The sequence below is a fragment of the Paraglaciecola sp. 20A4 genome (assembly GCF_011378905.1).
GTDB lineage: Bacteria > Pseudomonadota > Gammaproteobacteria > Enterobacterales > Alteromonadaceae > Paraglaciecola.
On record NZ_WTPY01000012.1, the window covers coordinates 57,672 to 115,342 of the forward strand.

Consider the following 57,671-nt stretch of genomic DNA (forward strand, 5'->3'; position numbering starts at 1 on the left):
GTTTAACCGAGCGACTCAAGCAAAACGTCAAGTCGGCTCGAATATTAAGCCTTTCATTTATTCATCTGCGTTAGCCAATGGATTTACCCTAGCAAGCATTATTAATGATGCGCCCATTAATCAGTGGGAAAGGGGAACGGGCAATGCGTGGCGACCTGAAAACTCCCCTCCTGAATATGATGGACCTATACGTTTGCGGGTTGCGCTAGGAAAATCGAAAAATGTTGTTTCTGTTCGCTTGGTACGTGCTGTAGGCATTGATAACGTCACCAAACATCTAGCACGCTTTGGTTTTGATATAACTGAAATTCCGAGAGATGAGACGGTCTCCCTCGGTTCTGGCTCACATACTCCGCTGGAAGTCGCCACAGGGATGTCGGTAATTGCTAATGGTGGCTTTTTGATCCAGCCACATTTTGTGGCGCGTATCGAAGATGATTACGGCAAAGTGTTGTGGAAGTCGAACCCCCCTCAGGCGTGTGATCCATGTGAGGCTGCGCAAGAGCCCCATGATGTGCTATCTAACGAACATATGGATATAGAAGCCATGTTAGCGGCTGAGTTGGGCTCTGCTCAATTACCTAAACGTGATACCGCTCCTAATACCGTCGAGCCGGTGCGTTCTGCGCCCAGAGTCATTGATGAAGATAATGCGTTTCTGGTCGCCGAGATGATGCGCACAGCGCTCAAAACTAATGGTAACTGGAATAAGAAAACTTATTGGCAAGGTACCGGTTGGCGAGCCAGTAACTTGTTGAAACGGGGTGATATTGCGGGGAAAACTGGTACCACCAATGATTCGAAAGATACTTGGTTCAGTGGTTTTACCAATGATTTAGTGGCTACTGTTTGGGTAGGTTTTGATGATATGGGGCGTAGTTTAGGTCGGGCATCGCGAAACCAAAATTTGGTTAATAAGAATCCGAAGCGATTTAATTACATTGGTAATGCCATGATAGGTGGAGAAGATGGTGCTAAGGCAGCTGAACCCGCTTGGATACGCTTTATGCAAAAAGCCTTAGACGGTGTGCCAGAAAAAAAACGCCCCATGCCGAATAACCTTGTAACGACACGAATTGATCGTGCCAGTGGTAAATTAACCCAGCGTACTGATCATACTTCATTGTTCGAATATTTTGTGCCGGGGACTGCGCCCACTAGTTATGTTAGCGACAGTGAATTTGTCGACCCAGCGGATGAAAATAGTAAACAGAGCAAACCACTTGAAGATATTTTTTAAGGCATTATAGAGACCATTGGGAAAGCGGTGTTCGTAACTGTATTTTTGATACGCAGCGCTTTCCATAAAAATGCTGCTAAGTGATTCGATGCTTAATAACGTTGTCGATTATACTTCGCAGCATTTTTAATATCTCGGTTGTAAATTTTCTGCGAAAACCCTATTTTCGCAACAAACAGGACACTTTTTATGAGTAGCTCAACGCCTAAAAGTGCGTTATATATTCCTCACTCAGGCCCATCTTTGCTTGAAACTCCCTTACTCAACAAAGGTAGTGCTTTTACTGCCCAAGAACGTGTAGCGTTTAATCTCACCGGTTTAATACCGCCGCGTTACGAGAGTATTGAAGAGCAAGTCGAACGTGCCTACATGCAATATTCAAGTTTTAACGAACCGATTAATAAGCATATATATTTACGTGCGATCCAAGATAACAACGAGACGCTATATTATCGGCTCATTCAGCAGCATATCGACGAAATGATGCCGATCATCTATACCCCTACGGTAGGTGATGCGTGCGAACAGTTTTCAGATATTTATCGTAGCTCTCGTGGTTTATTTATTTCCTATTCAGAGCGTCATCAAATGGATGACATCATTCGTAATGCTACCAAGCGTAAAGTGAAGGTTATAGTTGTCACTGACGGCGAACGCATTCTCGGTTTGGGTGACCAAGGCATAGGCGGTATGGGGATCCCTATCGGTAAGTTATCGTTGTATACCGCATGTGGTGGTATTAGCCCAGCATACACCTTGCCTGTTATGCTTGATGTAGGAACCAATAACGAAAAATTACTCAACGATCCTATGTATATGGGGGCTCGCCATAAACGTATTGGACAGGCTGAGTATGACGAGTTCGTTGATATGTTTATCAAAGCGGTGCTTAAGCGTTGGCCTGAAGTTATGTTGCAGTTCGAAGACTTTGCACAGCCCAACGCAATGCCTTTACTTGAGCGATACCGGGACAAGGTATGCTGTTTTAATGATGATATTCAAGGCACCGCTGCGGTCACTGTAGGCACGATATTAGCCGCTTGTAAAAGCAAGAACACCAAGCTTAGTGAGCAAAGAGTCGTATTTGTTGGCGCTGGTTCAGCCGGCTGTGGTATTGCAGAACAAATTATCAAACAAATGATTAGTGAAGGGATTTCTGACGCACAAGCTCGTGGTCAGGTATTTATGATTGACCGCTTTGGTTTGGTGACTAACGATATGGAAGGCTTGCGTGATTTCCAGTTGCGACTCGCTCAACCATTGATCAACCAAGCGAATTGGCAAAAATTAGGTCGATATCCGTCTTTACTCGAAACGGTAAGCCAAGTTAAGCCAAGTATTCTTATTGGGGTGTCAGGTCAAGCAGGCTTATTCACTGAGCAAGTCGTTAAAGAAATGAAAAGCCATTGCGATTTGCCAATAATATTCCCATTAAGCAATCCGTCTCGTCAGGTTGAGGCGCGTCCTGAGCATGTAATTGAATGGACTGACGGTGACGTTATTATTGCTACAGGTAGTCCTTTTAATCCAGTTGAATATAAGGGGAAAATTTACCCTATTGCTCAGTGTAACAACAGTTATATCTTCCCAGGTATTGGCTTGGGTGTTTTAGCGGCAAAAGCGAGTTTAATCAGCGATGAAATGTTGATGGCAACCAGTGCTGCGTTAGCGAATGCTTCACCTTTGGCCAATGGCCTAGGCACGGCGCTTTTGCCCCCTTTAACTGGTATCGCCCAATTAAGTAAGAAAATTGCATTTGATGTTGGCAAAGTCGCCCAGAAACAAGGCTTAGCACTAGAAGTGAGCGATGAGATGCTCAGCGAAAGAATCGATGGGAATTTCTGGAAAGCAGAATACCGTCCTTACAAGCGTGTCAGTATCTAACACTACTGGGCTTTGAATCCAAAACGCCGCATTAACTGCGGCGTTTTTATACGCGCAGGCTTTTAGTCGGCTGTCTAACGTGAAAGCAGATTGTAAGTCGGGCTTAACCTGCGTAGAATCCCGCTCCGGAGTTGGTCAGGCAATCGCCGCTTGTTGGATATAACACCTAGTGTTATGTGTTAATAGGGGGAGGAAAGTCCGGGCTCCATAGGGCAGGGTGCCAGGTAACGCCTGGGCGGCGCAAGCCGACGACAAGTGCAGCAGAGAGGAAACCGCCTAAGCGCGTAAGCGCCGGTAAGGGTGAAAGGGTGCGGTAAGAGCGCACCGCACCACTGGTAACAGTGTGTGGCAAGGTAAACTCCACCCGGAGCAAGACCAAATAGGATCTCGTATGGCGTGGCCCACGTTGAGATCGGGTGTGTTGCTTGAGCCAGTGAGTAATTGCTGGCCTAGATGAATGGTTGCCCTCGACAGAACCCGGCTTATCGACCAACTCCACCTATCTACAATATCATCGCCTGAATATCTGGCGGTGATAATTTTTCTCCTACTCTATTCATGTTAGACTCTTTGCCTACGCACTATTTATGGGTGTTTTTACGTGCTGATTAGGCACCTATAACTTAGACTTTAGTCTACTTTTGTGCTCGAAAGGCGTAAATCGCTAGCGTATATCACCGCAAACGCATACTTTTACATAAAGAAACCACTACATCTAAGTCTCATACTGTAGGTTTTTAATGGTCAAAAAAGTAATCAGTAAATTAAGTTGGAACCCTTCTTCGATTTCTAAAGTGAATTTGGACCGCAAAAATATGTTTCGTTTAGCAATGGAGCATTCAGGAATAGGCATGGCCTTAATCGGCCCAGATGGCAATTGGTTAAAGGTCAATCAAGCCATATGCGATATTGTGGGTTATACCGCCAGCGAGTTAGTTAACCTCGATTTTCAAACTATTACGCATCCAGACGATTTACAGGACGATTTAGCGCTATTAAAACAGCTTCTTGCCGGTGAAATTCAGACTTATAATCTAGATAAGCGGTATTTCCATAAGAATGGTCAGCTTATTTGGGCAAAACTTACCGTATCGTTAGTACGTGATGACGACCAACAGCCGCTGTATTTTATTTCACAAATTCAAGATATTACTGCTCAAAAGAAAGCATCGGATGAACTGTCGTTGGCGAATGAAGAAATGGAAGCGTTTTCCTATCGATTAACACATGACCTTTGTTCTCCTTTGAGCTCAATGGAGTATGTGATGGAAATGGCAGCCAAGTATATCGAAGACGGTGATTTGCCTAATGCCTTGAAAACGCTGCGAGTTACGCAAGCAGGTATTACTAAACTGAGTGAGCTTGTAGAGGGCGTACTCGATGTGAGTAAAATTAAGTTACAAGAGGAACAAAACCTACCTGTAGATGTGCCAGTCGTTGTTTACAAAGCGCTAGAAGCGTTGAGTTATATGCAGAATTTCAGTCGTTTGGATATTGAAACTCGGTTTGATTACATTGGTTCAATTAACACTAAACCGCAAAAATTCATACAAATTATTGATAACTTTATTTCCAACGCGATCAAATATCAGGATACAAGTAAGCCTAACTCATTTGTTAGAATTTCAACGTATAGGACAGATGATGACTTTGTGCTCGAGGTGCGTGATAACGGCCTTGGTGTGGATGAAATCTACCGAGGTAAATTGTTTACTATGTTTGAGCGCTTTCATCCTGAGGCATCATTCGGTACTGGGTTAGGGTTATATATGGTCAAAAAAAGTGCTGATATACTAGGGGGAACCCTCACTTATTCTGCACCTGCGGTGGGTAAGGGTTCGATTTTCCGTCTTACACTTCCTGAGAGCGCCGTGCGCTTCAGCTAGCTTGATATTGAGCCAAGAAAGCCGTGATGTTTTTTTCGATAATATCGGTGATATTCAAAGATGAATGTGTTTCAAATCCATAAAGAATGGGATAAAAGATAAATCCCTTTAGTGCGAAGACAAATTGTTTCGCGGCAAAATCGATGTCATCTATTTGCAGTTTTTTAGCCTCATTGGCATATTGTAAAAATGCACCCAAATACCGCATACAACCAAATTCATTATTGGCGATGCTTTTTGCTAGAGAGGGTTGTTGCAACATCTGCATAAACGTTATCTTGGCAATACGCAGGAAGCGTTCGGAGGTCAGCAACTCAACTTCTTGCTGCGCAATTTTACGTAATTGGCTCTTAATAGGTAAGCTGACGTTAAATTGTATCTCTTGGGTGTCATCAAGCTGTTCAAACATACGAGTAAGTATTGCTTGGAATAGCTCATCTTTAGTTGAAAAGTGGTTATATACCGTGCGTTTAGAGGCCTGTGCTGCTTTCGCGATTTGATCCATCGTGGCGTGTTCTACCCCACATTCAAAAAATAGTTGCTCGGCAGCATCTAAAATATTTAGACGTTTCTTATCTGATAACTTCATATTTATCCCTTATTACTCGCGGTATGTTACCGCAATAAAAGTAAACTTCATAGTTTACTTTTATTGCTTTTGTGATAAGTTACACCGAATGGTTTACTTTTTAGAGTGATGAATGAAAACATTCAGTCTCGGAATACTGCTCTCATGTGTGAGTGGAATGTTAGGAGCATATCTTTTGAACAACGAATTAACCGCCGCCACTAATGAAAGCGTGGCAAGTAGTATCCATCACCATAATGGCAAGTTCCATAACAGTGCGCAAAGCGAGGCTCCAAGTTTGCGCAAAACCCTTGGTATTTTTAAGCGTTACATCACTGAGAAAAAAATAGATTCGGTACCGGCAGAGCAAGTTCCCATGCTGCAGGTCACACGTCAGCAGTTAGATGCATTAAGTGATGAAAATGTTCACGTTGTTAAATTAGGGCATTCATCTTTATTGATTAAAATGCATGGCGACTATTGGTTGATCGATCCGGTCTTTTCAGTGCGCGCTTCTCCGTTTTCCTTTATAGGACCTAAGCGCTTTCAGTCGACACCTATCAGCATTGATGATTTACCACCTATTGATAAAGTATTGATATCGCACAATCATTATGACCATTTGGATCAGGCTGCGATTAAGGCATTAAATAATAAAACGTGTGAGTTCTTAGTGCCTTTAGGGGTAGAGGGGGATTTACAAAAGTGGGGGATAAGTGCAGATAAAATAAAGCAGTTTGATTGGTGGCAAGAACTACAAACCGAGCACGCTTTGGTCGCATTTACGCCTAGCCAGCATTTTTCAGGTCGCGGTATTGGTGATGGCAATAAAACCCTGTGGGGATCGTGGGTTGTTAAAACGCCGGTGCGAAGTTTTTATTTTAGCGGTGATTCTGGATATTTTGCTGGTTTTAAAAATATCGGCGATAAGTATGGGCCGTTTGATTTAACTTTCATTGAAACAGGTGCTTACGACAAAGATTGGGCTGATATTCATATGACACCGGAAGAGTCAGTTCAAGCCCATATCGATTTAGCAGGCAAGACGATGGTGCCAATTCATAATGGTACTTTCGATTTAGCATTTCACCCCTGGTATGAGCCACTAATTAGGGTCAGTAAGGCTGCACAGCAATATGACGTTTCCCTAAGTACGCCCATATTTGGGCAAGTATTCAAACTTGAACATGAACCAATTCAAACCGTATGGTGGTAAAATAGCCCATAAAAAAAGGCCCGTCTTGGGCCTTTTTGCTGCTTAGTTCTTTATTCTCGTTCGATGATGGGTACACGTCCCATGTCATCGAGCTTTTGACCTTTGACCAACATGGAGAGTTTACGCATCAGTACATAGAACACCGGTGTGAATATCAAACCAAAGAAGGTCACTCCCAGCATGCCACTGAATACGGCTACGCCCAATGCTTGGCGCATTTCCGCTCCAGCGCCTGTCGCAGCAGCAAGAGGCAACACCCCAAGAATAAAGGCAAACGAGGTCATCAGAATAGGACGCAAACGTAGTTTGGCTGCGTCGCTAGCCGCTTCATATAGACCTGCCCCTTCGTGTTCACGATGACGAGCAAACTCTACAATAAGAATAGCGTTTTTACTGGCTAAACCTACCAGTACAATTAAACCCACTTGGGTCAAAATATTGTTATCTAAGCCCATTAGATGCACACCAGTGATAGCACTAAGCAAACACATTGGCACAATCAGAATAACCGATAAGGGCAGGGTCCAGCTTTCATACAAGGCTACCAGCAATAAGAATACAAACACAACGGCGAAACCGAATGCTAATAACCCTGTGTTACCTGATTGCTGTTCTTGGTATGCAAGCTCAGTCCATTCATAAGTGATACCGTCAGGCAATATTTCGGCTGCTAAGCGCTCCATGGTGGCGATGGCCTCTCCGGAACTAAAGCCCGGTGCCGTACTGCCAATCAAATCGGCGGCGGGATACAGGTTGTATCTGGGTACGCGTGAAGGACCTGAGCGATACTCGAAAGTCGCCACTGAACTTAACGGCACCATTTCACCCGATGAATTACGCACGCGTATACGACCGATGTCATCAGGCTCCATGCGATAGGGCGCGTCGGCTTGGGCCGTTACCCGAAACGTTCTTCCTAAGTAACTGAAGTCATTAACGAATGCGCTGCCTAAATAGACCTCCAAAGCACTGAACACATCAGAAACTGATACACCTAGGCGCTCTACACGCTCTCTATCAATATCGGCGTATAATTGCGGTGTACTGGTTTCGAAGAAGCTAAACACAGCCGTAGTTGCGGGTTCTTGATTAGCAGCCCCTGCGAGCTGCCACATCGCTTGCTCTAGCGCTGGTAATCCGCGACCGCTTCTGTCTTCTAACATCATTTTGAAACCACCACCGTTACCAATTCCGCGAACCGGTGGGGGTGGAATAACGACAACATTAGCATCACCTATAGCCCCCATCTTCGCTCGAGCTTGACCCAATACATCATTGAAAGTAATACCCAGCTCAGCACGCTCGTCGAAGGATTTCATAATGGTAAATATTGCCGCGGCATTGGTTGCATTTGTAAAGGTAGCACCTGAGAAACCGGCAAATGCAACGGCGTTTTCAACCCCGTCAATACTAAGAAGTTTCTCTACTGCGTCTTGAACGACGGCGTCGGTACGTGACAATGACGCGCCAGAGGGTAACTGTACTCCGACAATCAAGTAGCCCTGATCCTGTGCTGGAATAAAGCCCTTGGGAACAATGCTAAACATGTATACCGTAAAGCCCATCAAAACGATATATATCAGCGACATCAATCCGCCACGACGGACAAGCCTATTGACCAATCTAGCGTATTTGTCTGACGTTCTGTCCATTCCTCGGTTGAATTTCCCCGAAAGATGATGAAATAGTCCGCTTTTTTCTGACTCGTCTTTGTGGGGCTTAAATAATACCGCGGCAATCGCAGGACTTAATATCAACGAAACGGATACTGAAATAATGGTCGCAACAGCGATGGTGATACCGAATTGACTATAGAATTGGCCTGATATGCCATCCACAAAGGCGGTAGGTAGGAATACAGCAATCAGTACTAGTCCGATTGCCAATACTGCACCGCCGACTTCAGTCATAGTTTGACGAGCGGCTTTGAGCGGTCGCATACCTTGAGCCATAAGGCGTTCCATGTTTTCTACTACAACGATGGCGTCATCAACTACAATACCGATAGCTAAAACCAACCCAAACAAGGTCAAGTTATTTAGCGAGAAACCCAAAGCACTTAAAATAGCGAACGAGCCAATCAATGAAATAGGGATGGCGATAATGGGAATAAGCGCTGCCCGCCAGTTTTGCAAAAACACCATAATAACCAACACCACTAGGGCGATAGCTTCGTAAATAGTGTGTTCGACTGCCGTAATAGATTCACTGATAAAGTTGGTCGGGTTGTAGGCAATCTTATAGGTTAAATCAGGGGGAAAGTTTTTACCAACCTCTACCATGGCTGCTTTTATGGCGTCAGCTGTTTCAATCGCATTTGAACCAGGGCGTTGGAATACTGGCATAGCGACCGCTTTTTTATCACCTAAATATCCACGGGTTGTGTAACTTTCTGCTCCTAGTTCAACACGGCCAACATCACGTAATCTTACAATTTTTCCATCTTGGTTTTTGATGATCACATTCTCAAACTCTTCCGGCTCAATCAATTGGCCGCGAGTTTGCACGTTTAGCTCAAACGCTGTTTGGCCAGCGTCCACAGGTGCTTGGTTCAAGGTCCCACTGGCCACCTGAATGTTTTGCCCACGTAATGCAGTTATAACTTCAGCTGCAGTTAGATCTAACGACGCAATAACGTCAGGGTCAAGCCAAACACGCATGGAATACTGGCTGGCGCCGAACAATAAGATATCCCCTACACCGTCAATACGAGATAGTTGATCACGAATTTGCAGTGACGCGTAGTTGGCAATGTAAGTCTGGTCATAGGTACCGTTTGGTGAGTACATATTTACGACTAGCATTAAGTCCGGGGAATTCTTCTTGGTCGTTATGCCGAGACGGCGAACTGTTTCCGGTAGTCTTGGTTCAGCAATCGCTACGCGGTTTTGGACCTGTACTTGAGCATTGTCCAAGTCAGTGCCGAGCTTAAAGGTAACGGTAATTGTTACGCGGCCATCGGCAGTCGATTGAGATGACATATACAGCATGTTTTCTACACCGTTAATCTGCTGCTCTAACGGGGTGGCGACGGTTTTAGCGGCGACTTCTGCGCTTGCACCAGGATAAGATGCTGCCACTTGAATAGTAGGCGGCGCAATTTGCGGATACTGCTCAATAGGTAAACTAAAATAAGCCAAGCTGCCGATGATAAGAACAATAATAGCCAGTACCGAAGCGAACTTCGGTCGGTCGATAAAGAAATGCGATATATTCATTTTTGTCTCCCCTTACAGCGTATATTGGCTAGAAAGGTCAACTTCTTTAGCTTCTACTGGCGTACCAGGGCGGGCTCGCATCAAGTTATTCAAAATCATGCGATCGTCTTTACTTAAGCCAGATTCAATTACGCGTAGGTCCTTGGTGTGAAGTTTTCCTAAGGTAACGAACTTACGATCGACTTTACCTTCGTCATTCACCACGAAAACAAATTTACGTGATTGATCTGTACCTATGATGGCGTCTGGGATTAGAATTTTCTCAACGTTTTGTTCTGATAACAAACGAATACGACCAAATAATCCAGGCACAATAAATCCGCCTGGATTATCTAAAATGGCGCGACCAACTATGGTGCCGGTGTTTTGATCAATTTGGTTATCAACGAAATCCATGACGCCAATATGGCTATAGTCTTTTTCGTCCTGCAGACGAATTTTTACAGGATTCGACGCATTTCGAGAACTTTCACGCTTGTTAGACTGACTCAATCGAATATAACGCAGTAAGTCACGTTCGCCGGCGTCGAAATAGAAATGAATAGGGTCAATAGATACCACATTGGTCAATAAGGTGGCACTGGTTGCTGTGCCGTTGATCAAATTGCCTTCGTTGATTAAGTCGCGTGATACCACGCCATCAATAGGTGACTTCACTTCGGTAAATTCTAAATCAAGTTTCGCATTGTCTACATTAGCTTGCGCCATATCGTATTCGTTTTGGCGACGATCGACTTCTTCTTGAGAAAGAGAGTTCTTCTTTCGCAAATCGTTACCGCGAGCCAATTCCTTTTTCGCTAATGCAAAACGAGATTCTGCGCTTTGTAGGGCGATTTTAAAGGGACGTTGATCGATAACAAACAATACATCGCCTTTTTTAACGGTCTGGCCATCTTTGAAATTCACTTTATCTAAGTAACCACTTACACGGGCACGAATGTCCACTTGTTGTGTGGCGTCAAAACGACCTGTGTATTCATCCCACTGGGTAATAACACTTGAAATCGGGGCTGCGACTTCGACTGGCAACGATTGTGGTGCTGATGCCTTTTGCTCTGGTTGCTTGGAGCAAGCGGTCACAAGTGTTAACAGTACCATTGTCAGTAAATAGGGCTTGAGTAAGCGCATTAAATTAGATCCTCGTTTAGCGTGAGCAACACACGCTTATTTAGTATGGTTTAAGTGCAGTATGGCTGATATGAGCGCATTATCCTTTTAATCGAAGGTATATATGCATTCATGAGTTCGCTAAGTTCAGCAACGTTTAATTATCTAGTTCGGTCTTATACGCCAATAAAGCACAGACCGATTAACTAATAAAAAAATCTCACTTATTAACTAATTGCTGAATTAACTTTGAGCAGCGAAAAATCAGTTGCGGAGATGGGGATGGATATACAATAAACAAGCGCGAAGAATAGATCAGTGCGCTATAAAATAATTATTTTAACTATAACAAAGGCGAGCACTGCGCTAATCCTTAGATTTCACCCATAAATTTTGCTGCTTTTTAAAGTAAAAGTAGCTATACGGGGACCAACCACGGGGAATCGCTACTCTATTTTTAGGCTGATCGAGTTCAGTAGCGATTTTTTGAGCTACAGCATCGAGTATCGCTGGCGTTAAAGTCGAAAATTGATTGTAGACTTGTTCAAAGTACAAATTTTGTTGTGATCGAATGGTGCACTGTTCACCTTTAGGATAAATTTCACCTAAAGAACTTACCACAAGGCAATTAGGTTCATTTACTTGGATTGGATTTAGCGTATTGACCAGTCCATAGGAAAATTCATTAGGCTTATTGTCATCGTCATTGGCCGCGCAGAATACGACTCCAAACCCTGGGGGAAAATAGCCCACTATTTTTTGCAAACTTTCAGCGCTATTTAACGTCAAGGCACCTATTTGTGCTGAATGAATGACTACTCTCGTTGCTTTGGGTAAATCTTCGAAATTGAAATTAGGCTTAGTTGACAAAACGATAGAGGTATAAATTTGGGCCGCCTTAATCGTACTGCCAAGAGCCTCTTTGGGCTTAATAGCGCCATCTAACATGCTACGAAGTAAACGTGCACGGTTACTTTCACTTTTATCAAAACGATCTTTGCGCAGCGTGTAATCGTCAGAATCATCATTTTCTTCCTCAAAGTGCCCTGTACCTAATCCTTGAGAAACATATTCAATCGTCTGTTCATGATTCATAATTAAAAGCGGAACACGTACTTCTTTTTCCAGTACTCGATAAGGATCTAATGCCCCATCGGCCCCTTTAAGCAGGCGTTGTATTTCAGGGTGTTGCATACCAATATCTTGCATCAGTGCTGCACTAATCAAAGGTACGGCTACATCTTTTTGAAATAAATTAAGCGCTCCAAATGAAGCGGGGGGCTTGGAAAAACGTGATGACAGGTTATACCGACTGACAATATATTCGTTTTCTACATACTGACTAGCCAGCATTTCGTCGAGTAAACGTAAGCTAAGCACTGCTTTATACAAGGGTTTGCAGCGTTGATGGGATTGCGCAACATTTTTCCCCTGCGTAGGGCAGATAAGCAATAAGGTGGTGAGTACTTTTGCGCTCTTCAACTGGGTTTCTTGCCAGTTCTTACCTTCGCATAACTTTACTATATCAATACAGACTTCATTTAAGCATTTCAAACGAACGTAACGTAGGCGATCCTGTATAGCTGTTTCTACCTTTAAATCCTTTTTTGCGTCATTATAAAGCTCGCGTAAATGATTTCTCTGTATTACATTTTTGGCAGCTTCAATGTCTTTATATTTCTCTTCTACCACTTTTGTTAGCTGCAGAATAACGCGTTGCTGACTTTGCGCTCCTTGAAAATAAACTTCCGCTTGTTCAAACAAGGATTCCTTTGTCTGAGTGACATCGTTTATTCTAGCCACTAATGCAGCTACCGATTTGGTAAACGCATTATCGCTTGATGTTGTCATTTCCGTATCCTTTGGTTATTAAATCTTCTGTCAGCACGCCTTAAGTCTAGCCTAAAAAAAAAGGCCAAGTAACTGATTTTATTTGTCTTTGATAAATTGCCAAAGCATAAGAAATTACCGAGTCTATAAATTACCCTAAGATGATTATTTTTAGATCTCTACACTTGCATTTTTTAGCCGTACATTATTGAATAGCCCTACACTTTTAATGGGAGGCTAAGGTATTGAATAAAATAAAAATGTTTGTTTTGTTGGGGTTTGCAAGTTTAGTTTTGTCAGCATGTAGTCATTCTATCGCTCGTCAACCTGATTTTTTAGGGGAAGTAAGTGCAGAGCAATTACTAGCGCAATATCCCGCTTTTCAAGATGAGTATCAGTCCTATCAACCGAGCGAAAAAGAACTTGCTGCTGTGGCTTCATTGCAAGACGATAGCCTTGTAGTCTTGTTTGGTACTTGGTGCCATGACAGCCAACGTGAGGTACCTAGACTCTTGAAAACGTTTGATCTTAGTGGCTTAGATGTTCCTAAGTTAACCTTGGTTGCCGTTGACACTAAGAAAAATGATCCACAGGGACTTGCTAAAAAATATGCACTTAAGTACACACCTACCTTTGTTTTACTAAAGGGTGATAAAGAATTGGGGCGCGTAGTGGAACGGCCTAAGACAAGCTTAACCCAAGACTTACAATCATTATCATTAATAACTAAGTAAGCTTAGTAAATAATCGATCAGGCATTCACGCTTAAATGCCTGATCGTTACTATGACTCTTTAGCTTTTTATTAGGGTGTAGTCCAAGGTAATATGTGCATCCAATAACTTCGATACGGGGCAGTTCTCTTTAGCCTTCTGGGCTATTTGGGAAAATTCGTCATCCGCTATATCGTCTACTTTGGCCGTCAAATTTAACGCTGATTGACTAATTTTGAAACCATCATCGGACTTATCTAAACTAATTTTGGCCGTAGTATTTAGTTCACCGTTCTCATAACCAGCATCAGCTAGCGCAAATGAAAGCGCCATTGTAAAGCAACTCGCATGGGCAGCAGCTATTAGCTCCTCCGGGTTAGTGCCTTTACCATTTTCAAAACGGGTATTGAAGCCATATGGTTGATTCATTAACGCACCTGTTTCAGTGGAAATACTGCCTTTGCCTGTTTTGCCTAAAGGTTTATAAGTGGCGCTACCTGATTTAACAATACTCATATGATTTTCCTAAACTAAGGTTGTAAAGTCACAACTCAACAACATAAATGTTTAAGATAAGATGCAAATGCTTTGCCGTTTTAAAGAAAAACGCTTAGGTCCTTTGCAGCAGGTGATGGCTAGTTAATTGGCTGAGCAATTTTTCGATATGTAGGGAAAGTTTAAGAGATACTTACATAAGGAGTTGCAATAATTACTGGATAATAAGCAGCTCATTTGTATCGAATTGACAATGCGTGGCTTAATCCTGTTTAAGGACGAGCATAACCATTGAGGAACATATCGACTGCAGCGGTAACGAACTCCTCCTGCTCTGCAAGATTGAGATTAACGACTTCGCCTAGCATGCAGCGAATATGATAATTGCCTTTGAGTGCCCCCATAAAGTGACTAGCGGCAATAAAGCAGCTTTTAATATCGAGCTGTTGCTTATCAACTTGGGTTTGCAAATATTCAGCTAAATTGCGTATGGCTCGTTCTGTAGCAAGGGTGAGGAATATTTCCCGAAGACGAGGGGTGCGCACCGCCTCACCTATTATTAAGCGGTGAATCGCCCCCACTTCTGGTGAAATGACCATACTAAAAAAACGCATTCCTATCTCTATTAGAGCGACACGGGGAGATTTACTTTGTAAGTCGCGGTAATCTATTTCACTCAATAATTGGTCGCTTTTACGCTCTATAACCGCGTAAAACAAACCTTCTTTATTGCCAAACAGCCGATAAAGTGTGGCAAGTGACCCTCCCGCTAATGCAACAATTTCTTGCAAGCTCGCTGCTTCGTATCCCGAGCCCGCAAAAACTTTTGTAGCGGCTTGAATAATTTTATCGCGCCTAATAAGTCCCCGTTCTCTCGGGGCGTATTGGGGCGTGGCGCTTGACGTTGTATTTGTATTTGAAGGCATAATTAAACTGCTTTAATGGGACGGAGGCACAATAGCAAATATTCACTTTTTTAGCTTTGTTATGATTGAACGTTTCTAAGTGTAGTGTAATATACATTACACATACAGAGCTAAGCATTCAAATTTAGGCAAGAAAATGTCGTTAAAAAAAGTGTTTTTTCTAATTATCTTGTTGGCACTAGTAGGTTTTGGGATCAACAAGGGCATTGAATGGTATGAGCATGGGCGTTTCATTGAGGAAACGGATAATGCTTATATAAAATCAGATAGTATTTCGATTCGAGCAGAAATCTCGGGACGTATCGAAACCTTAGCGGTTCAAGAAAATCAACACGTACGAAAAGGTCAGCTTTTAGTACGTATTAATGCGAGTGATTATCAAGCCAAATTAGCACAAGCTAATGCTGAACGAGGTGTTGCGCTAGCTGCATTGGTGAACGCCCAGCAACAAATTAATCTGCAACACAAAAAAATCGATGAAGCTAAAGCGAATATTGATGCAGCAAAAGCGGAAGTGAAACGTGGGCAGCTCAATTTAGAACGTTTCCAAATTTTAGATAAACAGTCGTTCGATTCCAAACAACAATTACAAAACACTGAAGCTGATGTTGCAGTAGCCAAAGCGAAACTAGCCCAAGCCCAAGCTGCCCATGCGGCAGCGCAGCAAATGTTTGCCGTACTCGACGCACAACAGCAAAGCGCTGAAGCCAATATTACCGCTGCCGAATCGCAAATTGCTTACGCGCAAAGTCAGTTGGCTAAAACAGAGATCCTTGCCCCTAGCGATGGCATTGTAGGTAATCTAGGGGCGCGTAGCGGTGGTTTGGTACAGCCGACTATGACCCTTCTGTATTTGGTGCCTTTACCTGAAGTTTATGTTGTCGCAAATTTTAAAGAAACGCAGATTGGCCACATGACCATCGGCCAGCCCGTTAAGCTCACCGTTGACGCCCAAGACGACGTGGAGTTCACTGGTGTGGTGGCGTCAATTTCCCCCGCGACAGGCTCTGAATTTAGCTTATTACCCAAAGATAACGCCACTGGCAACTTTAATAAAATAGTTCAACGAGTCCCTGTACGTATTGATGTTATTGGCCCTATTGAACATATGCATATATTACGACCTGGCTTATCTGTGATACCGCACGTTGACACTCAAGGGTTTAATCAACAAAGCGCCTATTTAGCAAATGAACAGGGCTTAACATCACAACGGGATATCCATTAAGCCCTAAAGGCAATTTGGTGAGCAATTATCCACAAGCTAAATATTGAGCTTATGGCATTGTGAAGAGCTATTTAATGGTTATTTGGTGTAAAAGAGCAGGACGCCTGAAATGAGTGATGAAAAAGCAACTGAAATGCCGTCATTTAGGCAAAAAATCGGTTTTGTAGCGGTTATGCTTGGCATGTTTATGGCCATTCTTGATATTCAAATTGTGGCCAGTTCACTCAACGAAATCCAAGCGGGCGTTTCGGCAACTCAAGATGAAATTTCTTGGGTGCAAACAGCCTATCTTATTGCTGAAATCATTATGATCCCACTTTCAGGGATGCTGACTCGTTGGTTGTCAACGCACCTAACATTCGTTATCTCCTGTATCGCATTTACTATTGCAAGTGTCGGTTGTGCTTTAGCCCAAACTATCGACCAACTTATTGTGCTACGTGCCATTCAAGGTTTTGTAGGTGGGGCAATGATCCCCATTGCCTACGCTATCAGTTTTAAGTTATTTCCGCTTCGAGTGATGGGGGCAGTACAAGCCGTAATCGGTATGATTGCAACCACAGCGCCTTCAATAGGGCCAACCCTAGGCGGTTATATTACCCAACATGCTAGCTGGCATTGGTTGTTTTTGATGAATGTAGTGCCTGGTATTTTAGCGAGTGCTGGCGCGTGGTTTTATTTGCGTATTGATAAACCAGATTTCTCGTTATTTAAAAAAATCGATTTTATTGGTTTGCTCTATCTAGCGCTGTTTCTAGGTCCTTTGGAATACATTCTTGAAGAAGGGCCAGGAGATGAGTGGTTCGACAGCACACTTATTTTATTACTCAGTACAGTATGTGCGTTAGGTGCTCTCGGTTTTTTCTGGCGGGCGTTTCGGGTGGCCTTACCTATCGTTGATCTAAAGGTCTTTTCTGACCGTAATTTCGCTTTAGGTGCTTCGTTAGGTTTTCTTATCGGCATTGCGTTGTATGGTATGGTCTATCTTATGCCATTATTTTTGGGCACGGTACGCGGCTTCAACAGTCTACAAATAGGTCAACTGATGTTTGTTACAGGCGCATCGATGTTCTTTAGCGCACCAATTATCGGTCGCTTGTCTGACAAGGTTGATGCTCGCTATATGTTGGCAGTGGGTTTAGTGATGGTAGGGGCGGGTTCGATGATGAACGCAAACCTTACTGATCAAGCTGACTTTCAACAATTTATGTGGCCGCAAATGGTGCGCGGGGTAGGTTTACTGATGTGCTTGCTTACTGCTTCACGTATCGCTATGGGGACATTACCCAACAGCGAAATCAGTAATGCCGCAGGCTTATTTAATGTGCTGCGCAATTTAGGTGGCGCAGTAGGTTTAGCCCTTATGGATACCATTCGTGATATTCGCGTGGATTATCACTGGGCGCAACTGATACCCGCAATTGATACAAATCGAGCGGTGGTAATTGAAGAACTGACTAAAGCTCAACTAGCCGTCGCCGGCGTAGCCAGCGATCCGGCAGCAGCTGCAATTAAGCAAATTGCTGACAGAGTCATGCAGCAGGCACAAGTATTGGCTTTTAATGATCTATTTCTATGGATAGGTGCTATGTATGCTTGTGCGTTGCCCTTAATGTTTTTTATCCGCAAGGCAGAAAATGAAGATGTCGGCGGCGCACATTGATGAAAGCAGAATAGCGTTTATCGGTTCTTCTATCATCGAACGTCACATTTTTGTGAGCGTATTGTTGTAGCTTGAAAGGATATTTATGAAAACTGTTTTATCAGCACTGTTACTCAGTGTGTTGTTTTTCTCTTCCCATGTGTCAGCCGATGAAACCATTTTAGCTGGTGGTTGTTTTTGGTGCATGGAATCTGATTTTGAGAAATTAGACGGTGTGAGTGATGTGGTATCTGGTTTTACGGGTGGTAAGACGCGAAATCCGACTTATAACGGTGATCATCGCGGACATTATGAAGCAGTGAAAATAACCTATGATCCTAACGTAGTGACCTACCAACAAATTCTGGATCATTATTGGGTTAATGTTGATCCCTTCGATGATCGGGGACAATTTTGTGACAAAGGCCAGAGTTATTTAAGCGCTATTTTTGTCGCTAACGAACAAGAGCGGGTAATTGCTGAGCAAACAAAAGAAGCAGTGCAAGCTCAATTCCCTAAGCAAACTGTTGTGACCCCCATTTTAGCGTCGACGCGTTTTTATCCTATTAAAGGTAATGAAATTGCTCATCAAGACTTTTATAAAAAAAGCCCAGTTCGTTACAAGTTATATCGATGGAACTGCGGACGTGATCAGCGCTTAGAAGAAATATGGGGTGATAAAGCCAGTCATTAAACGTCTTGCTGCGTACTTGGGGTATAGACATATTGTTGTGCAAAAAAGGCGTAACTGCAGATGGCAGTCACGCCTTTTTTATTTGTGGTAGCACTAGGATAATTTGTTTTTAAAGTCTTCGTATTCGAACTTCCGTATCAATTCAAATTGTCCATTTTTACGTAAAATGCCGATTGAAGGATGTTCTACTCCATTGAAAAAAGTGGTTTTAACCATGGTGTAATGGATCATATCTTCGAAAATGATCCGTTCACCAATTTGTAGTTCATGGTCGAAGCTATACAAGTCAATGGCGTCGCCGGTTAAACAAGAGTTGCCTCCAAAACGATAGGTATGGGCGAGTTCGCCTGCTTTGCCTGCTCCTCGCACTTCTGGCCGATAGGGCATTTCAAGTACGTCTGGCATATGAGCTGTCGCCGACATATCAACAATCGCTATTTTATCTCGATTTTCAACAATATCGATCACTTCACACACTAACGTGCCGGTCTGCCAAGCGACGGCAGAACCCGGTTCAAGTATGACAGTTAAATGCGGATAACGGGCTTTGAAGGCTTTTAGCGTAGCGATAAGGTGTTCTATATCGTAGCCTTCTTTTGTCATCAAATGACCACCACCAAAGTTTATCCATTTGATTTGCGAAAAGTATTGACCGAATTTTTCTTCGACAGCCAATATAGTGCGTTCAGTGGCATAAGAGTCACATTCACATAAATTATGAATATGAAAACCTTCTATATCACTTAGATCAGCCCCCACTAAATCTTTTGCCAATATGCCAAACCGTGATCCCGGAGCGCTGGGATCGTACAACTCAGTGTCTGCTTCACGATGTTCTGCGTTTAAGCGTATCCCAGGCGAAACATTGGAGCGTAAGATTTGTTGTTTATAGCGCTGCCATTGGCCGAGACTATTAAAGGAAATATGGTCTACTAGTTTCACTAATTGATCGATATCTTCCGGCTTATAGGCAGGTGAAAACGCATGTACCTGCTTACCAATTTCTTCTTTACCTAAGCGAGCTTCCCATACGGCGCTGGCTGTAGAGCCTTGTAAATATTTTTTAACTAAGTCGAATGTGGACCACATGGAAAAAGCTTTTAAGGCTAAAATAATTTCGACACCACTTTCTTGCTGCACTCGTTGCATAAGCTGCAAGTTTGCTTCTAGCTTGGCTTCTTCACAGACGTAGCAGGGAGAGGGAATTGCAGGGTTTAACATTGGATCTGTCACGGGGGTACTCCGCTGGATAAATAAAGGGCCAAATAATTGGCCCCTATGATTTGCCTACTTGCTAAATGGACTTGCGTCGCATTCGATAACATGCCAAGGCAAGCCATGTTGATTTAGCATATCCATAAATGGGTCCGGGTCAAACTGCTCCATGTTCCATACACCTGGTTTTTTCCACTTACCGCTTAACATCAATGATGCGCCGATCATTGCAGGTACGCCTGTGGTATAAGAAACGGCTTGGGCACCAACTTCGGCAAAACATGCAGCGTGTTCACAGTTATTGTAGATAAAAATGGTTTTTTCTTTACCGTCTTTTAAGCCTGTGATGTAAGTACCAATGCAGGTCATACCCGTGTAGCCATCAGCTAATGAACCTGGATTAGGCAGTACAGCTTTTAAGAACTCTAAAGGTATAATTTGCTGACCTTGGAAATCGATTGGCTCGATACTTGTCATGCCAATCCCTTCAAGTACTTTAAGGTGCGTTAAGTATGCATCGCCGAACGTCATCCAGAAGCGCGCACGCTTCAATGTAGGGAAGTGCTTAACGATTGACTCGAGTTCTTCATGGAACATCAAGTAAGACGCTCTTACACCAATATTTTGATAGTCTAAATCTTCACGAACGCTTAATGGATCGGTTTCTTTCCATTCGCCATCTTCAAAGAAACGTCCACGTTGTGTTATTTCACGAATATTGATTTCTGGATTGAAGTTAGTCGCGAAGGCTTGGCCATGGTCACCGCCGTTACAATCAACAATATCCAAATAATGAATTTCATCGAAATAATGCTTGGCTGCATAAGCCGTGTAAACATTGGTTACACCGGGATCAAATCCGCTACCTAGTAACGCCATAAGACCGGCTCTTTCGAATTTTTCTTGATAGGCCCATTGCCACGAGTACTCAAATTTAGCCACATCTTTTGGCTCGTAATTAGCCGTGTCCATATAGTGCACACCTGTTTCTAAACAGGCGTCCATGATGGCTAAATCTTGATAGGGTAAAGCCAAGTTTATAACTAGATCAGGTTTGACTTGGTTAATAACTTTAACCACTTCGCTTGCATGATCTGCATCTACGGCAAATACACCTTTAACGCGGTCGACGCCGACTTCTTGTTGCAAGGCCTCGCATTTAGAAACGGTGCGGCTAGCAAGATAAATTTCGTCAAACAGCTCAGGTAAACGAGCACATTTTTTGATGGTCACAGCAGCCACGCCGCCAGCGCCAATAATCAGAACACGAGACATAGGGAAACCCTTATTAGTAACAAGATTCATTAAAACGCGAATGCTATCACCTAATGATGGGATGTAAACAAATGGCCGTTAAAAAACTTAACTGGTGGCGATATATTTAGATAGTTACGATGTTAATTTAAGATTAAATGAGAATCAATCTTATTTGTAGATTAACCCGATTGATTAGTTTCATTGGCTCGATTAACAAGCAAGGAATATTCTTTATCCATTAACTTATTTTGTGTCGGAACATTTATGAAAACTATTACGTTTGCTATCACCCATTTTACCGTGGCGTTCAGTGTGGCTTACCTCTTAACGGGCAGCTTTATCGTGGGGGGCTTAATAGCCTTGGTCGAGCCGGCAGTAAATACAGTGGCTTATATGATCCATGAACGGATTTGGGAAAATAAGCGCCTGCGAGAAGAAGGGGTAGAGGGAGGACATATTAATAAACGTTTGGTCACTCATTTTGGGCATAGTCACTAATACAGGCTGGCGCATATTTGATATTTTTATTATTGAAACGTGGGATCAAAAAAGCGCCTTACCCGGACAAGAATAAGACGCTTTCGTTTGAAGAGCTTTAAATCGCTCGATACTGCTATTTTTATTATAGTTATTATTTTTGTTCCCGCGTTAGGTGATCTGGACACCTAACACAATTGACTATATGCAACACATAGGCCAACTATTAAAATATAGTTATTTCAATGGGTTAGCTTTCTTTAACCCAAACAGTCAGTGTTGGGGCTACGGATAAAATGTTTAAATTAGTGCAATAAGCACCAAATAAGTGAAGAAATTCAACCGTTTACAATATTTTAACAGACCGCTGAAGTCATTTTTCTTGGGCTTGGCTTAAGATATTTGAGTGCGCGCATTACTTCAGTTACTCGGGATTCAACTGTGCCACTTACCTTTATGAAGTGGATGCCATGGGTGACCAAGTACTGCTCAAGAAAGTGTTGAAACTCACTGCGATTAGCATCGCCAGAGCGCTCCCAAGTATCGTCATAAGGAATATCATTATCGCAAAGCACGACAAGGTCATAACGTTGCCAGCTAGCGTGTGCTAATTTTGTTAGTTCGGGTAAGGGGGTGGTGTGATAATGACAAGCGAAATGCCATGTTGTAAAGGCATTGGTATCACAGAATAAGTAGCGCTGAGCTTTTTGCTCCGCTTCGTCTTCCCATTGATTTTGGATTTGAGCGATATGTAGTAACTGCTCTGGACTGAGGCGACGATCTACTTGATGTTCAATCCAATATTCTCGACCATATTCGGCAACTGATAACGTATTCAAGCGATGAGCGAGGGCTTCGCTTAAGGTTGATTTTCCGGTGGACGGCGCCCCTAAAAACACTATTTTTTGGATCATGCTGTTACTCTGCTCGTTATTTCGAGTCATGGCGTGGGGTTACGGTACGTGTTAACTGACTGCATTATCTGAATGTGATAATGCATGGGTATTATTATTGCGGCGAAATTCTTTAATCCAAGTGTACTGCCCAACTAGTGCCATAATCAAAAAGCTGAAGTATAAGGCCGATGTGGGATACAGCCCTTTTTGCCAGTAAATACCAATGGCGACCACATCGACGATAATCCACAGACTCCAATTATAGAGTTTGCGGTGGGTAAGTAACCACTGAGCAACCAGACTAGCGCATGTGGTAAAGGCATCTGCATAGGGGAAACTGGCATCAGTTTGACTTGACATCAGATTACCTAATACGCTCGCACTGACAATAATGAGTACACCGTAGCCTGCATACTCAAATGCACTGCCTGATACGGGAGATATGCGACCTTGCTGGTTCTGACTTTTGCTCCACATATACCAGCCATAAATTTGAAAACCGATATACACGATATGCAAACCCATATCGGAATAAAGTTTTACATCGAAGAAAATCCAACTGTAAATACTGACTTGGATCAGCCCAAAGAAGAAGCTCCAACGGCTGCGTCTAATTAACAAAAATACACATAGAAAACCTGCAGTAGTGGCCACCCATTCTACAGCTGATGCACCGGCGAAGCCTGCTAGCCATTCTATCCAGTTCATGGGTGAAGTACCTGTATTTGATTCATAAATGAATTGCCTTTACCACCGTTTCCACCGATTACGAACAAGGTCTTGCCTATTGCATTGGCACTAGTATAGAGCGCAGGCTGATAATCAATATCAGCCCCATGCCATGTATCTGATGGTAATGTTAGCGTGTATGCACGTTGTAACTGGTCTTCATTGGCGAATAGCCATACGTTATTATTGGTAATAACAGCGCTGTGGGCGCTAATGGGATGGGGCAAATTAGGCATGCTGTGCCATTGATTAGTGGCAATGTCATAGCGTTCGACACTCGCCAAATCATTTAGATTTCGTTCACCACCAATAGCATAAATGACTTGGTCAGTTGCTACGACAACGGTAGATTTTGCGCTGGGCATATTGGCTAGTTTTTGCCAAATATGGCGTGTTATATCATAACGCCACAGGGATGCACTGGGTATGAACTTATAGCCATTGCTGGCTTCATAAGATGCACCGCCAACTAGATAAATATAACCATTAATGTATACCGCTTTGTTGTTTCTCAACGGTTCAGGTATATCACCTAAAATAGTGACTTCGTGAGTTAATGTATTAAACACCTCAATGCGTGGCTCGACTCGCACGTCGTCAGTTTCATGGCCAATACCGCCAATAAGGTAAATAGAATGCTGTTGGTCAAATACGGCTGAAAAGTAGCCTCTGGGTAATACTTTATTGGCTAAAACGGTAACTTGAGCTGTTAACGGATCGATAATCTCTACGTCAGTGAGGTAACCTTGTTTACCGTACCCAGAAAATACATAAAGTAACTTATTATCGGTGGCAGATGAGTGGGCAAAACGCGCTGTTCTCAAACTAAGTGCTGGCTGAATTATCTGGTTCTCTACTTGAGTATTAATATTTTCTAGCGCAGCGTCATCAACGGCACTGACTTGATAAGAGTCATTAGCATCATCTGGCGATGTATTAGACGTCGTTTCAGGTGTGTATTTAATCGCATCACTTGCAGATGAAGTGGCGGGTAAAGCTGATGCACAACCACCTAAAATAATAGCCAAACTTAATAACAACGCATATCGAGTGTTAAACAACATATTAGCCAATTGGGATGAGTGAATGGTAAGGGGCGGGAATATACCATCACCATTGGGAAATGTAATCTCTACTTGTCACGCAAAATCGCGCAGCAATAAAGTAGATTTTGTTACATATGCCCGCATATTTATTGGCGAGCGCCTTGCAATCCTCCTGTATGTAGCAGCAAAATTTTGCTGCCTTTTGGCAATGTACCTTGAGCGATTAACTCTTTTGCAGCCCAGAATAGCTTGCCGCTATAAACAGGTTCTATAGGAATTGATAACTCTCGATTAACGCTATGACAAAAAGCCTTAAGCTCTGGAGTAGATTTAGCGTAACCATTAAAATGAAATCGATGATCTATATCCCACGTTGGCAGTAATTTTACTGAATGGTGGTGAGTTTGGAGTAAATTATTGACGAGTTCTTCTAAGTAGCCTTGACCTTTCAAGACGCCTATTCCGATAATATTGGCTTGCTTAGCGGTTGGTTGCATAAAGGTACCATGTACCAAACCTGCCAAGGTCCCGCCACTGCCTACTGGAGCCAGAATATAATCATAGTTTTGCGTCAGTTCATTAATAATGTCCGCTACGCCCTCTAACGCAAACTGTGACGACCCTCCCTCCGGAACAACCAATGCCTTAGGAAAGCGGCGTAATAAGGATGCTAAATAATCAGCTTGGTCCCGTTGCTGGTATATTTTACGATCGACATATTCGATATTCACTTGCCAGTTTGCTAAATCTTGTAGCATCGGTGTTGGGTTTAACTGATAGTGACCACGTACTATCGTGGTAAGTATTATATTTAAATGCTTACAGATGTAAGCTAGGGCGTGAAGGTGATTAGAGTAACCACCACCGAAGCTTACAACGTGTCGAATATTATTATCTAACATATGTTTAATTGAGTAGCGTAGTTTGCGCAACTTGTTACCTGAAACAATCGGGTGGATCAGATCGTCTCGTTTAACCCATATCTGGTATTGCTCGGCATTCAGCCATGCAGGCGCTATCTGCTGTTCGGGGGAAGGAAGAGTAAAATTTTGCGAAATAGACTGTACTCGGGGATCGTCTGTCACGTGGTAGAAATGCCCATGCAAAAATAGCAGTGTAACCTTATTGCTTTGGACTGAATAGAATAGCTCGGTTTCGTCCCTGCGCTTTAGCTTGATATAAGGCTTTGTCGGCTTGTTCAATTAAATCATTGGATTTTTGCTTCGGCTCAGGTACGACTGTTGAAATACCAATGCTAACAGTTACCGGTATTTCAACGTTGTTGTGAACGAACTTATGCTGATCTACTGAGTGCATAATATGGCTAGCCATAAGTTGGCTTTGGGCTGCGCTGCAACCAGAAATAAGCACCGCGAACTCTTCGCCACCGTATCGCGCCGTAATATCTGTTGCACGATTAACTGAAGTACTTATGGCATGGGCGAGATTAACCAAGCAAGCATCCCCCGCTAAGTGACCGTATGTATCATTTACTGCTTTAAAGTGATCTACATCGATAAGCAGCAGTGCTACTTCGACTTTGTGACGTATCGCATACTGCCATTGATTTTCAAAGTATTGATTGAAATAGCCTCGATTATATATACCGGTTAAGGCGTCCGTCTGGCTCAGCGTTTCGAGCGTTCTTCGTTGTGCTTCTAACTCTATTTCAATTTGAAAAGCACGCATATACTCTCTGTTTGCTCGTATACCCATGCCTGAAATATACAAGGTAAATACCAGCATCATGGTTGCAAACGGTATATAACCGTCGGTGAAAAAACCTGTCACCATCGCCGGCAGCATAAGTATTGCTAAGTTGATAAGACCTAGTTTTATTCTGGGACTCAAAGCGAACAGTGCACTACTGGCTATTCCTGCAAGGGCAAGCATTGAGACATGTATCAGGGGCTGGAAGCGTGCATCAAATATCGCCAACATAAACACGGAACCTAAGATGGCTGCTTGAGTGAGGGAAAGAGTCGAAAATATTGCAAACCATAATCGGCTGGAGTACGCATAAATAGTGGGTGAGTAAAGGTAATGAACAACCCGCAGCAAACTGATAAGAAACATGCTACCGGCAAGAAAGTAGGCTAGTTCAGGCTGCATGGTATGGAAATGTAGCGGCCAAAAAATTACCGGTAAAACGAAGCTATAAACAGCTATCCCCGCCAGTGAGCGACGGAGTAAATCCATATCGATACGTTTTTCTATACTTGAAGCTTGAATGATTTTCTACTCCTTTTCGGTAATTCTGCGCGACTAATGTTTGGTCAACATAAAACCAATTAAACCCAGAGCAAAGCCAAAAACACCACCCATGGGTGGAAACCAATGTTTATCTAGTTTCGCTTGTGGAGCGATGTCTTGAAAAATAGAATATAAAATTCCCCCTGAGGCAAACAGCATAATTGCAGATACATAATCAGGCGACTCGGCTAACCAAAAATAGCCACTTAACCCCGCAGCCGGGCCAAACAGTGATAATAAGCAAAAAATGGTAAGCAGACGATTAGCGCTAAATTTTTTTCCTGAACGCATTTCACGATATGCATTAAATCCTTCCGGGAAATTCTGCAGCGCGATTAAGATTGCGAGAAAATAAGCATTACTTTTACCAGTGGCAAATGCCGCTCCCAGTGCCACCGATTCAGGAATAAAGTCCGCTAGCATGGCGGCTAACTGGCTTGCAGGTGTATTAATTTTAACCAGTAAAATATCAATAGCCATAAAACTAAGGCTACCGCCAATAAAAAAGAGAAGACCTGCCGTAAGAGATAGGTTAGCCATTCCCTCGGGTACTAATACCAGCGCGACTGCAGATAATAAAGCACCGCCGCCAAAAGCGATAACAAGATGACGGAATTCGGCTTCGAACCAATCCGACTGAAAATGTTCAATACGGGCAATAAACGCCCCCATTGGCATCGCCAAACCAGCGAGCAGGGCAAAAATGATCACTAACCATACGTTATCCATAAATTCCCGTGAAGCATTTAGAGACATTAACATGCTCGTTTAGGTTAAGTGTTATTCTATAAAAATCAATGTATTAAATTACTTTTATGATGCTAATTGGCGGGACAGTGTATTAACAACTCAGGTTCATTTGCTGGTGTTCCAAATGAATTAGCACTAGCAGCAAGGTTTAGGGAATAGTTTAAAAGTCGTGCTAAAGTCGGCATATCGATAGTGTATTTGCGGCAATAATATAATGACGACAATATTAGTGTGTTTACTGATTGCAACCCTGATGCCCATTTTGGCAAAAGTACCGCTTAGCATTACCATGAATAAAGAGCAAGGCGGCTACAACAATCGCCACCCTAGAGAGCAGCAAAAAAACTTAACCGGATTTGGAGCAAGAGCAGCTGCGGCCCACGCTAACTGTTTTGAGGCTCTGATTCTATTTGTGCCGGGTGCGTTGGCGGTAATCGCTATGCAATCTGTTGGGCATCTAGCCGAATATAGCGCAATCGTGTTTATTGCCGCGCGAATTGGCTATTTATTTGCGTACTGGTTAAATGTGCACCTGGTGCGTAGCATTTTATGGGCAATTGGCTATATTGCCTCATTGACCCTTATTTGGTTAGCCATACCTTAACCGCTTAGAGAATAAACGTGGATACAACAAACAACAGTGATCTGACAGACTCGGCCAGTAGCACCATTATAGAAACAGCTGATACTGTGCTTAAAAGCAACAAAGTCGTGTTAGAAAATACCAGTCAAACCCTGATGCAAACACTACAGCATTATGCTGATGTGGCGCAGCAACATATCTTTATGACCGACACGTACATACAGCTTGGCTTAATAGGGTGTATATATTTATTGGCGTTTTGGTTAGGCACGAAGTTACGACGGGCATCCAAACTGGTTGATAACCAACCGAACATAAAAGATCACCCCATACGGCGAATTACCTACCGCATTGATAAGATGATATTTCCGTTAATTGCTATTGTTTTGCTTAAAATTGTCACTGAATTTAGTTTGAGTGTGATTGGGGCTAATTGGATCTTAGATTTAGCCCTGACAATTGCGGTACTGCTGTTTGTAAATTCTGTGATTAACGCTTGTGTTTCGCACCCCATACTTGCTGGCTTGTTGAAATGGATGATGTTGCCACTGTTGTTTCTTCATATGGTGGGTTGGTTGCGCGGGATTATTGAAGTTTTGCAAGGTGTGAGTGTGAGTCTGGGGAATATTGAAATCTCTGCTTACGGGCTGGCGCGAGTATTGATTTTTGGTACGTTACTCTTTTGGATCGGTCGAGCTTCGAATACGGTAGGCCAAGATATTATTCGTAAACAAGAATCCTTAGACATCCGCACGCGAGAAGTATTTGCTAAGCTTTTTGAAGTGGCCTTAGTCTGTGTTATTGCGCTGTTATTACTAAATGTAATGGGCATAAACCTAACCGCGCTAGCGGTATTTGGTGGAGCTGTGGGAGTTGGCTTAGGTTTTGGCTTACAGTCGATAGCATCGAACTTTATATCAGGGATTATTATCTTACTCGATCGCTCGGTTACGATAGGCGATTACATCGAGATGGAAGAAGGTCAAAAGGGCTTCGTGCGGCATTTTAAAATGCGCTACACCACTCTTGAAACCTACGATGGTAAAGACATTATGGTGCCCAATGAAAAATTCATTTCAAGCACCTTTGTTAATTGGTCTCATAAAAACACAAAACAGCGTTATCGAGTCGATTTTTCAGTCGCTTATCAAACGGATATTCGCGCTATGGTTGAGATCATTAAAGAGGTCGTTGGCACCCATCCACAAATACTCAGTGGTGAAGACTATCCCATTGAGGAGCGTCCAGATTGTGAAATTGATAGCTTTGGGGATTCAGGGGTCAATGTGTTCGTAGAATTCTGGATGGAAGGTATCGACGATGGTAAAAACCGCGTAGGTGGTGACTTAATGCTGATGATATTCGAAACCTTACGAGAACATAATATTTCGATTCCATTCCCTCAGCGTGAAGTCAGAGTGCTTAACGCCGAGCAGTACACAGTGGCAAAGACAACTGACGGCAATGCTACCCATGTTGTCGATGAGGCAGCAAAACAGCGCTAGTTAATTCACAAAACGTTTGCTTTGATCGTAAGGGATAAATTCAGGTACATCGCCTTTTAGGGATTGTGCCTGCATATCCTTCCAAAATTCGGCGGTCATTATTTCTCCATGCAGGGCTTTGAGTTCTTGTTTTAAGCGCTTCTTGCCAACGATGAAATGCTCAAATTGCTCTGGAAATACGTCAGTTGGTCCAACCGATAATGTATCGATTGCGTAAGGGTCATCAGATTTGGGTAAACGTCTAAACTCCCGATCCTTTAAATAACAGATTTCATCGTAATCATAAAATATCACTCGCCCACCTCGGGTAATCCCGAAGTTTTTGTGCAGCATGTCGCCAGCAAAGATATGCGCGGCGGCGATTTGCTTAATGCACAAGCCTAAGTCATTGAGCGCATTGGTAATAAGTTTAGGGTCGGTTTGCTGTTCTAGGTAGATATTCAGCGGTGTCATTTTACGCTCAATATATAAGTGCTTAATGATTACTTCATTTTCAGTTAACTCGATACTACTAGCGCATGTTTCGAGCAATTCATCAACAAGCGCTTGTTCTACTCGGTGTCGCGGCAGTCGAAAACTAACGTATTCATGGGTGTCGGCCATACGTCCCACGCGGTCGGTCATTTTAACCATCCGATAACAGTCTTTTACATGTTGACGAGTGATTTTTTTACTTTCAGGAAACTCATCTTTAATAATTTTAAATACCACGCCGTAAGAGGGCAAATGGAACACAGCCATAACGAGCCCGCGTATACCTGGCGCAATAGTAAATTGATCTTCTGAATCATCTAAATGTTGTAAAAAATTACGATAAAATACAGTTTTTCCGTGCTTGTAGAGTCCTAATGCTATGTATAACTCGAATTTTTTCTTATGGGGTAATAGTTCGTGTAAAAAAGCCACTACCTCCGCTGGATGCTGAGTATCAGCCATAAAATATGAGCGAGCAAAGCTGAAGATAACACTTAAGTCTTGGCGGTCTGTTAATAAAGCCTCAACCACTATTTTGTGGGAGTCCTGGCTGTCAGCAGATTCATCATTAGACAGAGGGATAACAAAAGGCAGCGTTTCATCTGGCATACAGATGCGACCAATTAAATATGCGGATTTACTGCGATAAAATACTGATTTAAGCATCTCCACTGTGTGTACGCTTGCTAACTGGTCGGTATTTAAACGGCTACGCAAGGCGTCCTCTAAATGATCGAGATCTCGTTGCATATCCTGAAAATTAATCTCAAATTTATATTGTGAAAAAATATCGATTAGCATCTGACCCACAGTGCCAGATGTATCAAAGCTATGTACCACCAAATGGCGCTGCAGCCCCGCCAAATAGCAGCGAGTGGGCAGAATAAACATGATGCTATCGTTAATTTTCTGATGCTTGAAAATACGCCCAATAACTGAGTTATAAAAGGTTTCAGCCAACTCGTATTGTGGATGATCGCTCAGCAGTTTTTGAAAACGACTTTTCAATGTTAGCCAAAATTGGTTGTTTTCTTGATGAGGAAAAACTTGTTGATAAATTTCCCCTACAGCATCCGACAAGGTGCGCTCGTAAACGGCGATACGCTCTTTCACCGCCTTTTGTGTCTCTTGCCACTGGGCTTGCTCGAAGCGTCGTTGTGCATCACGAGTAATACGCGAATGCCATCGATAGCTTTTGTCAAACCCATGCAGAATCAAATATGCCACCTTATTCAACACCGAAGCGTGTGTGTTGTTCACTTAAAACTCACTTATGCGCTAACCATCAATTGACTACCAATAACAAAAAATTTTATAAGTTGCCATCACCAGATGTATTAGGTGTTTATAAGCTACCTACTAAGGCGAAGTTTATTCCCGTTAATTAATACCCGCTCTTGTTTAACACTTGGCGAAGAGAGCGCGATATTGCTAACGTTTAGGCATAACAGAATATCGATTACATCTTCAATACCGATGAAAAGGGTGGCTCCTGCGCTTAACCGAAATTGGAATAATGTACGCTTGGCAAAACAATTAATGAAGTGAGCATATTTTTACATTACACTTCGCGGCTTTATTTTTGCTTAATGAACGGCGTATATGGCAGCAATAGGTATAGATTACGGGACGTCAAACTCGGAGGTTTCCTACTTTGATGGTCAGCAGCACCACTTTATCAAACTCGATCCTAATGTTGACGGGGCGAATAAGATCCGCTCATCCGTTTTTATTTATTATGAACATGAGTTGCCTACGCCTCCTGTCTCGATGATTGAAGCGAAAGTTGCGCAAATAAAACGTGCAATTTCAGAGCAGATAGATAAAGCCAAAGAAGGCTATTATGAAGCTCAAGATGCTAGAGAACAGCAACGTTACAGTAATCAAATTGACGATTTACGTGCGGAATTTCATAACCTTCCTGATTTACAACGTCGTGCGATTGAGCTTTTGTTAAAAGACATGACCGTACAAGATTTGCCGTTAAAGCAGTTGGTGGAAACAGGGCAATTCGCGTTTGGTGAAGAGGGTTTTAAACGATATTTAACTACCCCTGATAAAGGTCGGCTTATTTATTCGCCAAAGAACTTTTTAGGAGCCAGTTTAGTAGCGGGTCAGCAACAAGCATTTGTGGGGCTAATAGCCAAGCAATTGGAATTCTTTCGTTTAAGCGCCGAACAACAACTCAACAAGCCGGTCGATACCGCTGTGATTGGCCGCCCAGTAAAATTTCATGGTACAAGAGGGCAAGAAGGTAATAATCAAGCGATTGATATTATGACCCAAGCGGCGAAGCTAGCCGGGTTTACCCATGTTGAGTTTCTAGAAGAGCCAATAGCTGCGGCTTACAAAATTGAACGTACCCTTGATCAACATACCAATGTTTTAGTCGCCGATATTGGTGGTGGCACCACAGATATTTGTTGTATTAAACTATCGCCAGAAAAGCAAGCCAACCATAATCGTCAGCAAGATGTACTGTCGGTGACGGGTGCCCGTCTAGGCGGTATGGAATGTGATAAGAACCTTATTATTAAAAGCATCGCACCCACTATGGGACGCGGTATGTTAATGCGTAACGGGTTGCCGGTACCGCCAACATTTTTTTCTGACATGTGTGCGGTTGATGATATACCAAAACTCAATCAATTTTTCTCAGAAGAGTACTGGTTAGATATTGTTCAAACCAAGTCTGATGTAAAAGAGCCTAAGTTACTGGCGCGATTGTTAACCGTTCAAGAAGAGAAATTATCTGCCAGATTAGTTAACTCGGCGCGTCTGGCAAAAGAAATGCTTTCCTCGAAAGATACCATCACCTTGCCTTTGCATTATATAGAGCCGGATTACGATGTAGATATCACCATTGAAGAGCTTAGTAGCTCGATGCAATCGTGGATGAAAAAAGTAAAAGCGTTGGTGACCGAATGCTTACGCAACAGTATTGAACCACCTGAAATGTTATTTATTACAGGCGGTATGAGTTTGTCGCCAATTGTTAAAAAAGAACTAGAAGACGTTATGTTACCTCACTTACCAGTGATGCAGGGCGATGCGTTTAATTCTGTCTGCGAGGGCTTGGGTATTCAAGCATCGTTGTTAGCCCAGCGCGTTGCTGAAGCTGCTAGCAAATAAAATAGTTAGCTATTTTAAGGGGAAGTGATTCAAGCGATTGAGCATTATATTACTGATATATGCTCAGTGTCGTTGCACTTCGGGTACGGAAATTCGTAAATTTACTTTTGGTTATTATGCAGCTTATTGAAATTAATAAAACCCGTTATAGACGCCACCTAAACTTTGTAATAGTAGGCTGTATAGTAGGCTTAGCAGTCGGGAGTTTAGGGATTTCACAAGGATTGATTGCATTATTTCCCGATGACAGTGGTAGCCATTTTCATTGGAATTTGCTCGGCGTGGTAGTCACAAGTCTAACGATTGGCTGGTTACTCCATAAATATCGAACTCACGATTTTATGAGCGAAGTCGTCTACGTTTGGGATCTGAAGCAAGCACTTAATAAAATAAACCGCAAAATGCGTAAACTTAAAGCCGCCGCTGAACAAGGTAACGCTAATGCGTTAATTGCTCTGCAGTACAGTTATGCTGGCTCACGTTTATTATGGCAGTTGGACGACAACACTATCATTATGGATGATTTGGCAATTGAACAAGCCAAGCTTGACGTGCTTGCTGCAAAATATAATTTAACCTTAGACCCTAATGACTACCACGAAAGTGTTTTGAAGCAATTTTAAAGCAGGTAGTAGCCTTTATTCCAGTAGGTAACAGATTCAATTTATCTTTAATAATTGGCACGAACGTATATTGACTAGCATAATGTTTTAGCAGCTGATTAACGTTATTTTATTCTTACAGCTCGGCCTTTTTATATTGTGCATACGTTAGTGATATGGTGAAAACAGCCTATTTGGACGACACGGGTGGGCGTTGCTAAGGCCGTTAACGGTAAAATAATTTCCAAGTAGAATGGAAATGCATAATAAATCTCACAACAAGACGTCTAGATGGTTGACATATAGACGTCTATACGGCAAATTGAGCCCATGAACGTAGATTCAAATATAATAACAAGCACCACCGGCATGATTATGATTATCACCTCTTTGAGGTGATCGCTGGCTTGTGCATATCGAACAGACATAAAGCCCGCAAATTAAAGCGGGCTTTTTTGTTATTAGCGCAGCAACAAAGTTAATTACTGGTTATTCCGTCGCATAAAAACGGAGTGTGAATAACCACACTAGGAGCAAAATACATGAAGGTGTTGAAGTTTGGCGGTTCGTCATTAGCAGATGCAGAGCGTTACTTACGGGTTAAAGACATTTGTTTAGATACCCATGCAACCAGCGGTGCAGCTGTTGTGTTATCAGCCCCTAAAGGTGTAACCAATGCATTATCTTTGTTATGCGAAGAAGCAAGCAGCGGTAAGGATTACGGCGAGTTATTCGCAAAACTGAACATGGTGCTCTTCGGTATTTTAGATGATTTAAAAACTACCTTGCCTGATTTCGAAGATGCTGGTCTCGCAAAATATATTCAAAGTGTATTGAATGAATTGAATCAACACCTCGAAGGTTTCGCCTTGTTACGTTGTGCACCAGATTCAGTGGTCGCTAGGATCTTAAGCATTGGGGAATACCTAAGCGTTAACATCTTCAGTCAAATTTTGACGACTCTTGGTACAAAAAATCAAATTATTGATCCTGCTGAATTAATTTTAGCTGAAGGGGATTATCTTGACAGTATCGCCGATGTGGCGGTTAGCAAAGCGCGCTTTAGTGAAGTAGACAATTCTGGCGACGTAGTATTGATTATGCCCGGTTTTGTGGCGGTAAATGCTGACGGGGAAAAAGTCACCTTAGGTCGTAACGGCTCTGATTATTCAGCTGCCATCTTAGCAGCTTGTATTGATGCAGAGTGTTGTGAAATTTGGACCGATGTTGACGGCGTTTATAACGCGGATCCAAACCAAGTCGATGGTGCGGTTCTGCTCGACAAGCTGACATATCAAGAAGCCATGGAGTTATCTTACTTCGGCGCGAAAGTATTGCATCCGAAAACGATTGGCCCGATTGCTCAACATCATATTCCTTGTCTTATTCGTAATACCCTTAATCCGGCTGCACCGGGTACGCTTATCAGTAATGAAGCGAGCACCAAGTGGACATCTGTAAAAGGCATTTCGCATTTGGATGATATGACCATGTTTAATGTGGCCGGTCCAGGTATGAAGGGCATGGTCGGCATGGCCAGTCGTATCTTTGAGGTGATGTCTAACGCCAATATCTCAATTAGCTTAATCACGCAGTCGTCTTCTGAGTACAGCATTAGCTTTTGTATTCACAGTAAAGATGCGACTCGAGCTCAAGATTTGTTGGAAGACTCCTTTACGCTTGAGTTAGCCAACAACTTACTTGACCCAATTGAAGTGCGTCATGATCTAGCTATAGTTACCTTAGTAGGCGATGGTATGCGTCATTCACAGGGATTAGCCGCTAAGTTTTTTAGTTCGCTAGCACAAGCGCGTGTTAATAACGTTGCGATTGCCCAGGGGTCATCAGAGCGTTCCATTTCAACCGTGATCGAAAGTAGCAAAGCGAAAAAAGCAGTCAAAGTCGTTCATCAGAATTTCTTTTCAAACTTGCATGCTATTGATGTTTTTTTGGTGGGTTGTGGCACAGTAGGCAAAGAATTGCTTGGTCAAATATCACGTCAACAAGCGGTATTACTTGAACGTGGTATTAGCTTAAAAATTTACGGTATCGCCAATAGCCGAAAATTATTGTTAAACGCTGGTGGTATTGATTTAGACGGCGATTGGTCAGCACAGCTTAACGCGAGTGAATCGTCGTTGTCGGTTGATAAGTTACAAGATTTTGTCATGCGTAATAGCTTGGTTAATCCTGTTGTGATTGATTGTACTAGCAGTTCAGTTATCGCTAAGTTGTATGTCGAGCTTATGAATGGTGGTTTCCATGTGGTTACACCAAACAAAAAGGCCAATACGGCTTCTTACGCTTATTACCAGCAGTTACGCGAAACCGCCCAATCAACGAATCGCCAATTCTTGTATGAAACGACCGTTGGTGCTGGTCTGCCCGTTATCGATAATTTACAAAAGCTCATTTATGCAGGCGATGAACTCCAGCGTTTCGAAGGAATTTTGTCTGGATCATTATCGTTTGTATTCGGTAAGTTGGACGAAGGGTTAACCTTATCTCAAGCCACTGAGATTGCTAAAAAGAACGGATTCACTGAACCAGACCCTAGAGATGATTTAAGCGGAACCGATGTCGCTCGCAAATTATTAATTATGGCGCGTGAAGCGGATTTAAAGCTTGAGTTAGACGATATACAGATTGAGCCTGTGTTACCGCCACATTTTGATTCTAGCGGCAGCGTAGACGAGTTTATGAATCGACTACCTGAACTTGATGCGTTGTACGCCGATAAGGTCAATGCGGCTAAAGAAGAGGGTAAAGTTCTGCGTTATGTAGGCTCTATTAGCAAAGGTAAGTGCGTGGTGTCTATTCAGGCTGTTGGGGCAGATCATCCGTTATATGTAATTAAAGAAGGTGAAAACGCTTTAGCAATTCACAGTAACTATTATCAGCCAATTCCATATGTAATACGTGGCTATGGTGCTGGCGCGGCAGTTACCGCTGCCGGTGTGTTTGCCGATGTATTACGAACAATGCCATGGAAGCAAGACGTGTGATGAGTGATTTAGACGACATGAAAGGCAAAGTCTTGCGTGCTTTTGCTCCTGCATCAACAGGCAACGTTAGCTTAGGTTTCGACATACTCGGCGCCGCTTTAAAACCGATTGACGGCACAGTGTTAGGCGATGAAGTTGATCTTGAATTAGCCAGCGAATTTAGCCTTGAAGTCAAAGGCGCATTTGCGCATAAACTGCCCGCAGATCACGATACTAATATCGTCACTTGCTGTTATCGACACTTCGTGAGCGTGTTAAGTGACAAAGGCGTAAATCTGCCTGCGGTAAAAATGACCTTACATAAGCATTTGCCTATCGGCAGCGGTTTAGGGTCAAGTGCCGCATCTGTTGTAGCAGCGCTACATGGCTTAAATGAGTTTTATGGCCGGGTATTGGGCGAAGTACCTTTTAATCAACATCAGTTACTATTGATTATGGGCGAGTTAGAAGGTCAGATCAGCGGCAGCGTACATTATGATAATGTAGCCCCTTGTTACTTAGGCGGTTTGACGTTAATGGCTGAGCAAGGCGATACGTTAGCGCTGCAATTACCAACATTCAAACATTGGTATTGGGTTGCCTGTTATTCAGGTATCAGCGTATCGACTGCTGCTGCGCGGGATATATTGCCGAAACAAGTACCAATGGCTAATACCTTAAAGTTTGGTCGTCAGTTAGCGGTATTTGTTGATGCGCTATATCGCCAAGATGAAAAACTAGCGGTGAGCATGATGACCGATGTTATCGCTGAACCTTACCGTAAATCACTATTGCCATATTTTGATGAGTCTCGTCAATTTGCTATGCAAAATGGTGCACTGGCCTTTGGTATTTCTGGCTCCGGCCCAACGGTTTTCGCCGTATGCGACGACCTAACGCAAGCACAAACGATCAGTACCTGGTTAACAGAAAATTACATTCAAAATGACACCGGCTTTAGCCACGTGTGTCAGCTGGACGAACAAGGAGCGGTGGTTACAAACGCCAACGCTTAGCATAATATTAAATTACGCTTAGTTGAATAAGCACATAAGGTAAGAAACGTGGAACTTGTTAATTTAAAAGACCCCTCTGACAAAGTTAGTTTTGCTGAAGCGGTAAAAAAAGGCCTAGGTAAAAACCAAGGATTGTATTTCCCTACAACTTTGCCAACATTTGATGACATCGACGCTATTCTCGATATGCCATTCGTTGAACGTTCAGTTGAAATACTCAGTCAACTAATAGGCGATGAAATTCCTCGCGACCGGTTACAAGGTATTGTTGAGCGTGCATTTGCATTTGAAGCACCGCTTGTAAAAGTGACTGATAATGTTTACTGCTTAGAGTTATTTCACGGACCTACGTTAGCGTTTAAAGATTTCGGTGGCCGCTTTATGGCACAGTGTTTAACGGAGTTGGCGGCAGGTGAAAAAATCACCATTTTAACGGCCACTTCTGGTGATACAGGCGCAGCTGTTGCCCATGCATTCCACGGGCTACCTAATATTGACGTGGTTATCTTGTTTCCTAAAGGTAAAATTAGCCCGCTGCAAGAAAAGCTCTTTACGACGTTGGGTGACAATATTCATACCGTGTCTATTGATGACGACTTTGATGCGTGTCAGCAGATGGTTAAGAGCGCCTTTGATGATGTAGATGTACGAGAAGGTTTGCATCTAAACTCAGCCAACTCGATTAATATTAGCCGTTTGGTTGCACAGGTTTGTTATTATTTTGAAGCGGTATCTCAGCTAAGCAAAGCGCAACGCGAAGACTTAGTTATCTCTGTACCGAGTGGCAACTTCGGTAATTTAACCGCAGGTATGATTGCTAAAACCATGGGCTTGCCTGTTAAACACTTTGTTGCAGCAACTAATCTAAATGATACCGTCCCGCGCTATTTGAAAACGGGTGAGTGGGATCCCAAAGCGACAGTGGCCACTATTTCAAATGCCATGGACGTTAGTCAACCGAATAACTGGCCACGTATTGAAGCGATTATTGAGTTAGGTTATTTACCGTCTGACGTGTTATCTGGTGATATGGTTGATGAAGACTACACCCAAGTAGCAATGCGTCATTTAGCTCATTTAGGTTATATTAGTGAGCCTCATGCAGCGATTGCATATAAAGCGTTAGCGCGTTACATGGAAGAAGGCCAAACAGGTATTTTCTTAGGCACTGCCCATCCTGCTAAATTCCGTGAAACTGTAGAGAACGTTTTGGGGCAACCCATTAGCTTGCCTCAACCGCTTGTCGATTGTTCTACCAAAGAGAGTTTTGCGGTTGATTTACCTAGTGACTACGAGACACTTAAAAAACACTTATTTAGTCTTTTAGGCTAATACAAATTGGTTTGTGAGTGTTGGTGCGATAATCAAAAAAGGTCTTCGCTAAATGGATACTAAACTTACTTGGCATGCTTTGCTTGGTGAAGAAAAGCGAAAGCCATACTTCACCGAGATGATGGCGTTTATCAAAGAGCAGCGCTCACAAGCTAAAATTATTTATCCGCCTGAGAGTCAGGTATTCAACGCCTTCACTTGTACTGAGTTTGATCAAGTAAAGGTGGTTATTCTAGGTCAAGATCCCTACCACGGACCTCATCAGTCTCACGGCCTAAGTTTTTCAGTGCCTATAGGAGTAAAAATTCCTCCGTCATTGCGGAATATCTATAAGGCTTTAGCTCACGACTTTACGGATTTTGTGATACCTCAGCACGGTTGCTTACAAGGGTGGGCAGACCAAGGGGTATTTTTACTAAATACGGTACTAACGGTAGAACAGGGCAAAGCCCATTCTCATGCTAAAATTGGGTGGGAAACGTTCACTGATAAGGTCATAGGATCCATCAATGAATATAGCGATGGTGTGATATTTTTATTATGGGGCAGTCATGCTCAACGAAAATCAGCCTTAATTGATCAAAAAAAGCATTATGTTCTTAATGCCGTACATCCGTCACCACTATCTGCTTATCGTGGTTTTTTTGAATGCGCGCATTTTGAAAAAACGAATACAATTTTGCTAAAAAGCGGGCGTACGCCGATTAATTGGCAAGTTTAAGCCAAACTTTATTGCTCTGCGCATGCAATTGTATTGCGACCTTGCTGCTTAGCTCTATAGAGTGCGGTATCTGCTAAATTAAACAATTCGGTAAAGTTCTGTCCAGATGTAAGCTCGGCGATACCAAAACTACATTGAATGGACTGACCTGGCGCGACTTCAGCTAGGTTGACGTTGGACAATATTCGTTTAGCGATACGGTGGGCATCATCTATCGTTGACTCAGGCAGCAATGCGACAAATTCGTCCCCTCCGAAGCGCCCTAATAAATCTGTTGGTCGTAAAGACAGATTAGCCAAGCGACATACATTTTGCAGCGCTTTATCACCTGCACTGTGACCATAAGTATCGTTGATTTTCTTAAAGTTATCCATGTCGAACATAATTAGCGCGAGAGGGTTACGGTCACGTAGACTGCGGTTAACAGCGCGTTCGGCCTGCTGCATAAAGTGTTGACGGGATGCAGCCTGAGTTAGTGCGTCTATGGTAATAATTTCCTGCAGTTTTGCGTTATCTGCCATTAATGCTGGGACGGCTATCCCAAATAAGGCATTCGCTGTGACTATAATAATCGCGAATTGATAGATTAGTACAAATTCGTTGAGCGCCAAGATGTTGCTAAATAGCGCAATTAGCAGACAACTATAGGTGAGGCTTAGCATATTGAATAGGGCACTCTCAGTGCAGGCGATCCACATATGAGGCAGTACCAGTAGAAAAATAACAAAGGCGCTTTCTTGTTGCTCGGTGTATTTGTTCAACACCATCGTAAAGACAACTAATAACGTAACAAGCATGAGCTTAGTGGGATAAAGCTCACTAGAATGGGTTTGATTGGGGCTAAGATATTTGGTCAAATCAAATCGATTGTAAGCAGACTTTCGTGCGATAAGTGCAGCAAATAAAGGAGATAATATTAATACGCCTGCATAGTCGCCTATCCAAAAAGCTAACCACGTTTGACGGAACTCATCTGGCTGCATCATATTGCTAATAATTAAGCTATATATGACCAAAGAAGTCGTAGCCAGTGCAGCTATACCCGTATTAATAATATACACAATGATTAAACCTGGTGTGCTTAATCGATCTAATCGGACTATCCATATAAATAGTTGGGCACTTAGCCAATACGGAATAATATGCGCGCAGCCAAACAGCAGGCCGGCCTGAATCATCTGCGATAAATCCAGTGTAAGGTTGTATTGAAAACAAGTGATAATGGTGACAATGATCGCACTTAAAAGCAATGGTAAAACCGCGGATGAACCGATAACGAGCAAAGCGGCGTATGTCAATCCTGATGCAGGAAACCATACACTGGCGTGAGCGGTATATTCCAGTAATTGGGCACTGGCCCAAACGCCTAGCCAAAGGAGCATAAATACAATGGCTTGCGAAAACCGCTGAGGCAGAGTTTGTGGTGCCCACTCTTCTGGCAAAATTTCCTTACTCCAAGGTTAAAAAATAAAAACACTACCAAAGCTATGGGATGGGCGCTGTTTGTGGTTAAGGTCTGTTGCCTATTAAAATGTTCCGCTGTAGTCGTTAACGTGGAAGACGCTTATCAGTAGTAATATATTGGCACAAAGGTTCCGCTTGTCACGGCTTAACAGTAAATTAATAATTCCAAGAAAGCTATGTGATATAAGGACTCGAGAGGTTTATTTACCTGTTAATCTTAATTGGGTTGGTCTATTTATGGACAAAAAAAAGCCCTACATGAGGCAAAACATGCAGGGCTTATTTTGGCGACTAAGGGTTAGGTTATTTTTGTTTTGATAACCAAACGATAAGATCGACCATATCTTTAGTGTTCATGTCGCGGGTAAATGTAGCTTGGAATTTACCATTAACGATAAAATTAGGCACTCCACGTAAATATTGACGATATTTTTCTACCATTTTATTATTCTTTTTAAGCATGCTATTAACGCCAAAGCTGCCAACTAGCTTATCGAAATCCGCTTCATCAACCCCATTTACCATAAAGATATTTTTAAGATCTTTGATACTGGTAACCGATGACTTTTGCACGTGAATGTAGCGGAATATTGCAGTGCTTAACGCATCTTCTTTTTTCAATGCGCGCGCAACCATTAGGGCACGGCTAGCATCATCCTGAGTTTCAGTGCTGGTGAAGCCCATGAAGTTAACGTGTACTTTTTCAAACTTAACATCATCAGAAATTTTGCTTTTAATGTCTTTTACAATGGGTTCAAATTGAAAACAATGAGGGCACCAGTAAGAAAAGAACTCATTGATAACGGGTTTATCCGTGGCGGTATCATTGATAATGGTGTAATGCTCACCTTCTTTCCATTGTTCTTGGGCACAGGCTTGAAGCGGAACTAAAACCGCAATAAACAAAGCAAGTATGATTTTTTTCATAGGTAATTCATCTCTTTAGTAAAATATCTCGCGGCAGATTAGCATAGCTAAAATAAAATGCCGACCGCACTTTGTAACCAGTTATAAGAAAAAGTAGCATACGCCGCTTCTCATTAACCGATTATGAACAACGTTGATTCATTAAATTGGCGTTAAATACGCAGTTCAGCTTCTTGTAATGCAGCAAATTGTTCTTTAAGGGCCAATATTTGCTGCTCCCAGTATCTTGGCTCAGCGAACCATGCAAAAGCCTGTGGAAAAGCCGGATCTTGCCAACGCCGACTGAGCCATGCCATGTAATGCACCATGCGCATTGCTCTTAAGGGTTCTATCAGGCTCAACTGTGATGGATTAAAATCGCAAAATTCTTCGTAGGCTTCTACTATCGTGCTCATTTGCAATGACTGCGATTGGTGATCGCCCGATAACATCATCCACAAATCTTGGATTGCTGGGCCATTACGACAATCATCTAAATCCACAAACGTAGGCCCATCACGCCAAAGGATATTCCCAGGGTGGCAGTCGCCATGTAAACGCATGATGTCGTTAGTGTGGTAGCGTTTAGTCGTCAGCGCTACAACTTGCTCTAATATTGTAAAGAATGGCTCATGCAGACCCGATGGAATCAATCGACTGCCCTGGAGCTCCGCTACCGACTTCTCCAAATAATCTTGGGTGCTAATGGTCGGTCTATGGATAAATAAACGCGTCTTCGCCACTTGATGAATACGCCCAATAAAACGGCCCATCCATTCTAGCTGCTCCAAATTATCTACTTCAAATTGTCGACCACCCACAGATGGGAAAATCGCAAAATGATAGCCTTTGTATAAATGTAAACTTTCACCGTTAATTACCATAGGGGCGACAACAGGGACTTCGTGTTCCGCTAATTCCAGCGAAAAACTATGCTCTTCATTTAGCTGGTCTTCGCTCCAACGTTGCGGGCGATAAAATTTAGCTACATAGCGTTTATTATCTTGACCAATAAACTGGTAAACGCGATTTTCATAGCTATTTAACGCAAGCAAGCCTGACTCAACCATTACACCGACCGATTCGATAGCATCTAGAATCAGGTCGGGCGTAAGTTCGCTAAAGTTAAAAGTGCTCACTAGCGATACAAGAACTTAGAGGTTTGCTCAATAACCGCTTCCTTGTCTTCTTGTGACTGTATCGTAAAGGTAAATGCGGTCACTGGTTTTTCTAATTTATAAGGGTCTATAGCGATACTAATAGGCAAGTTATACACTTCACCGCCCATTACCGTCACGCTTTTATCGCCGATATATTTATAGCCTTCTAAGCCATTAACAGAGATATCAAAATGTTGCGTGTGCTGTGACTTATTTAAAATTTTCAGGGTGTAAACATTTTCGATTAAGCCGTCATTAGTTTCGCGATATAAAGCATTTCGATCGCGAATAATATCCACCTCTAGAGGTACCCGACTTAATAATTCAAATACAAGTAGCGCGCTCATTAACACCAGAACAACAGCGTAACCCAATAATTTAGGCCGCATTATATTAGTTTTTCCGCCTGCTAACTGAGTTTCAGACGTAAAGCTAATAAGACCTTTGGGATAGTTCATTTTTTCCATTACGCCATTACATGCATCCACACAGGCGCCGCAATTAATGCATTCGTATTGCAGACCGTTACGGATATCTATGCCCGTGGGACAAACCTGTACGCAAAGGTTGCAGTCAATACAATCACCTAGCCCTTTTGCCGCATTTTGTTCACGATCATTTTTACGTGGACGAGGTCCTCGCTGTTCACCACGATTTGCATCATAGGCTACAGTAAAGGTGTCTTTATCGAACATGGCTGATTGAAAACGTGCATAAGGGCAGATATGGGTACACATGATTTCACGCATATATGCGGCATTACCATAGGTACATACAGCAAAAAATAGCACGCACATGGTGGCCCAGAAGCCCGATGAGAAAGTAAAAAAATCAACAAATAGATCACCGATGGGAGTGAAATAACCTACAAATGAAAGTGAGGTAAGTAGCGCGACACTGACCCATGCAATATGTTTCAAGGTTTTACGGATAAATTTGTCAGCGTCCATCTTACGCTCATCAAGCTTGATACGTTTATTGCGACTGCCTTCTATCTTTTCTTCAAACCAAATATAGATAAAAGTCCATGTGGTTTGCGGACACATAAACCCGCACCAAACACGTCCAGCAAACGTAGTCACAAAGAACAACGCGAATGCTGCAACAATAAAAATCCAGGCTAGAAGGGTTAAATCTTGAGGCCATAAAGTCAGCCCAAAAATCTGAAAGCGTTGGGCGCCAATATCTAATAAAATTGCTTGGCTCCCTTCATATTTTAACCATGGAAGTGCGGCAAATATAGATAGAAAAACCAAACCGAAAAAACGCCTGAAGTTCTCTAATACGCCCTTAACAGCACGCACGTAAATTCGATTACGAGGCGTATAGCTGTCATTTTGCTTGCTTTTGTCAGGACGATGGACCTGAACAGGAGAGATATCTTTTACGGGAATGCGGTCACTCATTACTGCTCCTTTACTAAACCTAAATACTTTCGGCATATAAACGCGGCGTATAGTACCAGTTTGTTAACGTAAATACGTCATCGAACACTGTTGATCACATTAAAGATTGATGAAGATCATGAGCTGATCTTTTAGCATGTTATGTCTTGTGGTATTGCTGTATCTAATAATAGATTATTTCGTGGTAGGGTATATTAAATAGTGTGAAGGGGATAACGCAATACAAATTTTACGCCGCACAAAGCAGCGTTTTGTGCCCAACAATCGCCACCGTGCCAATGTTGAATAGTTGCGTTCCTCGCCTAGTGGTTACAATGTATCTCTTTTGTATTAATGCCTATGCGAATTAATTTGCAGTACGGCGGTCCTATACTAGTAAAAGACCGCTATTTTACAGGAACAATGAGAATCCTACCTGAACTTGGATTCAGGTAGGATTCAGCGCTTTGCTATAAGATGAGTCAATCGTTATTCTGCGAAAACGTTTACCGAATATTTAGAGGTACACAGAGATGAAAAAATTAGCTGTTGTTATGTTAACAGGCGTCGCGTTAATGATGTCTACCCAGGTGTATAGCCAAGCAAAAGTGAATGTTACTTGGCAAAATTCCGATAAATACACCGATGTTCGCCCCTCAAACGAATCTCGTACTCGGTTTAAAGAGCGAACATTCAGCCATTTAGAGGAATATTTAGTGGAGCTAGCTGAAGTATTACCTGATGGCCAAACACTAAAAATTACTGTGACTAACCTTGATTTAGCGGGGCAGGTTTGGCCTGCGTCTTTTGTCGGGTTAGGGCAAAGCGCAAGTGATGTTCGTTTAATTAAAAGCATCGATATTCCACGGATTGCGTTCAATTATAAGCTGCTCAACAGTAATGGTGAAGTATTACAACAGGGTGAGCGAAACCTAAAAGATATGTCATTTCAAGACCGTCATAATCCGTTTTTTTCATCAGAAAATTTGCGCTATGAAAAAAACATGTTGCGTATGTGGTTTGAAGAGCAATTTTGTCAAGAAAACGAAGACAGCAAATTGGCTTCAACGAAAGACTAATCTGGGCAACTAGCGCCACAGTGTAGGACGCTAGAGAACCAACAATACAGGGTCAATCGTTAATGGTATCTGCATAATGGATGGCTTGATCCCGGCCATTTTTTTTGGCGGTGTATAACGCACGATCGGCTAAGCGCTGAATATAATCAGCATCTTTTTCACTGCTATTTTGACAGGTTGCCACCCCAATACTTACCGTAATATATTCTGCTTTAGGGCTATAGCGATGCTCAAGCTGTGCCTCACGAACGGAATGTAAAAGTACATCTGCAACTTTCATTGCGCCAGTCTTGTCTGTATTGGGTAAGATAAATACAAATTCTTCGCCGCCATAACGAGCAACAAAATCTCCGCTACGATTTGCCACGTGCGCTAAAATTTTTGCTATTGAGATTAAAGCGGCATCACCCGTGATATGACCATAGTTGTCGTTGTAAGGTTTGAAGAAATCAACATCAACCATCAACATCGACAACGGCCATTTTTCGCGAGTGGCTAGCTTCAATTCATGCTCTAGACGCTCATCTAAGGCTCTACGATTGGGTATCGCTGTTAGGCCATCAAGCAGAGACAATTGTTGCAAGGCCTTTTTTTGCTGCTCAATTGTTGTTGCAAAGTAATCGATCGTATCGGCAATATCCGATATTTCGTCATTGCCAGAAATGCGCGTTGAATTACTGAAACCGTTTGCTCGGTCCTGAACCACCATATTTAGTTTGACGAGACGACGTACTACGCGGTTTTGAATAAAAAATACGATGAGCAACAATAGTATTAAAGCGCCGACAACGTATACACCAACGTTTTCGATTTGCTCTTTGATCCGCATCGACGTGTAACGGGTTTGAGTAATAAGTGAATCACTCATCTGATAAGACTTAAAGTTAAGCAAACGTGAGTAATCGCTGATCAAACTGCGTATGAAGTTTCCTCGACCAATCACGCGTCCAGATAAACGCAGTAGACTGATTTTTAATGAAAAAATTCCCTCTTCACTTAGTACGATTCGATTAAGTTCGTCCTCTACGGTTAGCATATTAGTGCGTTGCTTGTCGGAAAGTTCTGGCGCCTTTTCGTAAAATGCTTGGGTGATCTCAGTTATCTTAAATGAAGATTGGCGTATAGCTTGCAGCCTTGATAAATTTGCAGCATTACTGGCCAAAGCGATTGCTTCAAAAATCGCCGCCCTCCAACGTTGCAGTATTTGAATGTCTCGTTCAGCAAGCGATGTGGCCGTTGTCATTTTCACCACACGATTATTTAATGCATATAAGGCTTTTTCTTGAGCCGCTAGTTTCTTGGCTAATTTAATGCGATGCAAGGCGAGAGTTTCAAGTTCAAATATTTCGCTTTCAATAGCATTTAAATGAAAGTCTAAATACTGAGTATTACCTTGGCGCTGAGCAAGAGAGCGAATATCACTTATTTTTTTATTTACGCTTCCTTTTGCAATGCGTAAAGCGGGTTCTGAATTGGCAAAACTTAAGCCATCACTAATCGTAGTAAGCGTCGTTATATGGCTATTCACTTGCTCTGAAAATACCACATGAGGTAAGGATTCATTGGCTATACCGTCTAGAATTTCGCGAAAATCGCTTAATCGAGAATACGCTAGGATGGTCACACTGATAAAGATCACAAAAATACTAATAAAGGCGACTGCAAATACGGTACTCAGTGAAATTCGAGCCATCACCTTGTCTTGTGACGCGACGGGTAAGTGGCTATCTTCATTCATAAGTATTGACCAATCGTTCGTCCAACGAAGGACCCAAGGTCTTCTGCTGTTGAATACTATCAATGAATATATCCGCAATCATGGGAGGGTCTAAATACCCCAAAGAAATTCTAGGGCATCCCTCTAGTACTGTATAACCATCGCCCCCATCTGCTAAATAATCTGTTGTAGCAAGCTTATATATATTGGAAAGCTGGACGGGTTTATCTGCTACTTTAATTGAGATCACTCGTTCGCCGCTTGCTTTTGCTAAGTCATAGGTCACTTTCATCCCAGAAACATGAGGAAAACGGCCTTTCATTTGTTTAACTGCGCTAACACCATTCTCGAGCGCTTGCTTTAGTTGCTGACCGCTAATATTTAATACTGTTACCTTGCTTCGAAACGGTAACTCTTCAGCTATATCACGTCGAGTAAGTTGCTGACCTTTAACATAAGCGCGATTGCCACGAATATTACCGCCATTTATTAATGCGATATCGGCATTAGCGAATGTACGTATTGTGTCAGCTAAGGTATTGGCAAAAGCATTTTCCTGTGTACGTACGCTGCTGCTGTATGTTTGAAAATCGTTAGCCACCATTGCAATAGGTCGATTTAACAAACGATTTAAACGCGAAATATAGCCTTTCACCTGCCCCTCGACGATAGGATCCGTCGGGAAACTAGACAGTTCTTTAATGCTCCACGTTATCAACGGTTCAGCTGAGGTTTCGTCAGTAAAATCAATGTGTACTTCAGCCAATTGGTTAAGGGTACCAAGTGTCACCGCGTGCGTGTGTGTAGGCATGATTTCGTCTGATAATTTAGTCAATTCGGGGCTGGTGGTTAACGTGATATCGACTATTTTGTTATCTAATAACTCATCTATGAAGGGAAAATAAGCTGAATACATCAGAACCACTATATCGGCATTCTGTTCACGAAGTCGTTTTGCAGATTGTTCTATTGCGACCCGGGGGGCGCGAATAATGACATGCTTGAGTAAGTAATCACTGATGACGCTATTATCGAGAACTGAGATAACGCCTATCTTCACGCCTCGTTGTTCAACAATCGCGGTATCTAACAAGCCATCTACGTTAGCTTCACTGCGTTTATCATAGATATTACTGGCAACCATGGGAAAAGCGGCTTCATATGAGCGCAGAGATAATTCATCTTCAAAGTAACTAAATTCGCGTTTAGTTACGGCCATCGCATCGGGTTCTAAGCTGTTGAGTATATCGATAATATGCGTGCCACGGTCAAGTGATGACAGCGGACTCGGAGCGAGGCTATTTCCACCAAACAGGAAAAATGTGCTGGCATTGTTTCGGTTACGATAAGCGTGCAATGCACTCGCAAGCTCAGGATAGCCGCCTACTTTTGGTAAGTCGATAACGGGCATATCTGAGGCGTATATGATCGAGATTCGCGGCTTTGCGGGAACGGCGGCTGACACTGGTTTGCTTGTACTACTGAAAAGTAGAATGCATAACAGTAATAAATGTATCCAGTTGATTTGCCATCTCCCTTACTATTAATGAATATAACTATCTGAAATCTTAAATATAAATATCACAGATTAGCCATAATCCATAATCAGATTTTTAGTGATGTACGGGCATTTTATTTGACTTTAACTAACGTTTTCTAGCTAGGGGGAACGGTTTCGGTAGGCAATTCCAATGAGGAACAAACGACTGCGTTATCGCTTGAGATAACGCAGTCACTGCACATTCGATTACAAGTTTTCGATTGTTTGCTTTTGTTCTTTTAACTTCTTCATTTGCATACTGAAATCATCAAGTTTGGCTTTCTCTTTGTCAATGACAGCAGCCGGTGCGTTGCTAACAAATTTCTGGTTACTCAGTTTGCCTTGAGTACGCCCGAAGTCAGCTTCAATTTTCGCTAATGCTTTATTGATGCGAGCAAGTTCTGCATCCTTATCAATTAAGCCAGCCATGGGAATTAAAATTTCCATTTCCCCGACTAACGCGGTGGCGCTCGCTGGTGCTTCCTCTTCAGCTTGTAACAACTCAACGCTTTCTAACTTGGCTAGTGCCCCTAAAAACTCGCGGCTAGTTTGAAGACGCTGCCAATCTTGTGCGCTAGCGTTACGCAGTAATATGCTCAGTGGCTTATTTGGTGAGATGTCCATTTCACCGCGGATATTACGAATACCCACGATCACGCTTTTTATCCATTCCATTTCAGCGAGCGTGTCTTGGTCACGCAATGATGCATCTTGCACTGGGAAGGGTTGGGTCATTATGCTATCTGCATAGATGCCACATAAAGGCGCGACCCGTTGCCAAATTTCTTCGGTGATAAAGGGCATAATGGGGTGTGCTAAACGAAGAATGCTTTCAAGCACATTGACTAGCGTGTGCCGTGTACCGCGTTTTTGTGCCTCGGTGCTGATTTCTGAGTTCAATACCGGCTTAGATAATTCTAAATACCAGTCACAGAATTGGTTCCATGTGAATTCGTAAATAAGATTAGCTGCAATATCAAAACGATAGGCGGTTAAGGCATCTTCAAAGTCTTTCAGGGTTTGTTCAAAGCGCGCCAAAATCCATTTATCAGCTAGACTAAGCTCCATGTCGCCGCCATTTGCGCCAGTGTCTTGATCTTCAGCATTCATTAAGACAAAACGTGAGGCATTCCATAATTTATTACAGAAATTGCGGTAGCCTTCAACTCGCTTCACGTCGAAGCTAATGTCTCTGCTGGTGGACGCCATAGCAGCAAAAGTAAAACGCAACGCGTCGGTACCATAGGCAGCAAAGCCTTCTGGATAACTTTTACGTGTGTTTTTTTCAATTTTAGCTGCGAGCTTAGGCTGCATCATACCTGAGGTTCGCTTAGCAACTAATTCGTCAATGCTAATTCCATCAATCAGATCGATTGGGTCGATGACATTACCTTTTGACTTAGACATCTTATCGCCTTGCTCGTCGCGAATAAGGCCAGTAATGTAAATTTCTTTAAACGGAATTTGCCCAGTGAACTTTTTAGTCATCATAATCATTCTGGCTACCCAGAAAAAGATGATATCGAAACCGGTTACCAACACGGCGCTGGGGACAAAGGTGTCTAGTTCAGGTGTTTTCTTCGGCCAGCCCATAGTGGCAAATGGCCAAAGTGCAGAAGAGAACCAAGTATCAAGTACATCTTCGTCCTGACGTAAGTTTACGCTAGCATCTAGGGTGTTTTTTTCTCGTACTTCGGCCTCGGTGCGGCCTACGTATATTTTGCCGTTGTCGTCATACCATGCGGGAATGCGGTGTCCCCACCAAAGCTGGCGTGAAATACACCAATCCTGAATGTTATTCATCCATTGGTAATAGGTTTTATCCCAATTTTCAGGGACGAATTTTATTTCGCCGCTTTTCACTGCATCAATGGCCGGTTGAGCGAGGTCTTTGACTGCTACGTACCACTGATCCGTTAAGTAAGGTTCAATAACGGAACCTGAGCGGTCACCACGGGGGACTTTTAATTTATGATCTTCGATTTTAACCAATACACCAGCGGCATCTAGGTCGGCGACTATCTGCTTGCGTGCGTCGAAACGATCCAGACCGCGATATTTTTCAGGGGCTATATCATTAATTTTTGCGTCATCGGTGAGAATGTTAATCACCTCAAGGTTATGACGTTTACCCATATCGTAATCGTTAAAGTCATGTGCTGGAGTGATTTTAACGCAGCCAGTACCAAAGTCTTGTTCAACGTAATCATCGGCAATAATGGGAATTAAGCGACCGGTAATAGGTAGCTTAATCGATTTACCGATAAAACTTTGATAGCGCTCATCATCTGGGTGCACGGCAACAGCTGTGTCCCCCAGCATCGTTTCAGGACGCGTGGTGGCCACGATGAGCTCACCGCTGCCATCTGCTAACGGATAGCGCATATGCCACATAAAGCCGTTTTCTTCTTCGCTAAGGACTTCTAGATCCGATACGGCGGTATGAAGCACGGGATCCCAGTTAACCAAGCGTTTACCACGATAAATTAATCCTTCTTCGTGCAAACGTACAAACACTTCATTTACTGCTTCAGATAGGTCGTCATCCATGGTGAAAACTTCACGATCCCAATCTGGCGAGGTACCTAAGCGCCGCATTTGTTGGGTGATATTACCGCCGGATTCTTTCTTCCAGTCCCAGATTTTGTCAACGAATGCCTCGCGACCTAGATCATGGCGAGTCTTACCTTGCGCGTTTAATTGGCGCTCAACTACCATTTGAGTCGCGATGCCAGCGTGGTCAGTACCACATTGCCATAATGTATTGTCACCTTTCATACGGTGATATCGAGTTAGGGTATCCATAATGGTTTGCTGAAAACCATGGCCCATATGTAAGCTGCCTGTCACATTTGGGGGTGGCAACAAGATGCAATAAGGTTGGCCTGTGCCACTGGCTTTAAAGTAGCCTTTATCTTCCCACGACTGATAGCATTGCTGTTCGATATTTTGTGGGCTAAATGTTTTATCCATTGTATTTGGTCTCGTTATTGCGATGACTAATTACCAGCGAGCGAGTCGAGTAACGCTTTACTGGGTAACGTATCTAATTGATGGCCGGCGGCGCGGTAATGTTTGTAGCGTTCCCGAGCTTGTTGTTTAAGTGTGTCAGCAGCGGGAACGAAGTCGAATATGCGGCCAAATTTACTATGAAAATCAGGCATGTCATCTGCCAAGTTAATAAGCACGGGCTTATTAAACTGGGAGGGTTGCTGCCAACAGATTTCTACTGGTGTGCCCGCTGGTGGGCCCTCGCCAGTTAAGTTATGTGGCACGAAACGATCGTTTGGCAACTGCCAAAGCAATTCGTCGAATTCTTCGGCTTGAGCCTGAGTTTGGCACATCACCACACAGCGCTGCTTATTGCTAAAACACTGGGCTGCTAATTGACAAGCCAGCGCGAGGTGCGCTGGCTGTTGGCTGGTTGTTTCTGCTTCTTGCTCAAGCAAGTAAAACGTGACCTTTGACATCAGGTTTTTAATTCTCTTTGCAGACTAATCTTCCGACTCAATGCCGGCTCGGTTCATTAAAAACTGAGATAGCATTGGCACGGGACGGCCAGTAGAGCCCTTATCTTTACCGCCAACCCAAGCAGTACCTGCGATATCCATATGAGCCCAGTTGTATTTACGGGTAAAGCGCGACAAGAAACACGCCGCAGTAATGGCACCTGCAGGGCGCCCCCCTAGATTGGTCATATCAGCAAATGGGCTTTCAAGCTGGTCTTGGTATTCATCCCACAATGGCATGCGCCACGCTTTGTCACCACTTTGCTCTGATGCGTTAACCAGTTCATGTGCCAAAGGATTATGGTTACTGAAAACGCCTGTGGCATGACGGCCAAGCGCAATCACACAAGCCCCTGTTAATGTAGCCACATCGATGACTAATTCGGGATCGAAACGTTCCACGTAAGTCAATGCGTCACATAACACTAAGCGGCCTTCGGCATCGGTGTTAAGCACTTCAACAGTTTGACCTGACATGGTAGTCAATATGTCGCCTGGGCGATACGCGTTAGCGTCAGGCATGTTTTCGCATCCGGCAAGTATACCGACCACGTTCAATGGCAAATTCAATGCGCTGATTGTATGCATCGCGCCTAACACGCCTGCTGCGCCGCCCATGTCATATTTCATTTCGTCCATAGCTTCGCCAGGTTTAATTGAAATACCACCTGAGTCGAAGGTTAACCCTTTACCAACTAAAACAATCGGTGCTTGATCTGCAGGTCCACCTTTATGTTCCATTATGGTCATAATCGATTCATTAGCGGAGCCGCGACCTACTGCTAGGTATGAATGCATACCTAATTGTTCCATTTGTTTTTCATTAACAGAATCAACATGTAGGTTAGGGTATTGGGTTTCAAGCGCTTTAGCTTGGTCAAATAAGTACACGGGATTACAAATGTTAGGTGGCATGTTGGCCACATCACGAGTGGTCTTACTGCCTAATGATACTGCTAAGCCGTGCTCTAACGCGCGCTCACCTATGGCCAGTTCACGGCGGGTTGGAACATTAAAGACCATCTTACGCAGAGGTCTGCGTGGCTCGCCTTTCTTAGTTTTCAATTGTAAAAAGGTGTACAACGAGTCTTGAGTGGCTTCAACGGCCTGACGTACACGCCAGTATGTATCTCGACCCTTCACATGCAGCTCAGACAAGAAACAGACCGCTTCCATGGAACCGGTTTCGTTTAGGGTTTTAATGGTCTTAGAGATAATTTGCTTGTACTGGCGCTCGTCTAATTCACGCTCTTTACCACAGCCAACTAACAATACTCGCTCGCTTAGCACGTTAGGTACATGATGTAGTAAAAGCATCTGTCCAGGTTTGCCTTCTAAATCACCACGGCGAAGTAGGTTGCTTAGGTAGCCACCACTTATTTCGTCTAACTGTTCAGCCACTGAGGTTAAACGGCGTGGTTCAAATACGCCTACTACGATACAGGCACTGCGTTGTTTTTCTGGGCTTCCACTTTTTACACTAAATTCCACGGGGCATCCTCGTCACGAAACTGTTAATCTGTCATTACATACTGGTTGTAACACTGCGCTATTTTATTTTGTTATTATGTTGTCGTGCTGAGTGTTACGGCGTTATCTTTGTATACGGTGTTCCATTCCAATTGCAAGACGCGCCCAAGCCAGACATAATCTATAAATTACGTGTCGGCAAGCGCTTTAAAATGGCACACATTGCAAATGAAACATGTGAAAACGTTAAGTTTACTGAAAATTTTGTAGCTTGCCACTAAAATTACCACTTTTGTGTTGGACATTGCGTGCTGATATTTCGTTATTTAGTCAAAGAAACCGTCAAATCCCAAACCGCCGTTTTTCTGGTTTTGATGGCCATATTTATTACCAATAAATTTGTCAGGGTGCTCTCCGAAGCGTCCAATGGCGATATTCCTGCCAGTTTAGTGCTGGGTTTTTTAGCCTTAAGTATGCCTGTATTGGCCTCCCTCATTTTACCCTTGAGTTTGTTTTTAGGCATCATGTTAGCCCATGGACGATTGTACGTAGACAGTGAAATGACAGTGATGCGGGCCTGTGGCATCAGTGAATGGTACGTGACACGGGTAATGTTGGTGTTAGCTGTTGTCATGGCGGTAATTACCGGTGCCATGACCCTCTGGATTGCGCCGATGTCAGTCGAGCGAGAATATCAACTTGAGGAACAAGCAGGGGCCGATACTGGTTTGACAACCTTGATCCCTGGCCGCTTTCAACAAACGGCCAATGAAAAAGCAGTGATTTTTGTACATGAAATTGGCAACGACAGTGAGCCGTTAAAACGGGTCTTTATGGCCCAGCACGATACCACGACCGATAGCCAGAATGTGCACTTGGTCTACGCTAAAAAAGGCGGCTTACGTGAAGCACCTGACGGCTCAGAAACGTTAGTACTTGGGGATGGCATTCAATACGAAGGCACCTTAGGTGAGCGAGACTACCGAGTAGTGGAATTCGGTGAGTATCAGATTCAAATTGCGGAACAAGAAGCTGAACAAAAGCGTAGAAAGTTATCTGCCTATACCACCATGCAATTGTTTGAAGACTCTTCTATTGATGCAATAGCTGAGTTGCAGTGGCGCTTTGCCATCCCACTTTCGTTATTTTTCTTAGTGATTATAGCCGTGCCACTAAGTGCGGCAGACCCTCGTCAAGGGCGGTTTGGCAAGATGTTTCCAGCGCTAATGTTATATCTAGGGTATTTCTTGTTACTGCTCGCCGGGCGCAAAGTGTTAGAAGATGGCAAAGTTCCGCCCATTCTAGGCTTGTGGTGGGTGCATTTTGTTATCGGGTTAATAGGAATGGCGCTTATTTTTAAAGGGCGTCCTTTTGGTGTGCGATTAAGAGCCCGGTTGCGAGGTAAAAAGTCATGATTAAAATCCTTGATTGGTATATCGCTCGTACATTGTTAGGTACCACCGCAGTGAGTCTGGCCGTACTAGTTGGTTTAAGCGCTTTAATTAAATTTATCGAACAAATGAAAAGTGTCGGTAAAGGCAGTTACGATATGACGGTCGCAGCCGTTTATGTCGTTTTAAGTCTACCTCGGGAATTAGAGCAGTTTTTCCCTATGGCAACTTTAATCGGTGGCCTAATCGGTATGGGAATTTTAGCCAGCAATAGCGAGCTAGTTGTTATGCAATCTGCAGGGCAAAGTCGCTGGAATATCATTATTTCTGCTATGAAGTCCGCTATATTGATGGTTTTATTTGTGATGGTGATAGGCGAGTGGGTGGCACCGGTAACGGAAGCTAAAGCGAAAGAAATTCGTACTCAAGCGATATCGGGTGGCAGCTTGTTTTCGTCAGATCGCCTTGTTTGGGCTAAAGATGGTGACAATTTTGTCAGTATCGGTGAAGTGGTCGATAAAAATAATCTGCGAGATGTGAACATTTATGAGTTTGATGGTGATTTATATCTGCGCAAAATCACTACGGCTGAAAGTGCCCGTTATACAGATAAGTCATGGCGTTTAAGTCATGTGCAATCCACCAACTTTTCAGACGACAGCATTCAGGTTCAAGATGCCGCCGACGGAGCTTGGGCTTCTTCCCTTACGCCAGATAAATTAGGCGTAGTAACAGTCAAACCAGAAGCCTTATCGATACGGGGGCTAGTGGGTTATGTCAATTATTTGGAAAACAACAGTCAAAATTCAGAACGCTATCGTTTAGCCCTGTGGCGAAAGATCCTACAGCCGGTATCTGTGGCCGTGATGCTGCTTATGGCGCTGTCATTTATCTTTGGTCCGCTTCGCAGTGTCACCATGGGCGCGAGAGTGATCATGGGCGTACTAACGGGGTTTGGCTTTTTTGTCAGTAATGAAGTCTTTGGCTCGTTGAGTACGGTGTACCACATTCCACCTTTTATCGGCGCTGTTTTGCCCAGCGTGATATTTACCGGTATATCAGTACACTTATTGCGCCGCTAAAAACGTACAATTTCGCCAGTAACGGCTAATTCAAATTACGCCAAGTACGGTGGTGATTAGCTTCTTTGCTTAAGCAAATCACTTCCGTACTGGCGATGCGATCCTGCAGCGACTGTTTATATTTAATATCCAGCAGTACCAATAGCGTCCCTAAGCCAAATAGAGAAAACACCATGCGCACAAAAGCACGGGTGTAGGTAATTGGTTGGCCATTTGTACTGACAATGCGCAGACGCCAAGCACGCATACCAATCGTCTGCCCTCCGTTGCGCCAGAACCACAAAAAGAAGGCCATAACCCAGGCGCCAACCCATACTTGCAAAATATACTGATAAATTGGCGCGTGCTGTATTAGGTCGCTAAAGTGCTCATAACCGTGATTATTTAGCACGCCATTTTCTACTAATAGCAACATCGTAATCAACATCAGCATAGCGGCACACATGCCTACTGCAACGGCAACTAAAATATCGTATATAATCGCAGCTAGGCGGCGAAAAAAACCTGCACGGTGGTAATGTTCAGTAGTCAAAAGAGCGTTCTCGTTACATATAACAATAAATAATAACGTGCACAAAAGGCACGAAGACCATGGGCTTAGTTTCGCATAAATGCAGCCACTAAGGGTAGTGGCGATACACAAAACAGCCTAGCTGGTGATAAGTTGAGCATTTAAACACGTAAGCTCGAAAAATCACTTGCGTGCTTCCGGTAAATCGCTATAATGCGGCGCTCTTAAAGGTTGCACGCAACCTTTAAGCACCTTTGCCAGTGTGATGGAATTGGTAGACATGACGGATTCAAAAGTCAACGTGTCTAGCAACTGCTATCCGGCAAGTCATTGAAAGGTAAGTACCTTTTGACTTTAACAAGCTAAAAATTGCTTGCAAAGATTTGCAAAGTTTTTTGAACTAAGTAAACTCTTTAATCAATGCCAGTGTGATGGAATTGGTAGACATGACGGATTCAAAATCCGTTGCTGAATAAGCGTGGCGGTTCGAGTCCGCCCACTGGTACCATCTCTTTGTTGTCTACACGAAGAGATACACAAGCCGACTTCAAGTCGGTTTTTTTGTGCCAGGGGTTTGAATTCTTGGATGTCGTGGGTACAGAGTTAACACGCTCCTGATGAAGTTTCCCCCCAGCCCAGACATCTATGTCTAGTCGTTCAGCTCGACGGAACTTCGTTCCTAGAAATGCGATCTTCACCTCAGGTTGGTATTTTATGAGTGCTATTTGGAATATTACTATCTAACGGATACCAAGCTGCAATATAAAGCAATACCTTATCGCTGTCGCATCACCTATATCTCGACTATGTATCTTTCTGCGCACAGTGTAAGGTAAATA

The 57,671-nt window shown here is 43.0% G+C and carries 45 protein-coding genes, 1 tRNA gene and 1 other RNA gene (1 of these 47 only partly in view); 22 read left to right on the forward strand and 25 right to left on the reverse strand.

All coding sequences use genetic code 11. The annotated features are described in order from the left end of the window. From GQS54_RS12795 to GQS54_RS12810, 4 genes are all read left to right on the forward strand, one after another. Window positions 1–1,240, forward strand: partial view of a penicillin-binding protein 1A gene (locus GQS54_RS12795; RefSeq protein WP_166424374.1) — the end only. Its footprint begins 1,421 nt before the window's first position; the window shows 1,240 of its 2,661 coding nt (coding positions 1,422–2,661); the start codon falls outside the window, past its left edge; it ends in the stop codon at window positions 1,238–1,240. A gap of 189 nt (window positions 1,241–1,429) precedes the next feature. Beyond that, window positions 1,430–3,124 carry an NAD-dependent malic enzyme gene (locus GQS54_RS12800; RefSeq protein WP_166424375.1) on the forward strand — a complete coding sequence of 565 codons (1,695 nt, stop codon included), beginning with the start codon at window positions 1,430–1,432 and terminating at the stop codon, window positions 3,122–3,124. Between the two features lie 127 nt (window positions 3,125–3,251). Next, an RNA gene (gene rnpB / locus GQS54_RS12805) (RNase P RNA component class A) lies at window positions 3,252–3,625 on the forward strand. A gap of 239 nt (window positions 3,626–3,864) precedes the next feature. Further along, window positions 3,865–5,010: a HAMP domain-containing sensor histidine kinase gene (locus GQS54_RS12810; protein ID WP_166424376.1), complete on the forward strand. Its 1,146-nt coding sequence runs from the start codon at window positions 3,865–3,867 to the stop codon at window positions 5,008–5,010. Here GQS54_RS12810 and GQS54_RS12815 read toward each other — a convergent pair. Continuing rightward, window positions 5,003–5,599: a TetR/AcrR family transcriptional regulator gene (locus GQS54_RS12815; protein WP_166424377.1), complete on the reverse strand. Its 597-nt coding sequence runs from the start codon at window positions 5,597–5,599 to the stop codon at window positions 5,003–5,005. The genes GQS54_RS12810 and GQS54_RS12815 overlap by 8 nt on opposite strands. A 157-nt stretch (window positions 5,600–5,756) precedes the next feature. Between GQS54_RS12815 and GQS54_RS12820 the strand changes: the two genes are divergently transcribed. Further along, window positions 5,757–6,794: an MBL fold metallo-hydrolase gene (locus GQS54_RS12820; RefSeq protein WP_240919935.1), complete on the forward strand. Its 1,038-nt coding sequence runs from the start codon at window positions 5,757–5,759 to the stop codon at window positions 6,792–6,794. Window positions 6,795–6,844: 50 nt separating this feature from the next. Here the strand turns inward: GQS54_RS12820 and GQS54_RS12825 are convergent, their stop codons facing one another. The 3 genes from GQS54_RS12825 to GQS54_RS12835 form a co-directional block, all read right to left on the reverse strand. After that, entirely contained in the window at window positions 6,845–10,012 is a 3,168-nt protein-coding gene (locus GQS54_RS12825) for a multidrug efflux RND transporter permease subunit (protein WP_166424379.1), read from the reverse strand. 12 nt (window positions 10,013–10,024) lie between these two features. Beyond that, a complete protein-coding gene (locus GQS54_RS12830; protein WP_166424380.1) occupies window positions 10,025–11,140 on the reverse strand; it encodes an efflux RND transporter periplasmic adaptor subunit in 1,116 nt (371 codons plus the stop codon). Between the two features lie 345 nt (window positions 11,141–11,485). Beyond that, a complete protein-coding gene (locus GQS54_RS12835; protein WP_166424381.1) occupies window positions 11,486–12,970 on the reverse strand; it encodes a hypothetical protein in 1,485 nt (494 codons plus the stop codon). A 224-nt stretch (window positions 12,971–13,194) separates the two neighbouring features. On the opposite strand from GQS54_RS12835, the gene GQS54_RS12840 reads away from it, so the two are divergent. Next, window positions 13,195–13,683, forward strand: coding sequence for a thioredoxin family protein (locus tag GQS54_RS12840; RefSeq protein WP_240919932.1), 489 nt, complete (start codon window positions 13,195–13,197; stop codon window positions 13,681–13,683). A 59-nt stretch (window positions 13,684–13,742) separates the two neighbouring features. Here GQS54_RS12840 and GQS54_RS12845 read toward each other — a convergent pair whose 3' ends face one another. After that, window positions 13,743–14,177, reverse strand: coding sequence for an OsmC family protein (locus GQS54_RS12845; protein WP_166424382.1), 435 nt, complete (start codon window positions 14,175–14,177; stop codon window positions 13,743–13,745). A 251-nt stretch (window positions 14,178–14,428) separates the two neighbouring features. Next, on the reverse strand, window positions 14,429–15,082 hold the full coding sequence (locus GQS54_RS12850; RefSeq protein WP_166424383.1) for a TetR/AcrR family transcriptional regulator: 654 nt from the start codon (window positions 15,080–15,082) through the stop codon (window positions 14,429–14,431). A 136-nt stretch (window positions 15,083–15,218) separates the two neighbouring features. On the opposite strand from GQS54_RS12850, the gene GQS54_RS12855 reads away from it, so the two are divergent. The 3 genes from GQS54_RS12855 to msrA all read left to right on the forward strand — a co-directional run bounded on the left by GQS54_RS12855 (window position 15,219) and on the right by msrA (window position 18,646). Then, a complete protein-coding gene (locus GQS54_RS12855; RefSeq protein WP_166424384.1) occupies window positions 15,219–16,310 on the forward strand; it encodes an HlyD family secretion protein in 1,092 nt (363 codons plus the stop codon). 109 nt (window positions 16,311–16,419) lie between these two features. Then, window positions 16,420–17,973, forward strand: coding sequence for a DHA2 family efflux MFS transporter permease subunit (locus tag GQS54_RS12860; RefSeq protein WP_166424385.1), 1,554 nt, complete (start codon window positions 16,420–16,422; stop codon window positions 17,971–17,973). Between the two features lie 85 nt (window positions 17,974–18,058). Next, window positions 18,059–18,646, forward strand: a complete 588-nt coding sequence (gene msrA, locus GQS54_RS12865) for a peptide-methionine (S)-S-oxide reductase MsrA (protein ID WP_166424386.1) — start codon at window positions 18,059–18,061, stop codon at window positions 18,644–18,646. 93 nt (window positions 18,647–18,739) lie between these two features. Here the strand turns inward: msrA and nspC are convergent, their stop codons facing one another. Both nspC and GQS54_RS12875 read right to left on the reverse strand, forming a co-directional pair. Next, entirely contained in the window at window positions 18,740–19,879 is a 1,140-nt protein-coding gene (nspC, locus tag GQS54_RS12870) for a carboxynorspermidine decarboxylase (RefSeq protein ID WP_166424387.1), read from the reverse strand. Between the two features lie 54 nt (window positions 19,880–19,933). After that, window positions 19,934–21,136: a saccharopine dehydrogenase family protein gene (locus GQS54_RS12875; RefSeq protein ID WP_166424388.1), complete on the reverse strand. Its 1,203-nt coding sequence runs from the start codon at window positions 21,134–21,136 to the stop codon at window positions 19,934–19,936. A gap of 246 nt (window positions 21,137–21,382) precedes the next feature. On the opposite strand from GQS54_RS12875, the gene GQS54_RS12880 reads away from it, so the two are divergent. After that, on the forward strand, window positions 21,383–21,616 hold the full coding sequence (locus tag GQS54_RS12880; RefSeq protein ID WP_166424389.1) for a DUF2061 domain-containing protein: 234 nt from the start codon (window positions 21,383–21,385) through the stop codon (window positions 21,614–21,616). 335 nt (window positions 21,617–21,951) lie between these two features. Here GQS54_RS12880 and GQS54_RS12885 read toward each other — a convergent pair whose 3' ends face one another. The 6 genes from GQS54_RS12885 to GQS54_RS12910 form a co-directional block, all read right to left on the reverse strand. After that, entirely contained in the window at window positions 21,952–22,509 is a 558-nt protein-coding gene (locus GQS54_RS12885; RefSeq protein WP_166424390.1) for an ATP-binding protein, read from the reverse strand. A 51-nt stretch (window positions 22,510–22,560) separates the two neighbouring features. After that, window positions 22,561–23,199: a nicotinamide riboside transporter PnuC gene (pnuC, locus tag GQS54_RS12890; protein WP_166424391.1), complete on the reverse strand. Its 639-nt coding sequence runs from the start codon at window positions 23,197–23,199 to the stop codon at window positions 22,561–22,563. Next, complete coding sequence (locus GQS54_RS12895) at window positions 23,196–24,284, reverse strand: kelch repeat-containing protein (RefSeq protein ID WP_166424392.1); 1,089 nt, start codon at window positions 24,282–24,284, stop codon at window positions 23,196–23,198. Before GQS54_RS12895 ends, pnuC begins: the two co-directional genes overlap by 4 nt. Window positions 24,285–24,412: 128 nt before the next feature. Next, complete coding sequence (locus tag GQS54_RS12900) at window positions 24,413–25,351, reverse strand: pyridoxal-phosphate dependent enzyme (protein WP_346766575.1); 939 nt, start codon at window positions 25,349–25,351, stop codon at window positions 24,413–24,415. A 37-nt stretch (window positions 25,352–25,388) separates the two neighbouring features. After that, complete coding sequence (locus GQS54_RS12905; RefSeq protein WP_166424393.1) at window positions 25,389–26,465, reverse strand: GGDEF domain-containing protein; 1,077 nt, start codon at window positions 26,463–26,465, stop codon at window positions 25,389–25,391. Between the two features lie 66 nt (window positions 26,466–26,531). Continuing rightward, complete coding sequence (locus GQS54_RS12910; RefSeq protein WP_166424425.1) at window positions 26,532–27,248, reverse strand: divalent cation transporter; 717 nt, start codon at window positions 27,246–27,248, stop codon at window positions 26,532–26,534. Between the two features lie 235 nt (window positions 27,249–27,483). Between GQS54_RS12910 and GQS54_RS12915 the strand changes: the two genes are divergently transcribed. Together GQS54_RS12915 and GQS54_RS12920 are read left to right on the forward strand one after the other, a co-directional pair. Next, window positions 27,484–27,873, forward strand: coding sequence for an MAPEG family protein (locus GQS54_RS12915; RefSeq protein WP_166424394.1), 390 nt, complete (start codon window positions 27,484–27,486; stop codon window positions 27,871–27,873). 17 nt (window positions 27,874–27,890) lie between these two features. Beyond that, a complete protein-coding gene (locus GQS54_RS12920) occupies window positions 27,891–29,357 on the forward strand; it encodes a mechanosensitive ion channel domain-containing protein (RefSeq protein WP_166424395.1) in 1,467 nt (488 codons plus the stop codon). On the opposite strand, the gene aceK is transcribed toward GQS54_RS12920, so the two are convergent. Further along, window positions 29,358–31,091 (reverse strand): bifunctional isocitrate dehydrogenase kinase/phosphatase, encoded by a 1,734-nt coding sequence (aceK, locus tag GQS54_RS12925; RefSeq protein WP_166424396.1) that lies wholly within the window; start codon window positions 31,089–31,091, stop codon window positions 29,358–29,360. Between the two features lie 342 nt (window positions 31,092–31,433). Between aceK and GQS54_RS12930 the strand changes: the two genes are divergently transcribed. The 6 genes from GQS54_RS12930 to ung all read left to right on the forward strand — a co-directional run bounded on the left by GQS54_RS12930 (window position 31,434) and on the right by ung (window position 39,618). Then, the gene (locus tag GQS54_RS12930) at window positions 31,434–32,963 is read left to right on the forward strand and encodes an Hsp70 family protein (RefSeq protein WP_166424397.1); all 1,530 of its coding nucleotides are present in this window, start codon (window positions 31,434–31,436) and stop codon (window positions 32,961–32,963) included. Between the two features lie 116 nt (window positions 32,964–33,079). Beyond that, window positions 33,080–33,586 (forward strand): DUF3087 domain-containing protein, encoded by a 507-nt coding sequence (locus GQS54_RS12935; RefSeq protein ID WP_166424398.1) that lies wholly within the window; start codon window positions 33,080–33,082, stop codon window positions 33,584–33,586. 521 nt (window positions 33,587–34,107) lie between these two features. Continuing rightward, window positions 34,108–36,570 (forward strand): bifunctional aspartate kinase/homoserine dehydrogenase I, encoded by a 2,463-nt coding sequence (gene thrA / locus GQS54_RS12940; protein ID WP_166424399.1) that lies wholly within the window; start codon window positions 34,108–34,110, stop codon window positions 36,568–36,570. Further along, window positions 36,570–37,565: a homoserine kinase gene (thrB, locus tag GQS54_RS12945; protein ID WP_166424426.1), complete on the forward strand. Its 996-nt coding sequence runs from the start codon at window positions 36,570–36,572 to the stop codon at window positions 37,563–37,565. Before thrA ends, thrB begins: the two co-directional genes overlap by 1 nt. A gap of 48 nt (window positions 37,566–37,613) precedes the next feature. Beyond that, window positions 37,614–38,897 carry a threonine synthase gene (thrC, locus tag GQS54_RS12950; RefSeq protein WP_166424400.1) on the forward strand — a complete coding sequence of 428 codons (1,284 nt, stop codon included), beginning with the start codon at window positions 37,614–37,616 and terminating at the stop codon, window positions 38,895–38,897. A 52-nt stretch (window positions 38,898–38,949) separates the two neighbouring features. Beyond that, complete coding sequence (ung, locus tag GQS54_RS12955) at window positions 38,950–39,618, forward strand: uracil-DNA glycosylase (RefSeq protein WP_166424401.1); 669 nt, start codon at window positions 38,950–38,952, stop codon at window positions 39,616–39,618. A gap of 8 nt (window positions 39,619–39,626) precedes the next feature. On the opposite strand, the gene GQS54_RS12960 is transcribed toward ung, so the two are convergent. The 4 genes from GQS54_RS12960 to ccoG form a co-directional block, all read right to left on the reverse strand. Then, the gene (locus GQS54_RS12960; protein WP_240919933.1) at window positions 39,627–41,060 is read right to left on the reverse strand and encodes a diguanylate cyclase; all 1,434 of its coding nucleotides are present in this window, start codon (window positions 41,058–41,060) and stop codon (window positions 39,627–39,629) included. 325 nt (window positions 41,061–41,385) lie between these two features. Continuing rightward, window positions 41,386–42,009 carry a thiol:disulfide interchange protein DsbA/DsbL gene (locus GQS54_RS12965; protein ID WP_166424402.1) on the reverse strand — a complete coding sequence of 208 codons (624 nt, stop codon included), beginning with the start codon at window positions 42,007–42,009 and terminating at the stop codon, window positions 41,386–41,388. A gap of 152 nt (window positions 42,010–42,161) precedes the next feature. Beyond that, window positions 42,162–43,127 (reverse strand): serine/threonine protein kinase, encoded by a 966-nt coding sequence (locus tag GQS54_RS12970; protein ID WP_166424403.1) that lies wholly within the window; start codon window positions 43,125–43,127, stop codon window positions 42,162–42,164. Beyond that, window positions 43,127–44,554, reverse strand: a complete 1,428-nt coding sequence (ccoG, locus tag GQS54_RS12975; protein ID WP_166424404.1) for a cytochrome c oxidase accessory protein CcoG — start codon at window positions 44,552–44,554, stop codon at window positions 43,127–43,129. The genes GQS54_RS12970 and ccoG overlap by 1 nt, the downstream gene beginning before the upstream one ends. A 512-nt stretch (window positions 44,555–45,066) precedes the next feature. On the opposite strand from ccoG, the gene GQS54_RS12980 reads away from it, so the two are divergent. Next, window positions 45,067–45,612: a DUF3016 domain-containing protein gene (locus GQS54_RS12980; protein WP_166424405.1), complete on the forward strand. Its 546-nt coding sequence runs from the start codon at window positions 45,067–45,069 to the stop codon at window positions 45,610–45,612. 52 nt (window positions 45,613–45,664) lie between these two features. Here the strand turns inward: GQS54_RS12980 and GQS54_RS12985 are convergent, their stop codons facing one another. The 5 genes from GQS54_RS12985 to pepA all read right to left on the reverse strand — a co-directional run bounded on the left by GQS54_RS12985 (window position 45,665) and on the right by pepA (window position 53,869). After that, window positions 45,665–47,350, reverse strand: a complete 1,686-nt coding sequence (locus GQS54_RS12985; RefSeq protein WP_166424406.1) for a GGDEF domain-containing protein — start codon at window positions 47,348–47,350, stop codon at window positions 45,665–45,667. Then, the gene (locus GQS54_RS12990) at window positions 47,343–48,794 is read right to left on the reverse strand and encodes a 5'-nucleotidase C-terminal domain-containing protein (protein ID WP_346766576.1); all 1,452 of its coding nucleotides are present in this window, start codon (window positions 48,792–48,794) and stop codon (window positions 47,343–47,345) included. Before GQS54_RS12990 ends, GQS54_RS12985 begins: the two co-directional genes overlap by 8 nt. A 282-nt stretch (window positions 48,795–49,076) precedes the next feature. Continuing rightward, window positions 49,077–51,842 carry a valine--tRNA ligase gene (locus GQS54_RS12995; RefSeq protein WP_166424407.1) on the reverse strand — a complete coding sequence of 922 codons (2,766 nt, stop codon included), beginning with the start codon at window positions 51,840–51,842 and terminating at the stop codon, window positions 49,077–49,079. Window positions 51,843–51,868: 26 nt separating this feature from the next. Further along, on the reverse strand, window positions 51,869–52,339 hold the full coding sequence (locus GQS54_RS13000; RefSeq protein WP_166424408.1) for a DNA polymerase III subunit chi: 471 nt from the start codon (window positions 52,337–52,339) through the stop codon (window positions 51,869–51,871). A gap of 24 nt (window positions 52,340–52,363) precedes the next feature. Beyond that, complete coding sequence (gene pepA / locus GQS54_RS13005; protein WP_166424409.1) at window positions 52,364–53,869, reverse strand: leucyl aminopeptidase; 1,506 nt, start codon at window positions 53,867–53,869, stop codon at window positions 52,364–52,366. A gap of 287 nt (window positions 53,870–54,156) precedes the next feature. Between pepA and lptF the strand changes: the two genes are divergently transcribed. Further along, on the forward strand, window positions 54,157–55,263 hold the full coding sequence (gene lptF, locus GQS54_RS13015) for an LPS export ABC transporter permease LptF (protein ID WP_166424411.1): 1,107 nt from the start codon (window positions 54,157–54,159) through the stop codon (window positions 55,261–55,263). Next, window positions 55,260–56,321, forward strand: coding sequence for an LPS export ABC transporter permease LptG (gene lptG / locus GQS54_RS13020; protein ID WP_166424412.1), 1,062 nt, complete (start codon window positions 55,260–55,262; stop codon window positions 56,319–56,321). The genes lptF and lptG overlap by 4 nt, the downstream gene beginning before the upstream one ends. Before the next feature lie 25 nt (window positions 56,322–56,346). Here the strand turns inward: lptG and GQS54_RS13025 are convergent, their stop codons facing one another. Then, window positions 56,347–56,853: an RDD family protein gene (locus GQS54_RS13025; protein WP_166424413.1), complete on the reverse strand. Its 507-nt coding sequence runs from the start codon at window positions 56,851–56,853 to the stop codon at window positions 56,347–56,349. A 401-nt stretch (window positions 56,854–57,254) separates the two neighbouring features. Here GQS54_RS13025 and GQS54_RS13030 point away from each other — a divergent pair. Beyond that, a tRNA-Leu gene (locus GQS54_RS13030) sits at window positions 57,255–57,340 on the forward strand. Window positions 57,341–57,671: the final 331 nt, after the last annotated feature.

Bases quoted from the DNA above. Each gene is read 5' to 3' on its own strand.
- lptG (WP_166424412.1), top strand. From the start codon at position 55,260: ATGATTAAAATCCTTGATTGGTATATCGCTCGTACATTGTTAGGTACC.
- GQS54_RS12895 (WP_166424392.1), bottom strand. From the start codon at position 24,284: ATGTTGTTTAACACTCGATATGCGTTGTTATTAAGTTTGGCTATTATT.
- GQS54_RS12815 (WP_166424377.1), bottom strand. From the start codon at position 5,599: ATGAAGTTATCAGATAAGAAACGTCTAAATATTTTAGATGCTGCCGAG.
- GQS54_RS12905 (WP_166424393.1), bottom strand. From the start codon at position 26,465: ATGGATTTACTCCGTCGCTCACTGGCGGGGATAGCTGTTTATAGCTTC.
- GQS54_RS13000 (WP_166424408.1), bottom strand. From the start codon at position 52,339: ATGTCAAAGGTCACGTTTTACTTGCTTGAGCAAGAAGCAGAAACAACC.
- GQS54_RS12825 (WP_166424379.1), bottom strand. From the start codon at position 10,012: ATGAATATATCGCATTTCTTTATCGACCGACCGAAGTTCGCTTCGGTA.
- GQS54_RS12860 (WP_166424385.1), top strand. From the start codon at position 16,420: ATGAGTGATGAAAAAGCAACTGAAATGCCGTCATTTAGGCAAAAAATC.
- GQS54_RS12935 (WP_166424398.1), top strand. From the start codon at position 33,080: ATGCAGCTTATTGAAATTAATAAAACCCGTTATAGACGCCACCTAAAC.
- ccoG (WP_166424404.1), bottom strand. From the start codon at position 44,554: ATGAGTGACCGCATTCCCGTAAAAGATATCTCTCCTGTTCAGGTCCAT.
- GQS54_RS12875 (WP_166424388.1), bottom strand. From the start codon at position 21,136: ATGTCTCGTGTTCTGATTATTGGCGCTGGCGGCGTGGCTGCTGTGACC.
- GQS54_RS12995 (WP_166424407.1), bottom strand. From the start codon at position 51,842: ATGGATAAAACATTTAGCCCACAAAATATCGAACAGCAATGCTATCAG.
- GQS54_RS12850 (WP_166424383.1), bottom strand. From the start codon at position 15,082: ATGCCTTCAAATACAAATACAACGTCAAGCGCCACGCCCCAATACGCC.
- msrA (WP_166424386.1), top strand. From the start codon at position 18,059: ATGAAAACTGTTTTATCAGCACTGTTACTCAGTGTGTTGTTTTTCTCT.
- GQS54_RS12885 (WP_166424390.1), bottom strand. From the start codon at position 22,509: ATGATCCAAAAAATAGTGTTTTTAGGGGCGCCGTCCACCGGAAAATCA.
- thrA (WP_166424399.1), top strand. From the start codon at position 34,108: ATGAAGGTGTTGAAGTTTGGCGGTTCGTCATTAGCAGATGCAGAGCGT.
- GQS54_RS12915 (WP_166424394.1), top strand. From the start codon at position 27,484: ATGACGACAATATTAGTGTGTTTACTGATTGCAACCCTGATGCCCATT.
- GQS54_RS12830 (WP_166424380.1), bottom strand. From the start codon at position 11,140: ATGCGCTTACTCAAGCCCTATTTACTGACAATGGTACTGTTAACACTT.
- ung (WP_166424401.1), top strand. From the start codon at position 38,950: ATGGATACTAAACTTACTTGGCATGCTTTGCTTGGTGAAGAAAAGCGA.
- thrB (WP_166424426.1), top strand. From the start codon at position 36,570: ATGAGTGATTTAGACGACATGAAAGGCAAAGTCTTGCGTGCTTTTGCT.
- GQS54_RS12845 (WP_166424382.1), bottom strand. From the start codon at position 14,177: ATGAGTATTGTTAAATCAGGTAGCGCCACTTATAAACCTTTAGGCAAA.
- GQS54_RS12855 (WP_166424384.1), top strand. From the start codon at position 15,219: ATGTCGTTAAAAAAAGTGTTTTTTCTAATTATCTTGTTGGCACTAGTA.
- GQS54_RS12800 (WP_166424375.1), top strand. From the start codon at position 1,430: ATGAGTAGCTCAACGCCTAAAAGTGCGTTATATATTCCTCACTCAGGC.
- GQS54_RS12835 (WP_166424381.1), bottom strand. From the start codon at position 12,970: ATGACAACATCAAGCGATAATGCGTTTACCAAATCGGTAGCTGCATTA.
- pnuC (WP_166424391.1), bottom strand. From the start codon at position 23,199: ATGAACTGGATAGAATGGCTAGCAGGCTTCGCCGGTGCATCAGCTGTA.
- GQS54_RS12980 (WP_166424405.1), top strand. From the start codon at position 45,067: ATGAAAAAATTAGCTGTTGTTATGTTAACAGGCGTCGCGTTAATGATG.
- GQS54_RS12985 (WP_166424406.1), bottom strand. From the start codon at position 47,350: ATGAATGAAGATAGCCACTTACCCGTCGCGTCACAAGACAAGGTGATG.
- GQS54_RS12930 (WP_166424397.1), top strand. From the start codon at position 31,434: ATGGCAGCAATAGGTATAGATTACGGGACGTCAAACTCGGAGGTTTCC.
- GQS54_RS12820 (WP_240919935.1), top strand. From the start codon at position 5,757: ATGTTAGGAGCATATCTTTTGAACAACGAATTAACCGCCGCCACTAAT.
- GQS54_RS12965 (WP_166424402.1), bottom strand. From the start codon at position 42,009: ATGAAAAAAATCATACTTGCTTTGTTTATTGCGGTTTTAGTTCCGCTT.
- GQS54_RS12880 (WP_166424389.1), top strand. From the start codon at position 21,383: ATGAAAACTATTACGTTTGCTATCACCCATTTTACCGTGGCGTTCAGT.
- GQS54_RS12810 (WP_166424376.1), top strand. From the start codon at position 3,865: ATGGTCAAAAAAGTAATCAGTAAATTAAGTTGGAACCCTTCTTCGATT.
- GQS54_RS12910 (WP_166424425.1), bottom strand. From the start codon at position 27,248: ATGGATAACGTATGGTTAGTGATCATTTTTGCCCTGCTCGCTGGTTTG.